The organism is Bradyrhizobium sp. Crot121, from assembly GCF_059512385.1.
On sequence record NZ_JCAMOR010000025.1, the window covers coordinates 1 to 57,671 of the forward strand.

43 protein-coding genes are annotated in these 57,671 nt (G+C 63.7%); 29 read left to right on the plus strand and 14 right to left on the minus strand.

Annotation, left to right across the window (positions count from 1 at the left end; genetic code table 11):
• The first annotated feature begins 453 nt into the window (after positions 1-453).
• A complete protein-coding gene (locus AC5ZGW_RS21870; RefSeq protein ID WP_130225831.1) occupies positions 454-1,710 on the plus strand; it encodes an aminopeptidase in 1,257 nt (418 codons plus the stop codon).
• A gap of 154 nt (positions 1,711-1,864) precedes the next feature.
• Here AC5ZGW_RS21870 and AC5ZGW_RS21875 read toward each other — a convergent pair whose 3' ends face one another.
• The 3 genes from AC5ZGW_RS21875 to AC5ZGW_RS21885 form a co-directional block, all read right to left on the minus strand.
• Positions 1,865-2,677, minus strand: a complete 813-nt coding sequence (locus AC5ZGW_RS21875) for an MBL fold metallo-hydrolase (RefSeq protein WP_130225832.1) — start codon at positions 2,675-2,677, stop codon at positions 1,865-1,867.
• 123 nt (positions 2,678-2,800) lie between these two features.
• The gene (locus AC5ZGW_RS21880) at positions 2,801-4,324 is read right to left on the minus strand and encodes a permease (RefSeq protein ID WP_130225833.1); all 1,524 of its coding nucleotides are present in this window, start codon (positions 4,322-4,324) and stop codon (positions 2,801-2,803) included.
• Positions 4,321-5,073, minus strand: coding sequence for an ABC transporter ATP-binding protein (locus AC5ZGW_RS21885; protein WP_130225834.1), 753 nt, complete (start codon positions 5,071-5,073; stop codon positions 4,321-4,323). The genes AC5ZGW_RS21880 and AC5ZGW_RS21885 overlap by 4 nt, the downstream gene beginning before the upstream one ends.
• Before the next feature lie 292 nt (positions 5,074-5,365).
• On the opposite strand from AC5ZGW_RS21885, the gene AC5ZGW_RS21890 reads away from it, so the two are divergent.
• From AC5ZGW_RS21890 to AC5ZGW_RS21915, 6 genes are all read left to right on the plus strand, one after another.
• Complete coding sequence (locus AC5ZGW_RS21890; RefSeq protein ID WP_130225835.1) at positions 5,366-6,241, plus strand: branched-chain amino acid ABC transporter permease; 876 nt, start codon at positions 5,366-5,368, stop codon at positions 6,239-6,241.
• Between the two features lie 5 nt (positions 6,242-6,246).
• The gene (locus tag AC5ZGW_RS21895; RefSeq protein ID WP_130225836.1) at positions 6,247-7,398 is read left to right on the plus strand and encodes a branched-chain amino acid ABC transporter permease; all 1,152 of its coding nucleotides are present in this window, start codon (positions 6,247-6,249) and stop codon (positions 7,396-7,398) included.
• Positions 7,395-8,153 carry an ABC transporter ATP-binding protein gene (locus AC5ZGW_RS21900; RefSeq protein WP_028167787.1) on the plus strand — a complete coding sequence of 253 codons (759 nt, stop codon included), beginning with the start codon at positions 7,395-7,397 and terminating at the stop codon, positions 8,151-8,153. The genes AC5ZGW_RS21895 and AC5ZGW_RS21900 overlap by 4 nt, the downstream gene beginning before the upstream one ends.
• A 4-nt stretch (positions 8,154-8,157) precedes the next feature.
• Positions 8,158-8,946: an ABC transporter ATP-binding protein gene (locus AC5ZGW_RS21905; RefSeq protein WP_130225837.1), complete on the plus strand. Its 789-nt coding sequence runs from the start codon at positions 8,158-8,160 to the stop codon at positions 8,944-8,946.
• Between the two features lie 90 nt (positions 8,947-9,036).
• A complete protein-coding gene (locus AC5ZGW_RS21910) occupies positions 9,037-10,875 on the plus strand; it encodes an AMP-dependent synthetase/ligase (protein ID WP_130225838.1) in 1,839 nt (612 codons plus the stop codon).
• 231 nt (positions 10,876-11,106) lie between these two features.
• A complete protein-coding gene (locus AC5ZGW_RS21915; RefSeq protein ID WP_028167790.1) occupies positions 11,107-12,306 on the plus strand; it encodes an ABC transporter substrate-binding protein in 1,200 nt (399 codons plus the stop codon).
• Between the two features lie 96 nt (positions 12,307-12,402).
• On the opposite strand, the gene AC5ZGW_RS21920 is transcribed toward AC5ZGW_RS21915, so the two are convergent.
• Positions 12,403-13,149, minus strand: coding sequence for a transglutaminase-like cysteine peptidase (locus tag AC5ZGW_RS21920; RefSeq protein WP_165435206.1), 747 nt, complete (start codon positions 13,147-13,149; stop codon positions 12,403-12,405).
• A gap of 678 nt (positions 13,150-13,827) precedes the next feature.
• Between AC5ZGW_RS21920 and AC5ZGW_RS21925 the strand changes: the two genes are divergently transcribed.
• The gene (locus AC5ZGW_RS21925; RefSeq protein ID WP_130225840.1) at positions 13,828-19,764 is read left to right on the plus strand and encodes a cadherin-like domain-containing protein; all 5,937 of its coding nucleotides are present in this window, start codon (positions 13,828-13,830) and stop codon (positions 19,762-19,764) included.
• A gap of 86 nt (positions 19,765-19,850) precedes the next feature.
• Positions 19,851-22,079: a CHASE2 domain-containing protein gene (locus AC5ZGW_RS21930; RefSeq protein ID WP_130225841.1), complete on the plus strand. Its 2,229-nt coding sequence runs from the start codon at positions 19,851-19,853 to the stop codon at positions 22,077-22,079.
• A gap of 215 nt (positions 22,080-22,294) precedes the next feature.
• On the opposite strand, the gene AC5ZGW_RS21935 is transcribed toward AC5ZGW_RS21930, so the two are convergent.
• Complete coding sequence (locus AC5ZGW_RS21935; protein WP_130225842.1) at positions 22,295-23,902, minus strand: ABC transporter substrate-binding protein; 1,608 nt, start codon at positions 23,900-23,902, stop codon at positions 22,295-22,297.
• Between the two features lie 235 nt (positions 23,903-24,137).
• Here AC5ZGW_RS21935 and AC5ZGW_RS21940 point away from each other — a divergent pair, with 235 nt between their 5' ends.
• The 9 genes from AC5ZGW_RS21940 to AC5ZGW_RS21980 all read left to right on the plus strand — a co-directional run bounded on the left by AC5ZGW_RS21940 (position 24,138) and on the right by AC5ZGW_RS21980 (position 34,917).
• Positions 24,138-25,769, plus strand: a complete 1,632-nt coding sequence (locus tag AC5ZGW_RS21940; RefSeq protein WP_463327367.1) for an ABC transporter substrate-binding protein — start codon at positions 24,138-24,140, stop codon at positions 25,767-25,769.
• Between the two features lie 188 nt (positions 25,770-25,957).
• Positions 25,958-26,911 (plus strand): ABC transporter permease, encoded by a 954-nt coding sequence (locus AC5ZGW_RS21945; RefSeq protein WP_130225844.1) that lies wholly within the window; start codon positions 25,958-25,960, stop codon positions 26,909-26,911.
• A gap of 4 nt (positions 26,912-26,915) precedes the next feature.
• Entirely contained in the window at positions 26,916-27,803 is an 888-nt protein-coding gene (locus AC5ZGW_RS21950) for an ABC transporter permease (RefSeq protein ID WP_130225845.1), read from the plus strand.
• 185 nt (positions 27,804-27,988) lie between these two features.
• Positions 27,989-29,047 (plus strand): ABC transporter ATP-binding protein, encoded by a 1,059-nt coding sequence (locus AC5ZGW_RS21955; protein ID WP_165435207.1) that lies wholly within the window; start codon positions 27,989-27,991, stop codon positions 29,045-29,047.
• Positions 29,044-29,241, plus strand: a complete 198-nt coding sequence (locus tag AC5ZGW_RS21960; protein WP_130225846.1) for a hypothetical protein — start codon at positions 29,044-29,046, stop codon at positions 29,239-29,241. The genes AC5ZGW_RS21955 and AC5ZGW_RS21960 overlap by 4 nt, the downstream gene beginning before the upstream one ends.
• A complete protein-coding gene (locus tag AC5ZGW_RS21965; protein ID WP_130225847.1) occupies positions 29,238-30,650 on the plus strand; it encodes an amidase in 1,413 nt (470 codons plus the stop codon). Before AC5ZGW_RS21960 ends, AC5ZGW_RS21965 begins: the two co-directional genes overlap by 4 nt.
• Positions 30,647-31,639 carry an ABC transporter ATP-binding protein gene (locus AC5ZGW_RS21970; protein WP_130225848.1) on the plus strand — a complete coding sequence of 331 codons (993 nt, stop codon included), beginning with the start codon at positions 30,647-30,649 and terminating at the stop codon, positions 31,637-31,639. The genes AC5ZGW_RS21965 and AC5ZGW_RS21970 overlap by 4 nt, the downstream gene beginning before the upstream one ends.
• A gap of 228 nt (positions 31,640-31,867) precedes the next feature.
• A complete protein-coding gene (locus tag AC5ZGW_RS21975; protein WP_130225849.1) occupies positions 31,868-33,613 on the plus strand; it encodes a type I secretion system permease/ATPase in 1,746 nt (581 codons plus the stop codon).
• On the plus strand, positions 33,610-34,917 hold the full coding sequence (locus tag AC5ZGW_RS21980; protein WP_130225850.1) for an HlyD family type I secretion periplasmic adaptor subunit: 1,308 nt from the start codon (positions 33,610-33,612) through the stop codon (positions 34,915-34,917). Before AC5ZGW_RS21975 ends, AC5ZGW_RS21980 begins: the two co-directional genes overlap by 4 nt.
• Before the next feature lie 161 nt (positions 34,918-35,078).
• Here AC5ZGW_RS21980 and AC5ZGW_RS21985 read toward each other — a convergent pair whose 3' ends face one another.
• Positions 35,079-35,561 (minus strand): CinA family protein, encoded by a 483-nt coding sequence (locus tag AC5ZGW_RS21985; RefSeq protein WP_130225851.1) that lies wholly within the window; start codon positions 35,559-35,561, stop codon positions 35,079-35,081.
• 158 nt (positions 35,562-35,719) lie between these two features.
• Between AC5ZGW_RS21985 and AC5ZGW_RS21990 the strand changes: the two genes are divergently transcribed.
• From AC5ZGW_RS21990 to AC5ZGW_RS22000, 3 genes are read left to right on the plus strand one after another with little or no spacing between them, the layout of a single operon-like run.
• A complete protein-coding gene (locus AC5ZGW_RS21990; RefSeq protein ID WP_130225852.1) occupies positions 35,720-36,802 on the plus strand; it encodes an amidohydrolase family protein in 1,083 nt (360 codons plus the stop codon).
• Positions 36,799-37,905, plus strand: a complete 1,107-nt coding sequence (locus AC5ZGW_RS21995; RefSeq protein WP_130225853.1) for an amidohydrolase family protein — start codon at positions 36,799-36,801, stop codon at positions 37,903-37,905. Before AC5ZGW_RS21990 ends, AC5ZGW_RS21995 begins: the two co-directional genes overlap by 4 nt.
• On the plus strand, positions 37,905-38,318 hold the full coding sequence (locus AC5ZGW_RS22000) for a Rieske (2Fe-2S) protein (protein ID WP_130225854.1): 414 nt from the start codon (positions 37,905-37,907) through the stop codon (positions 38,316-38,318). The genes AC5ZGW_RS21995 and AC5ZGW_RS22000 overlap by 1 nt, the downstream gene beginning before the upstream one ends.
• A gap of 270 nt (positions 38,319-38,588) precedes the next feature.
• On the opposite strand, the gene AC5ZGW_RS22005 is transcribed toward AC5ZGW_RS22000, so the two are convergent.
• Together AC5ZGW_RS22005 and AC5ZGW_RS22010 are read right to left on the minus strand one after the other, a co-directional pair.
• Complete coding sequence (locus AC5ZGW_RS22005; protein WP_130225855.1) at positions 38,589-39,899, minus strand: MFS transporter; 1,311 nt, start codon at positions 39,897-39,899, stop codon at positions 38,589-38,591.
• A 122-nt stretch (positions 39,900-40,021) separates the two neighbouring features.
• Entirely contained in the window at positions 40,022-40,921 is a 900-nt protein-coding gene (locus AC5ZGW_RS22010; RefSeq protein WP_130225856.1) for a transcriptional regulator GcvA, read from the minus strand.
• 120 nt (positions 40,922-41,041) lie between these two features.
• Between AC5ZGW_RS22010 and AC5ZGW_RS22015 the strand changes: the two genes are divergently transcribed.
• Positions 41,042-41,257, plus strand: a complete 216-nt coding sequence (locus AC5ZGW_RS22015) for a DUF1127 domain-containing protein (protein WP_130225857.1) — start codon at positions 41,042-41,044, stop codon at positions 41,255-41,257.
• Between the two features lie 66 nt (positions 41,258-41,323).
• Complete coding sequence (locus tag AC5ZGW_RS22020) at positions 41,324-41,944, plus strand: GNAT family N-acetyltransferase (protein ID WP_130225858.1); 621 nt, start codon at positions 41,324-41,326, stop codon at positions 41,942-41,944.
• A gap of 154 nt (positions 41,945-42,098) precedes the next feature.
• Here the strand turns inward: AC5ZGW_RS22020 and AC5ZGW_RS22025 are convergent, their stop codons facing one another.
• Positions 42,099-42,800 carry an SDR family NAD(P)-dependent oxidoreductase gene (locus AC5ZGW_RS22025; RefSeq protein WP_130225859.1) on the minus strand — a complete coding sequence of 234 codons (702 nt, stop codon included), beginning with the start codon at positions 42,798-42,800 and terminating at the stop codon, positions 42,099-42,101.
• A gap of 108 nt (positions 42,801-42,908) precedes the next feature.
• Here AC5ZGW_RS22025 and AC5ZGW_RS22030 point away from each other — a divergent pair, with 108 nt between their 5' ends.
• Both AC5ZGW_RS22030 and AC5ZGW_RS22035 read left to right on the plus strand, forming a co-directional pair.
• Complete coding sequence (locus tag AC5ZGW_RS22030; protein WP_130225860.1) at positions 42,909-44,690, plus strand: acyl-CoA dehydrogenase family protein; 1,782 nt, start codon at positions 42,909-42,911, stop codon at positions 44,688-44,690.
• 74 nt (positions 44,691-44,764) lie between these two features.
• Positions 44,765-45,853 carry a Zn-dependent alcohol dehydrogenase gene (locus AC5ZGW_RS22035; RefSeq protein ID WP_130225861.1) on the plus strand — a complete coding sequence of 363 codons (1,089 nt, stop codon included), beginning with the start codon at positions 44,765-44,767 and terminating at the stop codon, positions 45,851-45,853.
• A gap of 260 nt (positions 45,854-46,113) precedes the next feature.
• On the opposite strand, the gene AC5ZGW_RS22040 is transcribed toward AC5ZGW_RS22035, so the two are convergent.
• The 5 genes from AC5ZGW_RS22040 to AC5ZGW_RS22060 form a co-directional block, all read right to left on the minus strand.
• A complete protein-coding gene (locus AC5ZGW_RS22040) occupies positions 46,114-47,583 on the minus strand; it encodes an amidase (RefSeq protein ID WP_130225862.1) in 1,470 nt (489 codons plus the stop codon).
• A gap of 239 nt (positions 47,584-47,822) precedes the next feature.
• The gene (mbfA, locus tag AC5ZGW_RS22045; protein WP_130225863.1) at positions 47,823-48,794 is read right to left on the minus strand and encodes an iron exporter MbfA; all 972 of its coding nucleotides are present in this window, start codon (positions 48,792-48,794) and stop codon (positions 47,823-47,825) included.
• A gap of 68 nt (positions 48,795-48,862) precedes the next feature.
• Positions 48,863-50,017 (minus strand): alpha/beta hydrolase, encoded by a 1,155-nt coding sequence (locus tag AC5ZGW_RS22050; protein WP_130225864.1) that lies wholly within the window; start codon positions 50,015-50,017, stop codon positions 48,863-48,865.
• 174 nt (positions 50,018-50,191) lie between these two features.
• Positions 50,192-51,733 (minus strand): acyl-CoA synthetase, encoded by a 1,542-nt coding sequence (locus AC5ZGW_RS22055; protein WP_130225865.1) that lies wholly within the window; start codon positions 51,731-51,733, stop codon positions 50,192-50,194.
• Between the two features lie 188 nt (positions 51,734-51,921).
• Positions 51,922-53,094, minus strand: coding sequence for an acetyl-CoA C-acetyltransferase (locus AC5ZGW_RS22060; RefSeq protein ID WP_130225866.1), 1,173 nt, complete (start codon positions 53,092-53,094; stop codon positions 51,922-51,924).
• Between the two features lie 147 nt (positions 53,095-53,241).
• Between AC5ZGW_RS22060 and AC5ZGW_RS22065 the strand changes: the two genes are divergently transcribed.
• The 4 genes from AC5ZGW_RS22065 to AC5ZGW_RS22080 all read left to right on the plus strand — a co-directional run bounded on the left by AC5ZGW_RS22065 (position 53,242) and on the right by AC5ZGW_RS22080 (position 57,639).
• Positions 53,242-53,913, plus strand: coding sequence for a TetR family transcriptional regulator (locus AC5ZGW_RS22065; protein ID WP_130225867.1), 672 nt, complete (start codon positions 53,242-53,244; stop codon positions 53,911-53,913).
• A gap of 60 nt (positions 53,914-53,973) precedes the next feature.
• Positions 53,974-54,732, plus strand: a complete 759-nt coding sequence (locus AC5ZGW_RS22070; RefSeq protein WP_130225868.1) for an SDR family NAD(P)-dependent oxidoreductase — start codon at positions 53,974-53,976, stop codon at positions 54,730-54,732.
• A 181-nt stretch (positions 54,733-54,913) separates the two neighbouring features.
• Positions 54,914-55,720 carry an enoyl-CoA hydratase/isomerase family protein gene (locus tag AC5ZGW_RS22075; RefSeq protein WP_130226642.1) on the plus strand — a complete coding sequence of 269 codons (807 nt, stop codon included), beginning with the start codon at positions 54,914-54,916 and terminating at the stop codon, positions 55,718-55,720.
• Between the two features lie 44 nt (positions 55,721-55,764).
• Positions 55,765-57,639, plus strand: coding sequence for an AMP-binding protein (locus AC5ZGW_RS22080; protein WP_130226641.1), 1,875 nt, complete (start codon positions 55,765-55,767; stop codon positions 57,637-57,639).
• Positions 57,640-57,671: the final 32 nt, after the last annotated feature.

Here is a 57,671-nt window from a genome sequence, read left to right on the forward strand (position 1 = left end):
GGTGCGACCGGCACCCGGCTTTCCCTGCGCCCTCTGTCTTCGAGGAGGGCGGAAAGTGATGCAAAGCTCGGGCGTGACTCGCCGCGAGAACGCGAACTCACATCCCCACTGCTGTTTGAAATTTGAATCATGACTTGCGGCGACGCCGTAGGGTGGGCAAAGCGAAGCGTGCCCACCATCGCGAGTACAGCACTGGATGGTGGGCTACCCTACGGCTTTCGCGGGGACGACAATCGTAGGATGGGTAGAGCGAAGCGAAACCCATCATTCGTGCCCCTTGCCGCCGAAGTTGATGGGTTTCGCTTCGCTCTACCCATCCTACGGGTCCGCTCTCCCCACGTCGTCCCGGGCTTCCATCCGAAATGGTCGACCGGGTGCTGTCCTCGGTGAAACGTTGAAGGGCCCGCGCCGATCGCCTATCTCTGCTAAAGCCACCGATTTCAAGGATCCCGAATGACCGCATCGCAACGCAACCCTTCCGCCGCAATCGATCCCGAAAAGCTCGACCGCCTCGCCGAAGTCGCCATCAAGGTCGGGCTCGGATTGCAGCCGGGACAGGACCTGCTCCTGACTGCGCCGTCGTCGGCGCTGCCGCTGGTGCGGCGGCTCGCGGTGCATGCCTACAAGGCCGGCGCCGGCCTGGTCACGCCGATCCTCTCCGACGAAGAGGTCACGCTGGCGCGCTATCGCCATGGCCATAATGAAGGTTTCGATCGCGCGGCGAACTGGCTCTATGAGGGCATGGCAAAGGCGTTCTCCGCCAACACCGCGCGGCTGGCGGTGGTCGGCGACAACCCGATGCTGCTGTCGGGCGAGGACCCGACCAAGGTTGCGCGCGCCAGCAAGGCCAATTCGGTCGCCTATCAGCCAGCGCTGGAAAAGATCGTCAATTTCGAGGTCAATTGGAACATCATCGCCTATCCCAGCGCGTCCTGGGCCAAGCAGGTTTTTCCTGACGATCCCTTGGAGACCGCGGTGGGGAAGCTGGCGGACGCGATCTTTGCGGCGTCCCGCGTCGACCAGGACGGTGCGGTCGCCGCCTGGGAGAAGCACAATGCAGTCTTGCGCGAGCGAACCCAATGGCTGAACGGCCAGCGCTTCCACGCGCTGCACTATACGGGACCGGGGACCGATCTCACGATCGGGCTCGCCGACGGCCATGAATGGGAAGGCGGCGCATCGGTTGCCAAGAACGGCGTCACCTGCAACGCCAACATCCCGACGGAAGAGGTTTTCACCACCCCGCATTGCCGCCGCGTCAGCGGTCACGTCGTGAGCTCGAAGCCGCTGTCCTATCAGGGCACCCTGATCGACAATATCCAGGTCAGGTTCGAGGAAGGGCGGATCGTCGAAGCCAGGGCCTTGTGCGGCGAAGAAGTCTTGAAAAAGGTGCTCGACACCGACGAGGGCGCGCGCCGCCTCGGCGAGGTCGCGCTGGTGCCGCACTCCTCGCCGATCTCCAAGAGCGGACTGCTGTTCTTCAACACGCTGTTCGATGAGAACGCCGCCTCGCATATCGCGCTCGGCCAGTGCTATTCGAAATGCTTCATCGACGGCGACAAGCTGACCCCGCAGCAGATCGCAGCGCAAGGCGGCAACCAGAGCCTGATCCATATCGACTGGATGATCGGCTCCAGCCAGACCGACATCGATGGAGTCAGAACCGACGGCAGCCGCGTCCCCGTGTTCCGCAAAGGCGAGTGGGCGTAAGCGAGGATCTCCCTCTCCCCCCAAGCGGGGCGAGGGTCGGGGTGAGGGGCCTCTCCGCAAATACGATGGTAGCGATGTGCGCGGAGGCTCCCCCTCACCCGAAATTCAAGCGAAGCTTGAATTTCGACCTCTCCCGCAAGCGGGGCGAGGTGAACTACACGCCGTCGAGGATGATCACCGTCGGAGTCGATGGCAGCGTGTCGCGCGAAATCTTAAGCGTCCGCTCGCTGCGCTGGTCGATCTCGAACTGCTGGCCGATCAGGCGCATGAATTCGTCGAGCGGGGTGGCGAAGCGGTGCATCGGCAGCACCACGGCGGCGCGCAGCCGCTTGGTGATTTCGGAGACGCCGGAAAGCGACATGGTGAAGGTGCCGTCGATCGGCACCATCACGATGTCGAGCCGGCCGATGGCCGCGAAATGGCTCTCGTCGAGCTTGTGGTGCAAATGGCCGAGATGGCCGATGCAGAGGCCGGCGACCTCGAAGATGAAGATCGAGTTGCCGTCCTTGATCATCTCGCCGCCGGAGTCCTCGCCATAGGTGCGGCGGATGTCGGTGGTGACATTGCGGACGAAGACATCGCCGATCCGCATCGCATAATGGGCGGGCTGACCGTTCTCGCCCCAGCCTTGCAGCACATGCGGGATCTTCGGATCGGGAAACAGCGTGTAATGCGTGCTATGCGCCCGGTTCATGGTGATGACATCAGGCAGGCGGCCGGTGCGGTAGGCACCATTGTAGTCGGTCGCGATCCGGATGCCGCCGGGGGTATCGATGTAGTAGGTGGAGTGCCCGGCATAGGTGATCCCGACCTCGTCGGCCTTGGCGACGCGGCGCAGGCTGACCGGCGTGGCGCGCGGCGGTGCATTGGCCATCGCCAGGCATTCGCTGCGCTGGGCGTCCTGCCCATGGGCCGCGATGCTGAGGAAGCCGAGCAGGGCAAGGGCGGCGAGGATCGATCGCAACATGGGCAAGGTCCGTCGGCGGTGACGTCCTCGCTACTCTACCGTCGAAACCGGCTGCCGTCATGCCGGCTTGGTCGCATCGCCCCGCGTCACATTTGCAACGCGCGCATGAACAGAGGCCGACGCTCATTCCCGCCGCGGGCTGATCTTCCAGGTCGTGGCGAGCACTACCAGCGTCATGGCGCCGGTGATGACGGCCGCGATCGGCATGGCCAGCGCGAGCGCCGATGTCGCCGCCCAGCCGATCGAGCAGAAGGCTTCCGCGAAGGTGGCGACACGCGAGGAGGTCTGGCGGCGGCGAAACTGGCTGCGCTTGGCCTGCACGCGGAACCAGAGCTGGATCGTGGCGGCCGAGATCGTGGCGATGGTCACGCCGAGCGCGGTGACAGCCGCCTGCAGCACCGAGGCGAACGCCAGTGCGATGACGAACGGCGCAACCACCAGCGCGATCGAAAGCAGCACGACCTCGATCTTGGCGCGGATCACCTGCGAGGGCGACAGCGGCGCGGTCGCGACCAGTTCGGCCGCGTCTTCGCCCGATATCGTCAGCCAGGCGAGGCCGCCGGCAAGCTGGCCCGCTGCCATCACGATAACGGGCGTGATCAGCGTCAGGCCGGCGGAGCCATCGGCAAAGCTCCGCCACAGCATCAGCGCCGGCGGTGCCAGGTAGAGCAGTTGCATCAGGCTCTGCGACAGCAGCCAGGGGTCGCGCCGCAGCAGCATGAACTCTTTCCAGCGCAGCGCCTGCTGGCGCGAGCCGCGCTGGAATGTTCGCAGCTTGGCCTTTCGGCTGGCCATCGCCGGGTTCGCCGAGATGCTGATGATGGCGTCGGCAAAGCGCGGCGAGAATGCCACGATCACGACGCCGAGCAGCATCAGGCTGAAGACGAGCAGGAGCGAGAGCGCCTCGCCGTCGCCGAGCATGGCGCGGGCCGGCCACCACAGCATGCTGCCGGCATCAGGCGCGAAGCCAGCCACGGTATCGGAGGTCAGGACGGCGAAACGCGAGAGCGTGCCGTAAGAGAGGATCGCGGCGATCTGCAGCGCGATGACGAAACCGGCGCCGATGATCGCGGCCAGCACCTGCGCTACCAGGCGGGTGCGGCGCGGGCCGATCAGGTGGAACAGCGCCACCGTGAGGGCGGTGGCGACCGCCGCGGCCGAAAGACCGATCGCGATGACGACGCCGAACGCGGCGAGCCAGCGCGGTCCGCCGCTGACCACCAGCACATCGAGGAAGGGCGTCGAGAACAACAGCGCCATGCCGGTGACCTGCAGTGCGATGGCGGCAATGCGGACCGAGAAGATATTGGTGAGCCGGACCGGCGAGGACATGATCAAATCGAGGTCGGCGCGGGCGTAAAATACCCGCGTCACCGATTCGACCGCCTGCGAGAGGATGAGCGCCCAGGCGAGGAAGATCGTCGACGACATCACGATCAGCGCGGACTTGTCGAGCGGCAGCGTCAGGTTGGCAAAACGGCCGACCACCGCATAGGCCGGCAAATGCAGGATGGCGGCGAAAATGACGAGGCCGATCACCGCGCGTTTGCGGCGGCCCTGTCGGCCGGTCATCATCGCCAGCCATTCGCGCCAGGCGAGGCGGATTTCGTGCCGGGCGAACCAGGTGAGGTCGGTCGCCGAACTCATGCGGCGGCCGCCTCGGTCTCGACCAGGGCGATAAAGGCGTCTTCGAGGCTGGTGTCGTTGCGGCCGTTGCGCTGGCGCAGTTCCGCGAGCGTGCCTTCGGCCACGAGCCTGCCCTTGGCGATGACGCCGATGCGGTCGGCCATGCGCTCGGCGACTTCAAGGATGTGCGTGGTCATGATCACGGTGGAGCCGGCGCGCACGCGCTCCTGCAACAGGCCCTTGACGTGGCGGGCGGAGAGCGCGTCGAGGCCGGTCAACGGCTCGTCGAGGATGATCAGGCGCGGGTCGTGGACCAGCGCGCCGGCGAGCGCCACCTTCTGGCGCATGCCTTTGGAGAATCCCTCGCAGCGCTCGTGCAGATGCGGCTCGAGCCCGAGCGAGACGAGGAGGTCCTGGGCTGAGCGTTCGGAAAGGCGGGGATCGATGCCCCAGAGGCCGGCGACGAATTCGAGATATTCGAGGGGGGTGAGCTTGTCGTAGATCATCGGCTCATCCGACACCCAGGCCAGGATCTGCTTGGCGGCGATCGGATCGGACAGGGCATCGATGCCGAAGATCGATACCGAGCCGGCGTCGGGCTTGAGCAGGCCGGCGACCATTCGCAGCGTCGTGGTCTTGCCGGCGCCGTTCGGCCCGAGCAGCGCGTAGAACTCGCCGGGGCGCACGGTGAGATCGAGCGCGTCGACCGCCGGCCGGTCGAAACGCTTGGTTAACCCTCGCACTCCGAGTGCTGGCGCATCTGATGGCATGATGTGGGGACGGTCCAGGTTGATGTCTGGTTGCGGACCATGGGCCGAAAAGCGTTTCGGCGCGGTGAATCGCAGGCCGCAAATCGCGGGCAATGCGCGGGAACGTTCGGCTGCGGCATTTCTGCGCAATTATGCCAGAGGGCAGGCGCAGCGCTTTGTTGACTCTGGTTCCTGCTTTGCGCTCAAATCGCCGCCGGACATAGACAGCTTCCAGCGCTCCCGAAAAGAGGGGGCGGAAGCGGGATGCAACGAGCGGTCGCCAAGAATTGCCGTGCATCGGGGAGGGAAGGCGATGCTGGACTTTGTTCAGCAGCTCGTGAGCGGCGTTGCGCTTGGCTGCGTCTACGGCCTGATCGCGCTCGGCTTCGTGCTCGTTTACAAGGCAACCGAGGTCGTCAATTTCGCCCAGGGCGACCTGATGATGCTGGGCGGCTTCTTCGCCTTCACCTTCATCGGCATGCTCGGCCTCAATTACTGGATCGGCTTTGCCGGCGCGGTGGCGGCGATGGCGCTGTTCGGCATGCTGGCGGAGCGGGTGGTGGTGCGGCCGATCCTCGGCTATCCGCAGTTCTCCGTCATCATGGCGACCATCGGGCTCGGCTATTTCCTGCGCTCGGTCGCCGGCATCATCTGGGGGACAGACGACTTCAAGATCGAGACGCCGTTCAGCCAGGGCGTCCTGCGCATCGGCAGCCTCGTGCTGGCCTACGACAAGCTGTCGGTGATCGCGGCGACGATCATCCTGTGTGCGCTGCTCTATCTGTTCTTCAACCGCACCACGCTTGGCACCGCGATGCGGGCGAGCTCGGAGAACATGCTGGCCGCCTATTACATGGGCATCCCGGTCAAGCGCGTGGTTTCGATCGTATGGGCGATCTCGGCGGCGGTCGCCACCTGCGCCGGCGTGCTGCTGGCGCCGATTACGTTCATTCACTCCAATGTCGGCCTAGTGCTGGGATTGAAGGCGTTTCCGGCCGCCGTCCTCGGCGGCTTCGGATCGATCCCTGGCGCTGTGGTCGGCGGCGTGCTGATCGGTGTGATCGAGAGCATGGCCGGCTTCTATCTGCCCCAAGGCTGGAAGGACGTCGCACCCTATATCGTGCTGCTCGCGGTGCTGCTGCTGAAGCCCGAAGGCCTGTTCGGCCTTCACGTGCGCAAGAAGGTTTGAGCAGCATGCGGTTCCTGTTCAAGACCGACTACGAAGACGACATCAAACTGTTCCCGCATTCGGGTTACATCTTCTCCTATGGCCTGTTGCTGGCGTTGCTCTTGATCGCGCCGCACGTGCTCTCGAGCTATCTGATGAGCCAGCTCGTCTTCGTCTGCATTTATGCGACCGTCGGCGTGGGGCTGTTGATCCTGACCGGCTTCACCGGGCAAGCCTCGCTTGGGCACGCGGCGTTTCTCGCGATCGGCGCCTACACCGCTGCCTATCTGCAGCAGTACAACGTGCCCTTTCCGGTCTATTTCCTGGCCGCCGGGCTGCTCACCGGCGTGGTCGGCGCGCTCGTCGGATTTCCGGCGCTGCGGCTGCAGGGCATCTATCTCGTCATTGCCACCATCTCCTTTGCCTTCATCGTCGAGGAGATCCTGGCGCGCTGGGAGAGCGTGACCCATGGCAATGAGGGCATGCGGGTCAAGACACTCTATTTTTTGGGCACCGCAGTGCCGCGCGACGGGCCGACCTTCTATTATCTCTGCCTTGCGGTGCTGGTGCTAACTATCGTCGGCTCGCTGAACCTTTTGCGCTCGCCGACCGGCCGCGCCTTCGTCGCGATCCGCGACAGCGAGACGGCGGCGCGCAGCATGGGCATCAACGTCTCGCTCTACAAGGTGAAGTCTTTTGCCATCAGCGCCGCCATCACCGGCTTTGCCGGCGTGCTGTTCGCGCACAAGCTCTCGTTCATCAGCCCGGAGATGTTCACGCTGCAGCTCTCGATCGAGTTCATCATCGTGATTCTGATCGGCGGCACCTTCAGCCTGCACGGCGCGGTGCTGGGCGCGATCTTCCTTGTCATGATCGATCCGTTCCTGACCTATCTGAAAGACGACATGCCCGGCGTGATCGCAGGCCTTGCTGCGACGCTTGGCGCCGGCCAGGAGCGCGCCGCGCATATCCAGAACTCAGTCGCCGCGTTTGCCTCCGCCAATGGCCTGAAGGGCGCGATCTACGGCATCATCATCGTGCTGTTCGTGCTGTTCGAACCGCTCGGTCTTTACGGCCGCTGGCTGAAGATCAAGCTCTTCTTCCAGCTCTTCCCGCTCTACAAGCGCGCCACCTTCAAGCGGCAGAAGATCTATGTGAAGTCGGAGCGGAACCGATGAGCTATTTCCGCGCCGAGAATCTCTCGCTTCACTTCGGCGGCCTCAAGGCGGTCGATGCCGTAAGCTTCGCGGTCGAGAAGGGCGAGATCCTCTCGATCATCGGGCCAAACGGCGCGGGAAAGAGCTCGATCTTCAACCTGATCTCGCGGATCTATCCGCCCACCTCCGGAAAGATCTTCTTCGAGGATCAGGACATCACCGAGCAGCCGGCCTACGACATCGCCAAGCTCGGCATCGCCCGCACCTTCCAGAACATCGAACTGTTCGAGAATGCGACGGTGCTTTCCAATCTGCTGGTCGGCCGTCATCGTCATTCCACCACGCAGCTCTGGCAGGAGCTATTGTTCCTGCCGAGCGTGCGCGCGAGTGAGAAGGTGCATCGCCGCCGCGTCGAACAGGTGATCGAATTCCTCGATCTCGAGCCCTATCGCGACAAGCTGATCTCCGGATTGCCGTACGGCGTGCGCAAGGTAATCGAACTCGCTCGTGCGCTGTGCTCGGAGCCCAAGCTGATCCTGCTGGACGAGCCATCGTCAGGACTGAACGTGGAAGAGACCGACGACATGTCGTTCTGGATCCGCGACATGAGATCCGAACTCGGCATCACCGTGCTGATGGTCGAGCACGACATGACATTGGTGAACCGTGTCTCCGATCGCGTCATCGCGCTGAACTACGGCCGCGTGCTGGCGATGGGTTCGCCTGCGGACGTGCAGCAGCATCCCGACGTCGTCGCGGCCTATCTCGGAGCATGACGCCATGATCGCCTCCGTCACGCCCGAGACCATCCTGAAGCTCAGCAACGTCGAGAGCTATTACGGGCCGATCATGGCGATCCGCGGCATCAGCCTGGAAGTGCCCCGCGGCAGGATCGTCACGCTGCTAGGGGCGAATGGTGCCGGCAAGACCACGGTGCTGAAGACGATTTCCGGCATCCTCGATCCGCAGAAGGGCTCGATCGAATTCTTGGGGAGGCCGATCCAGCGCATGGAGGCCGACAAGATCGTGCGGCTGGGTTTGAGCCACGTGCCGGAAGGGCGGGAGGTGTTTCCGTTCCTGTCGGTGCGCGAGAACCTGATGATGGGCGCCTATCCGCGCACGGACCGCGACGGCGTGGCCGACGATCTGGAGCGCGTCTACAGCTATTTCCCGCGGCTGAAAGAGCGCATTGATCAGCCGGCCGGCCAGCTCTCCGGCGGCGAGCAGCAGATGCTTGCGATCGGGCGGGCATTGATGAACCGGCCGACGCTGCTGCTGCTCGATGAGCCATCGCTCGGTTTGTCGCCGATCCTGGTGAAGGAGATCTTCACCATCATCCGCCGGGTCAATGAAGAGCAGGGCATGTCGATCCTCCTGGTCGAACAGAACGCCACGGTCGCGCTGGAGACGGCGCATTATGGCTATGTGCTGGAGATCGGCCGTATCGTGATGAACGACACCTGCGAGCGGTTGATGCATTCAAAGGATATCCAGGAGTTCTATCTCGGCGCCAAGGAGACGGGTGCGCGGGGGGAGCGACGTTGGAAAAAGAAGAAAACATGGCGTTGAGAGGGACTTGGCGGTAAATTGAAGGCCTGTCGCGGAAAGATCGGCGCAAAAGCCGGCGGTCGCGACAGGCGACGAGAGGAGGGAACGGGCATGGCCGGACCGGCGGTGCTGACGGTCGCCGACACGATCGCGAAAAGTTTTCTGCTGGCGGTGGAGACGCGCGGCGACAGGCCCGCGATCCGCGAGAAGAAATTCGGCATCTGGCAGCCGACAAGCTGGCGCGAGTGGCTGCAGATCTCCAAGGACATCGCCTACGGCTTGCATGCCATCGGCTTTCGCCCCGGCGATGTCGCCTCCATCATCGCAAACGCGGTGCCGGAATGGGTCTATGCCGATATGGGCATCCTCTGCGCCGGGGGCGTTTCGTCCGGCATCTACCCGACGGACTCGCCGGCCCAGGTCGAATATCTCATCAATGATTCCCGTACCCGCGTGGTCTTCGCCGAAGACGAGGAGCAGCTCGACAAGCTGCTCGCCTGCCGCGCGCGCTGCCCGACATTGGAGCGGATCGTCGTCTTCGACATGGAGGGCCTGAGCGGCTTCTCCGATCCGATGGTGATGTCGCTTGCCGAATTCACCGCGCTGGGCCGCAATCATGCGCAGGACAATGAGGCGCTGTGGGACGAGATGATCGCAAGCCGGACCAGCAGCGATCTTGCGATCCTCGTCTACACCTCCGGCACCACAGGCCCGCCGAAGGGCGCGATGCACGCCAACCGCAGCGTGACGCATCAGATGCGCCACGCCAATGACCTCTACCCGTCGACCGATCACGAGGAGCGGCTGGTGTTCCTGCCGCTGTGTCACGTCGCCGAGCGCGTCGGCGGCTACTACGTCTCGGTCGCGCTCGGATCGGTGATGAATTTCGCCGAAAGCCCCGAAACCGTGCCGGACAATCTGCGCGAAGTGCAACCGACCGCCTTCCTCGCCGTGCCCAGGGTGTGGGAGAAAATGTATTCGGGCATCACCATCGCGCTGAAGGATGCGACCCCGTTCCAGAACTGGGTCTATCGCCGCGCGATGGCGGCCGGCTATCGCATGACCGACTATCGGCTCGAAGGCGAGACGCCGCCGCTGCCGCTGCGCTTTGCCAACCAACTGGCCTATTGGCTGGTGTTCCGCAACATCCGCCGCATGCTCGGGCTCGACCGCTGCCGGATAGCGCTCACCGGCGCCGCGCCGATCGCGCCCGACCTGATCCGCTGGTATCTCGCGCTCGGCATCGACATGCGCGAGGTCTATGGCCAGACCGAGAATTGCGGCGTTGCCACCATCATGCCGACCGAGCGCATCAAGCTCGGCTCAGTCGGCAAGGCCGCGCCCTGGGGCGAGGTGATGACCTGCCCGAAGGGCGAGATCCTGATCCGAGGCGAATTCCTGTTCATGGGTTATCTTAACCAGCCCGAGAAGACCGCCGAGACTATCGACGCCAGAGGCTGGCTGCATACCGGCGATGTCGGCACCATCGACAATGAAGGCTACGTCAAGATTACGGACCGGATGAAGGACATCATCATCACCTCCGGCGGCAAGAACGTCACGCCCTCGGAAATCGAGAACCAGCTCAAATTCTCGCCCTATGTTTCGGATGCGGTGGTGATCGGCGACAAACGGCCGTACCTCACCTGCCTCGTGATGATCGACCAGGAGAATGTCGAGAAATACGCCCAGGATCACGACATCCCCTTCACCAATTACGCGAGCCTATGCCGCGCGCGGGAGATTCAGGACCTGATCCACCGCGAGATCGAGGCCGTGAATGCCAATTTCGCCCGCGTGGAGACCATCAAGAAATTCTATCTGATCGAGCGCCAGCTCACGCCCGAGGATGAGGAATTGACGCCGACAATGAAGCTGAAGCGCAGCTTCGTGAACAAACGCTATGCCGCCGAGATCGAGGCGATGTACGGCGAGCGCGCGGTCGCCTAGGCACGGCTTATTACTCCCTCTCCCCGTTCTTACGGGGAGAGGGTCGGGGTGAGGGGCTCTATCCGCGAAGACGGTGACAGACGGATTCGCAGAAGCTCCCCCTCACCCGAAATTCAAGCTGCGCTTGAATTTCGACCTCTCCCCGCAAGCGGGGCGAGGTGAAGAAAAGGCGAGGGAGCCCAAACAGGCCCGGTCCTTCGCTCGATATGGGCCATGGAGAGGAGGATCATTATGTCGAAAGCGTTCAAGGCATTGGGCCTTGCGGTGGGTGCGCTGGCGCTGACCCACCTGCCGGCGTCAGCGCAAACCAAGGTCACCAATGAAGGCATCTCGGCGAACGAGATCGTCATCGGCACCCATCAGGATTTGTCCGGGCCGATCAAGGTCTGGGGTGTGCCGGTCTCCAACGGCATGAAGATGGCGGTGGAGGAGATCAACGCGAGCGGCGGTATCAACGGCCGCAAGATCAGGATGATCCTCGAGGACAATGGCTACGACCCGAAGAAAGCCGTGCTGGCCTCGCAGAAGATGGTCGAACGCGATAAGATCTTCGCGATGATCGGCCCGATGGGGTCGCCGACCGTGTTGGCCGCGCAGGATGTACTGTTCGACGCCGGGGTGCTCCAGCTCTTCCCGCTGACGGCGGCCGAATTCACCTTCAAGTTCGATCCGAGCAAGCCGCAGGAGCGGCTGAAGTTCAACAACCTGCTGCCTTATGTCGAGAGCACGCGCGCCGCGCTCAAATACATGGTGGAGGAGAAGAACCCGAAGAAGCCCTGCATCATGCATCAGGATGACGAGTACGGCAAAAACGTGCTCGACGGCTTCACCCAGCAGCTCGCAGCGATGAAGCTGCAGCCGGCCTCGATCACAAGCTACAAGCGCGGCGCCTCCGACTTCAGCGCCCAGGTCGCCAAGATGAAGGCTGATGGCTGCGACCTTGTCGTGCTCGGCACCGTAATCCGCGAGACCATCGGCGCGATGAACGAAGCCAGGAAGCTCGGCTGGGAGGTGACCTTCCTCGGCGCGACGCCGACCAACGTGCTCGAAGTGCCGGCGCTCGGCAAGGAAGCGGTGGAGGGCCTCTATGCGGCGTCCGGGTTCGAGATCCCCTATGAGGACACCGCCAAGGGCAAGGTGAAGGACTGGCTTATCAACTATAAGAAGATGTTCGGCACCGACGCCAACACGCAGGCGATCATCGGCTACAACGCGGTGATGACGTTTGCCTTCTATGCGCAGAAGGCGGGCAAGGATCTGACCGGCCAGAAAATGCTGGATTCGCTGGAGTCGGGCGAAAAGTTTCTCGACATCTTCAATTCGCCGCCGACCAAGTTCTCCAGGAACGACCACCTCGCCAACACCATCACGCAGGTGCAGCAGATCAAGAACGGCCGCTGGGTGCTGACGAAGGACAGCCTGTCGTTTTGAGTATCGCTGTCATTGCGAGCGGAGCGAAGCAATCCATGCTGCCACGAGCGGAGAGATGGATTGCTTCGTCGCTCCGCTCCTCGCAATGACGGTTGGTTAGTCCGCGGGATAACGCAACGCCGCCTCGGCCACCAGCGGCATGTCGGCATAGCGCCGGACGCCCGCTTCATCGACCACGAAAGTCGGCCGGTAGTTCCTGACGTCGGTATCGGCCACCATCATCATGCGGCGGTTGTCCAGCGTCAGCCACTGGCCATCGAGCCGGGCCGCGGCCACGGCATGATCCTCGCCGCGGAGCGTGTCATGCATGATGACGATTCGCAGGTCCTCCGGCGCCATGCCGGCCAGACGCAGCGCGACGAATTTGGCGATGGCATAGTCCTCGCAATCGCCGGTGCCGTTCGCAAAGGTCATCAGCGGCGAAGCCCAGACGTCGATCGCGCCATATTGCACGAGATCGTCCGCGGGCCTGATCGCGAGATTGACGGCGCGGTTGACTTCACCGAGCCGGGCGCGGCCCTCTGTGGCCTTCGCGCCGTCGATAACGGCCAGGAATTTCAGCGCGGCCGGCGAGACGCAGCTCTCGCGGTCGCCCTCGCACAGCGCAAGCTGCACCAGATCATCGGCGAGCCGGCGCTGCAGGCTGAGCCATTTGTCGCGCAATCCGCCTTCCGAGAGGATGGCTGTCGCGCGCCCGAACGGCTCGATCGATTTCTTGATCAGGACCGCGCCCCCCGGCGACAGCAGCGTCCCCGCGCTGACCTCTGCCACCGGTGCAAGCCAAAGCAGAGCAAAGGCGAACATGAGCGCGCGCAGCGCGCCCGCGTAACCGAACATTCCCATCTGACACCCCTGTCCGGGCCTCGGCGGCGTTTCGCCAGCGCGTGACCAGATCGTTTCGTGGGAAGAGGATCGTGCGAGAGCGCTTGCGATCTGTTTAAGGAGATGCGGACGAGCGGGAGAAATGCGGAAGACGCTGAAGCCGGCCTCGCCAAAGCGTCGAAAATTTTATCGATCTTGCCAACCTCGGCGGTCGAACCTTTTCGGGGGTAATGATGTCTTATCCTTGATGTTGGCTTAATAGGCGCGCGTCCGCAGGCGGGGCTGGCGCAACAGCATCTAAAGTCGTCGGACGCATCAGGCGGCCGGTCTTTCTGAACATATGACTAACGGGGCAGCTTTTCCCTTGATCCGTAATCTACATCACATTGGGCGCCCGAACGTCGGTGTACGTTGCTCAGGTTGGGCGGATGGCCAGCAGTCGGAAATATCCTTCCTTCGAAATAAGTAATTGAATTCACTAAAATTTTCTGCAAATTGAAATGGGGCTCCATGCGTTCTTCTTGCACCAGCACGCGCCGGATCAAATCCGCTTCGCGCCAGGCTGGACGAAGGCTTCCCGACGACGCTGCCGATGGGTCTCGCACTCGGTGTGCGTGCTTTCGCGTGGTTTCTCCTAATGATATGTGTAGGTTTGGCTAAGGAAATTTACATTTTTATTAACTATTTCTGGTGGGGGCATTGAAGTACGACGACACAGTTGCGTCGAGTGGGCTGGGGTTTCTTTCCAACGCGCATATCGATCTTGATTCATTTTCGTTCCGCGCTGGCCACGCGGACAGCTTTACTGTTCCTGACGCGCATCTTCTGTTCTCCGGCAACTTCCACAAATCCGGCAACGATCTCGTCATCACCGACGAGCTGCATCGCGTCGTGGTGCCGAACTACTTCCACGGCGACAAGCACCCGATGCTGGTTTCCCCCGAGGGCGCGTCGCTGGATCCGAAGGTCGTCGACGCGCTGACCGGGCACACGGTTTACGCGCAGGCGGGAGCGCCGCCGGCGGCAGAGCTGGTCGGCCATATCGCCAAGATGACCGGCAGTGCCAGCGTGGTGCGCAGCGGCGTCACCGTCGAACTGCATAATGGCGAAGCGGTCTATCAGAGCGACGTGGTGCAGACCGGCAGCGACTCTACGCTCGGCCTCGTCCTGAAGGACGGCACCACGTTCAACCTCAACGCCAATGCGCGGTTGATGCTGAACGAGCTCACCTATGACGCCAGCAGCAATTCGAACTCGTCGCTGATCACGCTGGTGCAGGGCGCCGCCAGCTTCGTCGCCGGCCAGGTCGCCAGGAGCGGCGACATGAAAGTCGCGACCCCGATCGCGACCATGGGGATCCGCGGCACCGCTGTCATCCTCGACATCTCCTCGGTCGACGGCACGGTGAAGATCTCCGTCGTCGATCAGCAGGACAACCAGGTCCATGCTGTCCAGGTCTTCAACACGCGCGGCGTTCTGATCGGCACGGTGACCAGCAATGGCAGCATCCTGACGCTGACGCCGACTGCGGCTTTCGAGCTGATCGCGCGGGAAAGCGCCAAGACGCTAGCGGAGATCGCGCAGGAATTCGCGACCTTCCAGGCGGTGCTCAATACCTACGAGATCCAGAAGGCGATCGACCCGAACCTGCCGCAGCACACCGAGAACAACGCCAATCCGCAGACGAAATTTGCGCACCTTGGCAGCTCGACCTCGCCCAATTCGCCGGCAACCGAATTCCGCTCGGCGCTCAACACCACCATCAACAGCAGCAACATCGGCTCCACCAAGACCTTTTCCGTCCTGATGGATACGGGCAACGGAACCGGCGCGGGCGGTCCATCAAATCAGGCATTGTTTGATCAGGGCCTTCCGGGGCAGCAGAACAACCAGCCCACCCAGCCCATCGGGTCGCAGCCGTCGATCCCGTTCGTCGTCAATCCGCCAACGGTCACCAGGATCTCCACCACCAGCACTGGCGATCATTTCGGGCCGGTGATGAGCGCCGACGGGCAGTTCGTCACTTATGATCCTGACGGCGTCATCTATCTGTTCGACCGCGCGACCGGCGTCACCATCGTGATCTCGCCCCCCGGGAGCATCTATGGTTCGCCGACCATCAGCTCGGATGGCCACTCCGTCGTCTATCAAAGCTCCAGCGGCGTCATCTTCCTCTACAACAACGATCCGTCTTCGGCGCAGTACCACACGACGATACAGATCGGCGTGGGCACCTCGCCTGCGGTCAGCGGCGACGGCAGCAGGATCGCGGTCGAGAACGGCGGCAATATCATCGTCTACGATCGGCAGGGACACGTCCTCACCACGATCACGCCCGCCGATGCCGGCGCCGGCGGATCATTGCTGAAGCCGGCGATCAGCGCCGACGGCCATGTGGTTGCGTTCTGGGGTGCCGATCCCGAAGGCAGCTCGGGCCATCTCTACGTCTATGATAGGTCGACCGGGGTCATCAGCACGATCGCGGACACCGCGCAGGGGGTCGGCGCGAGCGCAGCCTCGCTCAGCGCCGACGGCCGCTATGTCGTCTATCAAAGCGCCGATGCGAACGGGCACTCGGAAATCTACCTCTACGACCTGCAGACCCACCAGATCGTCTTCCAGACTTCGAACCCGGGCGGCAGCAGCTACAACCCCGTCATCAGCCCCGACGGCCATTTCATCATCTTCGCGAGCGATGCCGCGCTGACGTCGAACGACCACAATTCGGTTGCCGATACCTATGTGGTCAATCTCACCGATCCCGCCCATCCGAAGATCATGCTGGTGTCGACCGCGGCCGATGGGGCGTCCGGTAACGCTGCCTCCAACCTCGGCGCAACCATCAGCGCCGGCGGCCTGTTCATCGCCTTCGGCAGTAACGCGTCGAACCTTTCCACCGCGGACGGGCCTGGCGGCGATATTTTCGTGGTCGATCCGAGTTCGGGCCGCAACGCGATCGTCGAGCAGACCGCCAACTCGGGGTCGGTCCTGACGACAAGCGGAAAATTCGGCATCACCGGGGGAATCAACGACGTCTCGATCTCCGTCACCGACGCGGCGGGCAATCCGACCGGTCTGCTGCACGCGAGCTTCAGCGCCGACGGCAACTTCGTGAACTGGACGTTCGCCGAGAACAAATCGGATTTTGGCGCGCTGGTCTATGGCGACACGGCGACCCAGCAATTCCTGATCAAGCTTACCTATAATGGGGGCACGACGACCATCCCGATCACGATCGGCGTCCACAATGCCGTTCCGCCGACCATCCCGGTGGCGGACACACCTCCGGTCGTTCACGACGCCACGCTCGCGGTGTCCGAGGGCGGCGTCGTGGTGCTGACGCCGGCGAACATCAACGTCACCGACCTCGACGATTCCAGCTTCACCTTCACGGTCACCAATGTCACGCATGGCAAGTTCCAGGTGTGGGGTGGCGAAGGCTGGATCAATACCGCCAGCTTCACATCGGCCGATCTCGCCGCAGGCCACGTCCGCTTCGTTCACGACGGCTGCGAGGCCGCGCCGACGTTCTCGATCCAGGCTAGCGACGGAGAACTGCTCTCCAATGTGAAGGCGGGCAGCATTGCCTTCACCAATGTCAACGATGCGCCGATGTTGGCGGCCGGAACGGTGACGAGCGGCGTGATCAACGTGGCCGTCGCAAACGGCGGGTATGACCATGTCAGCCCGGAGGTTGCCGCGAAACTTCTGGGGTCGGGCCTGATCAAGGACCTTCCCGGAGCGCAGGGTGGAGCGCATGGTTATGGCGAGGTCGCGCTCGACCCCGGCGATGACAATTCCTCCGGCGCGATCGACATCACCACGGTGTTCGGCGAGCAAGGCATCAATTTCTTCGGCCATCACTACACCTCGCTCTACATCAACAATAACGGCAACATCACCTTCCGCTCGCCGACCGACGCCTATACGCCCAGCATGATCGACGCGGGCCTGAACAATCCGATCATTGCGGTGTTCTGGGCCGACGTCGATACCCGCGGCCATGGCAGCGTCTATTACGATCTCGACGCGGCCGACGGCGTCATGACCATCACCTGGGATGATGTCGGCTATTTCGATCAGAGAACGGACAAGCTGAATTCGTTCCAGCTCGTTCTGATCAGCCAAGGCAACGGCAATTTCGACATCCAGTATCGCTACGGCGATATCGATTGGACCACGGGTGACGCCAGCGGCGGTTCCGACGGCCTTGGCGGCACCCCGGCGCGCGCCGGTTATTCGGCCGGCGACGGCAAGCATTATTACGAGTTGCCGCAATCCGGAAACCAGGACGCGCTGCTCACCCTTCCGACCACCGACGGCAATACCGGCATCGACGGCGTCGATCAGTTCGAGGTGCACAACGGCGAGGTGGGTCTCACCGCGACCGGCACGATCAATTTCGCCGATCCCGACCTCAACGATGTCCATACCGCCACCAGCAGCTATACCGGCAGCGGCACTGCGCTGGGAACGCTGACGCTGGTCAAGCTATCCGATATCGGCGGTGTCGGCGGGCAATTCGTCTGGACCTACACCGCCGATCCCGCCGCCGTGCGGCAGGCGCTCGACGGCTTACCGGGTCATAGCAAGGTCGAGACCTTCAACGTCGTGATCAGCGACGGTCACGGCGGCACGCTCACCCAAACCGTATCCGTCACGCTGAACGAGATCGGCAACCACGCGCCGGTGGTCTCGGGCGTTGTCACGGGATCAGTGACGGAAGATGGCAGCCAAAGCACGCTCAACGCGCTCGCCAACGCGTCCGATTCCGACCAGGATACGCTCACGGTTGTGAACGTTCCGACGCAGTTGCCGGCGGGCGTGTGCTACAATGCGGCCACGCATTCCTTCACGCTCGATCCGAGCGTTGCCGCCTACCAGCATCTGGCTCAAGGTGAGCACGCAACGGTGACGGTCAACTATGGCGTATCCGACGGCCACGCCACCACGCCGGCCTCGGTGTCGTGGACGATCACCGGCACCGACGATGCGCCGGTCGCAACGCCGGTGACATTGGCGAGCGGCACCGAAGACGCATCCTACGTGATCCATGCCTCCGATCTTCTGGCTGGCATGAGCGATGTCGACAGCCAGTCGCTCTCGATCACCGGCCTCAGTATTGCGAGCGGCGGCGGCAGTCTCGTCGACAATCACAACGGCACGTGGACCTACACGCCGGCCCCGGGTTATGCCGGCCCGGTCAGCTTCACCTACACCGCTTCCGATGGCTCTCTGAGCGCGAGCTCGACGGCGAACTTGACGCTGGACTACGAGACCGCGGTCGCCCCGATGCTGACGGTCGGCCCGAACGGCACGTTCGATCAGGTCGAGGGACCGGAGCACACCCCGATCATCGTCCCGATCGCCGTTTCCATTGCCGGCGACACCCATCCCGACGAGACCTATGTCACGATATCGGGCGCGCCGGTCGGATCGATCTTCAATCACGGCGTCTACAACGCCGTCGACGATACGTGGCGGATCGACGCCGCCGACCTCGGCGGCAACCTGACCCTCGCCACGCCGCCGGACTATTGCGGAAGATTCTCGCTGACCGTGACGGCCACCAGCGTCGTTCATGGCAGCCACACCTCCGCAACCACGCCGGCGCAGACCCAGGCCGTGGTCGTCGATCACGTCGATTCCGACCAGGTGGTGACGCCGGTTGCGGTCAGCGTGCACACGCCCAGCGGTTACGACTTCAGCTCGTTCTACGACGATCTGGCGGCGAGCCAGTTCGCTAGCACTGACGGCATTCATGCCTTCGTCGTCAACTTCGACAAAGGCATCACATTCGAGATGGTCGGAAGCGGTTACAGCTACGATCCGCAGACGAGCTCCTTCTCCAACATCATCAACGAAATCGATATTTTCCGCACAACAGACCCGGGCCAGGCCACGCCGGAGCACCTGTTGGTCAGCACCCATGGCTGGAACATCAACGTCCAGGCCGTCTTCAATCCCACCGGAGAAGGCGCTCCGTCCGGCGCCGGCCCGTCTGCCGGAACAGGCACGGTCGGCAACGTCTTCGGCGCTGTCGCTTTCAATTATGTCGGCAGCGTTGGCCCCGACGTGTTCCTGGCCAGCAATCATCCCGATGTCTTCAACGGCCTCGGCGGTCCGGCCGGCCCGAACGATCCGGGCAGCGACACTGTGGACTACTCGCACGCAAGCGGTCCCGTCAGCGTCAACCTGCTCACCGGTGCGACCTCCGGCACCGCGGCCGAAGGCGACATCTTCTCCTCGATCGAGAACCTGCGCGGCACCGCTTTCGACGACACGCTGATCGGCGACGGCCACAACAACATCCTCTCCGGTGGTGGCGGCAACGACACGCTGTTCGGTGGTAGCGGCAACGACACTTTCGTCTTCAAGCAGAATGCCATGGGCCACGCGACGATCGGCGATTTCACGCCGGGCCAGGACAAGATCGAGCTAGACTATGTCGCCTTCGATCCGAACTCTCAGGAGAGCTCTAACGCCTGGTTCCAGGATCACGTCGCGGCCGCGCCGAACGGCCATGACGTGCAGATCGACCTCGACGGCAACGATCACAACACCATCCTGCTGAAGAACGTCGCGCTGGCCCAACTGCACGCCAACGACTTCATCCTTCCGCCGGGCAGCGTCTGACCGAACCGGCCCGCACGCCTGGGTGCACCGCACCCGTGGAGAACTCCCGGCGTGATCAATCGACGCGGGCGTGATATCGAGACGGTATGAGGCGGCTGAAGGCATTGCGAAGGTGGTTCAAGCGGCGCTTCGGCTACGCGCGGCTCGCCTGCGTTGCGCTGTTGATCGGCTTTGCCGCGCTCAGGGTGCTCGATCCCCCGCCGATCGAGGAACTTCGGGTCAGGACGTTTGACGGTTTCCAGGTCGTCGAGCCCCGGGTCAAGACGATCAGGCCGGTCACCGTCGTCGATATCGACGAACAGAGCCTGTCCGAGCTCGGCCAGTTTCCCTGGCCGCGCACGCTGATCGCCGATCTCGTCACCAACCTGACCAAGCTTGGCGCGGTCGTGGTCGCCTTCGACATCGTGTTCTCCGAGCCTGATCGGCTCAATCCGGATGCCGCCGCCGACACGATCCGCAATCTCGACGAGGAGACCAGAGCGAAGCTGCGGGCGCTGCCAAGCAACGACCAGATCCTGGCGGAGGCGATGGGCAAGTCGCGCGTGGTGCTGGGCGCCTCCGGCCTGCCGTTCGTGGTCGCCGAATTCGACAAGTCGCTGCCGCTGACGCCGCTCGCCATGAAGGGCGAGGAGCCGCAGCCGTTCATGTTCGATTTCCCCGGCCTGCTGCGCAACGTCCCCGTGCTGGAAGGGGCCGCCGCCGGCCGCGGCCTGTTCACGATCAGGCCCGAGCGCGACGGCATCGTCCGCCGCGTGCCGATGATCATGCTGGCGCAAGGCGCGACCATGCCGTCACTGAGTTTCGAGGTGCTGCGGGTCGCGACCGGCTCCGGCACCGTGCTGGTCGATACCGACGAGGCCGGAATCAAGAGCCTCTCGCTCCGCGGCTTGCGGATTCCGACCGACCATAACGGCCAGCTCTGGGTGCATTTCGCCCAGGCTGACCCCTCGATCTACGTCTCGGCGGTCGACGTGCTGCACGGGCGGGTGCCGGCGGAGAGGATCCAGGGCAAGCTGGTCCTGATCGGCACCTCGTCGGTCGGGCTGAACGATATCAAGACCACGCCGGTCACGCCCGCGATGCCTGGCGTCGAGATTCATGCTCAGGTGCTGGAGAGCGCGCTAAGCGGAGCCAGCGTGTCGCAGCCGAACTACGGCATCGCGTTCGAGTTCGCGACCGCGCTGGTGTTCGGCCTGCTCGTGATTGCATTCGCCCCGCTGTTCGGGCCGATCACGCTGGTCGGCTTAGGTGCGGTGTTCGCGACCGCGCTGATAGGCACCTCCTGGTATTTCTACACGCAGCACCGCCTGCTGATCGATTTCACCTATCCCTTGATGTCGACCACGGCGATCTATCTCACGCTGATCTTCTCCAGCTTCGTCCGCGAGCAGCAGCAGCGGAAGCAGATCCGCGGCGCATTCGCCCAGTACATGTCGCCTGCGCTGGTCGAACAGCTCGCGCAATCGCCGGAGAAACTCGTGCTCGGCGGCGAGGAGCGCGAAATGACCATCATGTTCTCCGACGTCCGCGGTTTCACCACGATCTCGGAATCCTACAAGCACGATCCGCAGGGACTGACCGCCCTGATGAACCGCTTCCTGACGCCGCTCACCAATGCGATCCTCGCCCGCAAGGGAACGATCGACAAATATATGGGCGATGCGATCATGGCGTTCTGGAACGCGCCGCTTGACGACAAGGAGCACGAGATCAACGCCTGTGAGGCCGCGATCGACATGCTCGAGCGCATCAATGAGCTCAACAGGCTGCGCAAGGAGGAGGCCGACGCCGGCGGCCACGTCTACATCCCGCTCAATGTCGGCATCGGCCTCAACACCGGCGTCTGCGTGGTCGGCAATATGGGCTCCGACCTGCGCTTCGACTATTCGGTGCTCGGCGACAGCGTCAATCTCGCTTCGCGCTTGGAGGGACAGTCCAAGGAATACGGTTTTCCCATCATCGTGGGGTCGCAGACTGCACTCGCCGCGAAGGAGAAGTTCGCGATCCTCGAACTCGACTTCATCATGGTCAAGGGCAAGAAGGAGCCGGAGGTGATCTATGCGATTGCCGGCCGCGATGACATCGCGCAGTCCGGACGCTTCCAGCGCCTGCGCAATCTCACGATCGAGATGCTGGCCTGCTACCGCGGCCGCGACTGGCAAGGCGCGCTCGCCGCGATCGAGCGCGGCCGCAAGACCGACGAGGGCCATGCGCTGGAGCGTCTGTACAATCTCTACGAAGCCCGCATCCGCCATTTTCTCGAGAACCCGCCCCCGGAAGATTGGAACGGCGCGTTTGCGCTCTTGACGAAGTAGCGCGGGTGGGCAAAGCGAAGCGTGCCCACCATCACGGACACCGCATGAAATGGTGGGCACGCTGCGCTTTGCCCGCCCTACGACTCCGCGTCGTCATTCCGGGGCGATGCGAAGCATCGAACCCGGAATCCATTTTTCCGCCATCGCCTGCGGTCCGGTGGATTCCGGGCTCGCGCTGCGCGCGCCCCGGAATGACAACGCTATCTACGGCAGAGTCACTCCAGCCCGATCTGCGTCAGGTCCTGAAACCAGTGCTGCGCCTGCACGAAGGTCTTCACCTTGGGCGAGAGCGCATGCGGGTTGGTGTCGTGCACCACCCACACCAGCACGGCGTCGTCGACGATCAGCGCATGCGCCTGCGCCAATAGCTCGTCCTGCTTGGTGGTGTCGAAGGTCTGCTTGGCCTCGTCGATCAGCGCATCGACCTTCGGGTTCTTGTAGCCGCCCCAGTTGACGCCGACAGGCGCGATCTGGCCGGAATGGAAGAAGCGGACGATCGCGTAGAGCGGGTCCGAGGTCACATAGGCGATGTTGTTGGCGGTGATGCCGGCGTTCATCTCGTCGGCTGCGCCCTTGCGCCAATGTGTATAGAGAGTCTCGAGCTCGACCACCTTGAAGTCGACGTCGATGCCGATCTCCTTGAAGCTCTGCTGCAGGAATTCGTTCATCGGCAGCGACAGCATCTGTCCGGTGCCGCCCTGGGCGATGATGAAGGTCGTCTTCAGCGGTTTCTCCTTGGAGTAACCGGCTTCCTGCACCAGCTTCTTGGCAGCGGCGAGATCATATTTGATGTCGAAGCTCGGCTTGCCGAACCATGGGCTCGACGGGTCCACCTGGCCCTTGGCAGGTTTTGCCAGTCCGTTCATCAGCCCGACCACGGCATCGCGATCGATCGCGAGGTTGAGCGCCTTGCGCAGGCGGATGTCGGTCCAGGGCGAGCCGGGCAATACGCTCAGATGATAGTTCCAGACATGCGGGGTGACGTTGTCGACGATCTTCATGCCGGCGGCCTTGAGCTGCGGCACGGCGTCCGGCGCCGGCGTCTCGATCAGGTCGACCTGGCCCGCGAGCAGCGCGTTGGTGCGGGTCAATGCTTCCGGCATCGGGATCAGCACCATCTTGTCGACCTTCGGAATGCGCTTCTTGTTCCAGTAATCGTCGTTCTTGGTGAGCTCGGCGAGTTCGCGCGGCACCAGCTTGGTCAATTTGAACGGGCCGGTGCCGGAGGGCTGGCTGGCGAACTTGTCCCAGTCTTTGCCGAGCTTTTCATATTGCGCGGGGCTCGAGACCAGGAACCAGAGCATCTGATAGGGGAAGAAAGAGTCGACCGTCTTGGTCGTGATCTCCACGGTGAAATCGTCGATCTTGGCATAGCTCGCAACCGAGGGCAGGCGGGTCTTGACCTGCGCGCTCTGCCGCTTGTCGAATTGCGGTGCCTTGTCGTTCAGCACCTTGTCGAGATTCCAGATCACGGCGTCGGCGTTGAACTCGCTGCCGTCATGGAACTTGACGCCCTTGCGCAGCGTGAAGCGCCACTTGGTCTTGTCTTTGTCGTCGACTTTCCATTCCGTGGCGAGGCCCGGCACCAGCTTTCCCGGCCGGTCGGCCACGTCCATCTCCCAGGCGACGAGTGGATCGTAGATCGTATAGGCGGTGAATTGATAGGCACCGGCGCCGCGATCGGGCTGGCCGGTCGTGAGCGGGATATCCGCCATCGAGATTCCGTAGCGCACCACGGATTCGGCTTGCGCCGGCTTGGCGCTCCAGCCTGCGCCGATGGCAAGCGCCAAAGCGGCTAGCAGAATCGAATATCGGGTGCGCATGTTACTGAAGCTCCGTTGACGTATTCCGAATACCGGATGCCAACCAAGCAAGCTTGATGCCAGAATAGGCACATATTTCCGTCCCGCAGCATGGACTGAGAAGAATCGACGCATCCAAGGGCGATTTCCTGCAGAACTATTCCCCTTGGCACAGGCATTGCATACGATTGCCCAACAATTAATCACCCGAAGTTGAAGAAGGGACCTTGAGATGCGTACTGAGAAAACCAGAACGATGGCGCTGGCCGCAGCGCTGGCGATTGCGCTGGCGGGCCTGCCGCGCGCGGCCGGCGCCGAAACGGTGCTGCGCATCGGCATGACCGCTGCCGATATTCCGCGCACGCTCGGGCAGCCCGATCAGGGCTTCGAAGGCAACCGCTTCACCGGGCTCACGATGTACGATGCGCTGACGATGTGGGACTTGTCGTCATCAGACAAGGCGAGCGTCGTCATTCCCGGCCTTGCGACCGAGTGGAAGGTCGACGATGCCGACAAGAAGAAATGGATCTTCAAGCTGCGCCCCGCCGTCACCTTCCATGACGGCTCGCCGTTCAATGCCGATGCCGTTGTCTGGAATGTCGACAAGGTGCTCAAGCAGGATGCACCGCAGTTCGATCCGAGCCAGGTCGGCGTCACCGCCTCGCGCATGCCGACGCTGGCCTCGGCCCGCAAGATCGACGACATGACGGTCGAACTCACCACCAAGGAGCCGGACAGCTTCCTGCCGATCAACCTGACCAATCTGTTCATGGCGAGCCCGGCAAAGTGGCAGAAGTTCTATGACACCTCCGAAGGCGCCGACGCCAAGGCGAAATCGCAGGCCGCCTGGGCCGCGTTCGCCAAGGACGCCTCCGGCACCGGGCCGTGGAAGATGACGAAATTCACGCCGCGCGAGCGGCTCGAACTCGCCAAGAACGCTGCCTATTGGGACAAGGCGCGCGTTCCGAAGGTCGACAAGATGGTGCTGCTGCCGATGCCGGAAGCCAATGCGCGCACTGCGGCGCTGCTCTCCGGTCAGGTCGACTGGGTCGAGGCGCCGGCGCCGGATGCGCTGCCCGAGATCAAGCAGCGCGGCTTCGTGCTCTACAGCAATGAAGAGCCGCATGTCTGGCCCTGGCAGTTCTCCCGCATCGAGGGCTCGCCGTGGAACGACATTCGCGTCCGCAAGGCCGCCAATCTCTGTGTCGATCGTGAAGGTCTGCGCGACGGCCTGCTTGCCGGGTTGATGGTGCCCGCGACTGGCACCTTCGAGCCGGGCCATCCCTGGCGCGGCAATCCGACCTTCCAGATCAAGTATGACAAGCCTGCCGCGCAGAAGCTGATGCAGGAAGCAGGCTACGGTCCGAACAAGAAGCTGACGGTGAAGATCCAGACCTCTGCTTCAGGTTCTGGCCAGATGCTGCCATTGCCGATGAACGAATATCTGCAGCAGGCGCTCGCCGAATGCTATTTCGACGTGCAGCTCGACGTGATCGAATGGAACACGCTGTTCACCAATTGGCGACGCGGTGCCAAGGACCCGACCGCCAATGGCTCCAACGCCACCAACGTCACCTATGCGGCGATGGACCCGTTCTTCGCGCTGGTGCGCTTCCTGCAATCGTCGATGGCGCCGCCGGTGTCGAACAATTGGGGCTATATCAATAACCCCAAGTTCGATGAACTCGTGACCAAGGCCCGCCAGAGCTTCGATCCCGCCGCGCGCGATGCGGCGCTCGCCGAGCTGCATGCGGCCTCCGTCGATGATGCGGCGTTCCTTTACGTCGCCCACGACGTTGCGCCGCGCGCGATGAGCCCGAAGGTCAAGGGTTTCGTGCAGCCGAAGAGCTGGTTCGTCGATTTTTCGCCGGTCTCGATGACGCAGTAAGGCCTGCACTGCTCTATCCTTCGTCATGCCCGGGCTTGACCCGGGCATCCACGCCCTTCTTGCTTTGTCATTCCGGGTTCGCCCTGCGGGCGCCCCGGAGTAACTGGGGCAAGTGGATAGGCGTGGATGGCCGGGACAAGCCCGGCCATGACGGATGAGAGACGCATGCACAAATCAGAGTAACGCTCGTGTTTACCTATATCGCCAGACGCATCGTCTATGTGATCCCGATCGTCATCAGCGTCGCGCTGGTGTGTTTCCTGCTCGTGCACATCACGCCCGGCGATCCCCTGGTCGCGGTGCTGCCGGCCGACGCCTCGCAGGAGCTGGCGCAGCAATTGCGCACCGCGTATGGCTTCGACCGTCCGCTGCCGGTGCAGTTCGGGCTATGGCTGTGGCGCGCTGTGCACGGTGATCTCGGCAGTTCCATCGCGACCGGCCGGCCCGTGCTGTCGGAAGTGATGCGCGCCGTCGGCAATACCGTGACGCTCGCGATTTTTGCGGCGATGATCGGCTTCACGCTCGGGCTATTGTTCGGGCTGATCGCCGGCTATTTCCGCGATAGCTGGATCGACAAGCTCGCGACTTCGTTTGCGATCGCCGGCGTCTCGGTGCCGCATTACTGGCTCGGCATGGTGCTGGTGATCATCTTCTCGGTGCAGCTCAACTGGCTGCCCGCGGTCGGCGCTGGTCCTGGCGGCTCCGGTGCGTGGGCGTGGGACTGGGATCATTTGCGCTACCTGATCCTGCCTGCGGTCACGAGCTCGGTGATCCCGATGGGCATCGTCACCCGCACGGTGCGCGCGCTGACCGGTGATATCCTGTCGCAGGATTTCGTCGAGGCCTTGCGCGCCAAGGGCCTGCGCGAGACCAACGTGTTCCGCCACGTCATCAAGAACGCGGCCCCCACCGCGCTCGCGGTGATGGGATTGCAACTCGGCTACATGCTCGGGGGCTCGATCCTGATCGAGACCGTGTTCTCCTGGCCGGGCTCGGGACTGCTGCTCAACTCCGCGATCTTCCAGCGCGACCTGCCGCTGTTGCAGGGCACGATCCTGGTGCTGGCGCTGTTCTTCGTGCTGCTCAACCTCCTGGTCGATATCACGCAGGCCGCGATCGACCCGCGGATCAAGCGAGGCTAGCGCGATGAGCACGATCACCGATCTCGCACTGCAAGCAGCCCCCGCGACGAAGGCGCGCGGCTATTGGGCCACCGTCGGCCGCCGCATCATGCGCGACAAGGTCAGCATGGCCTGCGCGCTCATTCTGATCCTGATCTTTGCAGCGGCACTGTTGGCGCCATGGCTCGGGCTCGCCGATCCCTACCAGGGCTCGATGATCCGCCGCCTGCGCCACATCGGTACGCCAGGCTATCTGCTCGGCACCGACGAGCTCGGCCGCGATATGCTGTCGCGTCTGGTCTATGGCGGGCGGCTGTCGCTGATCATCGGCATCCTGCCCGTGATCTTGGCCTTCGTGATCGGCACCGGCCTCGGGCTGGTCGCGGGTTATGTCGGCGGCAAGCTCAATACCGCGATCATGCGCACCATCGACGTGTTCTACGCCTTCCCCTCGGTGCTGCTGGCGATCGCGATCTCCGGAGCGCTGGGCGCGGGCATCGTCAACTCCATCGTATCGCTCACCGTCGTGTTCGTGCCGCAGATCACCCGCGTTGCCGAAAGCGTCACCACCGGCGTACGCAACATGGATTTCGTCGAAGCCGCGCGCGCCTCCGGTGCCGGTCCGCTCACCATCATGCGCGTGCACATGCTCGGCAATGTGCTGGGTCCGATCTTCGTCTACGCCACCGGCCTGATCTCGGTATCGATGATCCTCGCCGCAGGCTTGTCGTTCCTTGGCCTCGGCACCAAGCCGCCGGAGCCGGAATGGGGCCTGATGCTGAACACGCTGCGCACGGCGATCTACGTCAATCCCTGGGTCGCGGCGCTGCCGGGCGTGATGATCTTCGCCGTCTCGATCTGCTTCAACCTGCTGAGCGACGGCATGCGCAGCGCCATGGACATCAGGAACTAAAGCGATGAGATCGACTAGAGCTATCTCCGCAGCGGTCCCCACCTCTCCCAAAGGGAGAGGTGGGATCGCATCGCGAGATGCGATCCGGGTGAGGGGTTACGCTCCATCGAGGGACCGGCACCCCCTCACCCGGCGCTGCGCGCCGACCTCTCCCCAGTGGGGAGAGGTGAACCTGGAGGCCCCGCATGAGTAACCCAGTCGACATGCTCACTCCGATCGAGGACGTCGGTGGCGCCGCGCAGCCATTGCTTCAGGTGAAAGGCCTGACCAAGCACTTCCCTGTGCGCGGCGAATTGTTCAGTGCGCGCAAGACCGTGCGGGCCGTCGATAACGTTTCCTTCGCAATCGCCAAGGGCGAGACCGTCGGCATCGTCGGCGAGTCCGGTTGCGGCAAGTCGACCACCGCACGCCTCCTGATGCACCTGATGAAGCGCGATTCCGGCGAGATCATCTATGACGGCATGCAGGTCGGCCGCGCGCTGTCGCTGCGCGAATTGCGCCGGGGCATGCAGATGGTGTTCCAGGACAGCTACGCCTCGCTCAATCCGCGCCTCACCATCGAGGAATCCATCGCCTTCGGTCCGAAGGTGCATGGCATGGCAGATAGCGTCGCCCGCGCGCTGGCGCGCGAGCTGCTCGGCAAGGTGGGTCTGCGGCCGGAAAACTTCGCCAATCGCTATCCGCACGAAATCTCCGGCGGCCAACGCCAGCGCGTCAACATCGCGCGTGCATTGGCGCTGTCGCCGCGGCTCGTGATTCTGGATGAAGCCGTTTCCGCACTCGACAAATCGGTTGAGGCGCAGGTGCTCAACCTGCTCGCGGATTTGAAGCGCGAGTTCGGCCTGACCTATCTCTTCATCAGCCACGACCTCAATGTCGTCCGCTACATCTCCGATCGTGTGCTGGTGATGTATCTCGGCGAAGTCGTCGAGCTCGGCCCGGTCGACAAGGTCTGGGACCAGCCCGCGCATCCTTATACGCGCGCACTGCTGGCTGCGATGCCATCCTCCGATCCGGACAAGCGGACCGAGGTGCCGCCGATCTCGGGCGATCCGCCGAACCCGATCGATCCGCCGCCGGGCTGCCGGTTTCACACCCGCTGCCCGTTTGCGGAGCCGCTCTGCGCAAAAGCCACTCCACAATTGACCACGCTCGATAGTACGGGTCATCAGGCGGCGTGCTACATGGCTATTCCGGGCTCGGGGCACAGCCGCGCACCGGCAAGGGAGGAAGAGGCGGCATGACGAAACCCAGTCCGAAGGAAGCTACGGCGATGGCCGACGTCGCGGGCGTTCCCATCGACGGCGAAGCTGCCGCGCGCATTTCCAATTCGATCAGCCCGGCCTTCGCCGGCTTCGCGCCGGTCGCCGGCACGCTGCCGTTCGATCTCGAGCCCGCGAGCTTCCTGCTCGCGCAGACCGCGAAGGTGTCGAAATGAGCAGCGAACTCGCCTTGATGTCGCTGACTGCGGTCGCGAAAGCGATCGCCGAGAAGAAAGTCTCCTCGCGCGAGGTGACGCGAGCCTTGCTGCACCGCATCGCGGAATGGCAGCCCAAGCTCAATGCCTTCCTGGCGATCGAATCCGAACAGGCGCTCGCCGCCGCCGACCAAGCGGATGCGGAACTCGCGAAGGGCAAGAGCCGCGGTGTGCTGCACGGCGTGCCGCTCGCTCACAAGGACATGTATTACGAGGCCGGCAAGGTCGTGACCTGCGGTTCGCTGATCCGCCGTGACTTTGTCGCCAAGACCACGGCGACCGCGCTGCAGCGATTGAAGGATGCCGGCAGCATCCGGCTCGGCTCGCTGCAGATGGTCGAGTTCGCCTACGGCCCGACCGGCCACAATGTGCATTACGGCCCCGTCCGTAATCCCTGGAACGTAGCTCATATCACCGGCGGCTCCTCCTCCGGCTCCGGCTCGGCGGTCGCAGCAAGGTTGACCTCCGCGGCGCTGGGATCGGACACCGGCGGCTCGGTCCGGATGCCCGCGCATTTCTGCGGCGTCACCGGACTGAAGACGACCGTCGGGCGCGTCAGCCGCGCCGGTGCAATGCCGCTGTCGCAATCGCTCGACACCGTCGGCCCCTTGGCGCAAACGGCTGAGGATTGCGCGCTGCTGCTCGGCCTGATGGCGGGTAGCGACCCCGAGGATCCGACCGCCTCGACGCTGCCGGTGCCGGACTATCTGGAAGCGACCAAGGGCTCGCTGAAAGGCCTCAAGATCGGCCTGCCCACCGCATTCTACGTCGACGATCTCGATTCCGAGGTGGCGCGCATCCTCGACGAGACCATCGCCGTTCTCAAGCGGGAGGGCGCGGAAGTCATGAAGGTCGAGTTGCCCGACCAGCGCCAGCTCAGTTCGGCATCCCAGCTCGTGCTTGCCGCCGAGGCGGCCGCCTTCCACAAGCGCTGGATGATCGAGCGTCCGCAGGATTACGGCGCGCAGGTGTTGATGCGGCTGCAGAACGGGCTCGCCGTTCCCGCCGTCAGCTATCTCGAGGCGATGCGCTGGCGCGGTCCGGCGCTCGCCGCCTATAATGCCGCGGTCGCCGGCGTGGATGCGGTGATCGCGCCGGCAGCGCCGGTGCCTGCGCCCACCATCGCCGAGAGCGATGTCGGCAACGGCCCTGGCGCCGAAGCGGTGATCCAGCGGCTGACGCGCTTCACCCGCCCGGTCAACTATCTCGGCCTGCCGTCGCTGGCGATCCCCTCGGGCTTCACCCGCACGGGGCTCCCGGTCGGCATGCAACTGATCGGCCGCTCCTTCGAGGAAGCCGTGCTGCTTCGCATCGGCGCGGCGTTCCAGCGGGCCACCGATTTCCACGCCAAGGTGCCGAAGCTCGCATGACCAATCTTGTCGAAGTCCGGAATCTCAACATCCGCTTCACCGGCGAACGCACGGTGCACGCCGTCAATGACCTCAGCCTGTCGCTTCGTGAGGGCGAGGTGCTCGGCCTGCTCGGCGAGTCCGGCTCCGGCAAGAGCGTCACGCTGCGCGCGCTGATGCGGCTGTTGCCGAAGAAGCGGACGCAGATTTCGGGCAGCGTCAAGGTGCTGGGACAGGACGTGCTCGGGATGGACGACGAGGCGCTGTCGAATTTTCGCGGCCAGACCGTCTCGATGATCTTCCAGGAGCCGGCGCTTGCGCTTGATCCGGTCTACACCATCGGCCGCCAGATCGCGGAAACCGTGATGCGGCATGAGGGCAAGAGCGAGCGCGAGGCGACGGCGCGTGCGCTCGAGATGCTGGAGGTGGTGCGCATTCCCTCCGCCAAGCGCCGGCTCGACTCCTATCCGCACGAGATGTCGGGCGGCATGCGCCAGCGCGCGATGATCGCGCTCGCGCTCGCCTGCAAGCCGAAGATCCTGCTCGCGGACGAGCCGACCACCGCGCTCGATGCCACCGTGCAAATCCAGATCCTGCTGCTGCTGCGCGAATTGCAGCGCGAATTCGGCATGTCCGTGATCTTCGTGACCCACGACATCGGGGTCGCGATCGAGATCTGCGACCGCGTCGCGGTCATGTATGCCGGGCAGATCGTCGAGCAGGGCAGTCTCCGCGGCATCGTGCGTTCCCCGGTCCACCCCTACGCCAAGGGCCTGCTCGCCTCGACCATCCATGGTGCCAAGCGCGGGGAGCTGCTGGAGACGATTCCGGGCACGCCGCCCTCGCTTGACCGCGCGCCGACCAGTTGCTCCTTCGCGCCGCGCTGCAGCCTGGCGCAGCCGCGCTGCTCCGAGCAGTTGCCGGCCGCCGTTCAGGTGGCGCCGGACCGTATCGCGCGCTGCGTGCTCGCCGAAGTCTCTCTCCGTAGCCCGGGTGAAGCGCTAGCGTAACCCGGGGACCACTCGCCAACGCCGACGCAGTTGTCCCGGGTTGCGCGTTCCGCTCCACCCGGGCTACGAAGCCGGGCCGTCATTAACCTTCCTGGACGGTTGCGCGGTGCGGAACTGTGCCGAAATTAACGCAACGAGAATGCGCCTGCCGCGACATAAATAGACGCTGGCCACAAACATCGGTAAAACGTGGTCAATACTTGACCCTTTTTGCAGAGATAAGCATTCATGGCAGCCGCTCCCGGCGTCCGGCGTTCCGAACTCGGCGATGCGTTGCGCGCGTGCCGCGCCGCCTTCATCGGCGTCGGCCTGATGAGCTGCGTGATCAACGTCCTCTATCTGACCGGCTCGATCTTCATGCTGGAGGTCTACGACCGCGTGCTGCCGAGCCGGAGCGTGCCGACCCTGGTCGGCCTGGTCGTGCTCGCTGCCGGGCTTTACATCGCGCAGGGGATGCTTGATCTCCTGCGCGGACGGATCCTGGGGCGGATCGGCACCTCGCTGGACGAGGCGATCAACGCGCGTGTGTTCGACACCATCGTGCGCCTGCCGCTCGTCATGGGCAATCGCACCGAAGGCCTGCAGCCATTGCGCGATCTCGACAATGTCAGATCGTTTCTCGGCAGCCAGGGGCCGGGCGCGTTCTTCGACCTGCCGTGGCTGCCGCTCTATATGGCGATCTGCTTCGCCTTCCACTGGCTGCTCGGCGTCACCGCGCTGGTCGGCGCGATCATCCTGATCACGCTGACGCTGGTCACCGAATTCATGTCGCGCAGACCTGCCAAGGAGGCGATGACGCTCGCCGCCCGTCGCAATGATCTCGCCGCGTCGAGCCGCCGCAATGCCGAAGTGCTGGTTGCGATGGGCATGTCCGGCCGGCTGCAGCGGCGCTGGAGCGAGGCCAATGAGAATTATCTCGCGGGCAACCAGCGCGCGAGCGACGTCGCCGGCGGCCTCGGCGCGGTCGCCAAGGTGTTGCGCATGATGCTGCAGTCCGCGGTGCTCGCGGTCGGCGCTTATCTCGTCATCTTCCAGGAGGCGACTGGCGGCATCATCATCGCGGGTTCCATCCTCAGCGCCCGCGCGCTGGCGCCGATCGATCTCGCGATCGCGCATTGGAAGGCGTTTGTCGCCGCGCGGCAGAGCTGGGAGCGTCTCAGCCGCCTGCTGCAGCAGATGCCGCCGGCCGGCACTCAGACCTTGCTGCAGGCGCCGACCAAACGGCTGTCGGTCGAGGCCGTCTCGCTTGCGGCACCGGGCGACCAGCGGGTGATCGTGGCCGAAGTGGCGTTCGCGCTCGAAGCCGGCAGTGGCGTCGGCATCATCGGTCCCAGCGGCTCAGGCAAGTCATCGCTGGTGCGCGCGCTGGTCGGCGTCTGGATGCCGTTTCGCGGCAAGGTGCGGCTCGATGGCGCCGCGCTCGACCAATGGTCGCCGGACGTGCTGGGCCGCTACGTCGGCTATCTGCCGCAGGACGTCGAACTGTTCGCGGGCACGGTGGCGCAGAACATCTGTCGCTTCGATTCCGAGGCGAAGTCGGACGACATCATCGCCGCCGCCAAGGAGGCCGGCGTGCACGAGATGATCATCAAGATGCGCGAGGGCTACGACACGCAAGTCGGCGAGCACGGCACGGCGCTGTCGGCCGGCCAGGCGCAGCGGATCGCGCTGGCGCGCGCGCTCTATGGCGATCCGTTCCTGATCGTGCTGGACGAGCCGAACTCCAATCTCGATAGCGAAGGCGACGAGGCGCTGACGCGGGCGGTGCGCTCGGCGCGCGAGCGCGGCGCCATTGTGGTGGTGGTGGCGCACCGGCCGATCGGGATCGAGGGTGTCGACCAGATCCTGGTGCTGAAGGAAGGCCGCATGCAGGCCTTTGGCCCGAAGGAAACCGTGCTGGCGCAGGTGCTGCAGCCGCGCGTCGCGCCGGCGCCGCCGATCAAGATCGTCTCCGACGCGGGAGCCAAATCATGAGCGAAGAATTGCGCGGGGCGCGACGCTCGATCCGGCTGCATCTGATCGTGGGCCTCGTCGTCGTGCTGGTGGTGGCGGGCGGCTTCGGCGGCTGGGCCTCTACTGTGCCGATCTCGGGCGCCTTGATTGCGCCGGGTTCGGTGGTGGTCGATTCCAACGTCAAGAAGGTGCAGCACCCGACCGGCGGCGTGGTCGGCGAAGTCCGCGTGCGCGACGGCGATCTCGTCAAGACCGGCGATATCGTGGTGCGGCTGGACGAGACGGTGGTGAAAGCGAGCCTTGCGATCGTGGTCAAGACGCTCAACGGGCTCTATGCGCGCGCGGCGCGTCTGGAGGCCGAGCAACAGGGCCGCGACAAGATCGCCTTTCCGAAAGCCCTGGCCGGCCGCGCCGAGGATCCCGACGTCCGCGACGTCCTGGCGAGCGAAACCAAGCTGTTCGAGGTCCGCGTCAACGGCCGCATCGGCCAGAAGGCGCAACTGCGCGAGCGCGTCACCCAGCTCAACGAGGAGATCGAGGGTCTGAAGGCGCAGGAGGCTGCCAAGGACAAGGAGATCGAGCTGGTGCAGAAGGAGCTGGTCGGCGTCCGGCAGCTGTTTGACCAGCATCTCGTGCAGCTCACGCGGCTGACCACGCTCGAGCGCGACGCCGCGCGGCTTGCCGGCGAGCGTGCGCAATACATCGCCGCCCGCGCGCAGGCCAAGGGCAAGATCACCGAGACCGAGCTGCAGATCATCCAGGTCGACAAGGACATGCTGGCCGAGGTCTCCAAGGATCTGCGCGAGACCAACGACAAGATCGGCGAATTCGTGGAGCGCAAGGTGACCGCCGAAGACCAGCTCCGCCGCATCGATATCCGCGCACCGCAGGACGGCATGGTGCTGCAGTCGACGGTGCACACCGTCGGCGGCGTGATCACCGCGGGCGATGCCATCATGATGATCGTGCCGCAGGCTGATGCTCTCTCGGTGGAGGCCAAGGTCAATCCGCAGGATATCGACAAGCTGCAGATCGGCCAGAAGACGCTTCTGCGCCTGTCGGCCTTCAATCAGCGCACTACGCCGGAGATCAGCGGCGTCGTCACCCGCGTCTCGGCCGACGTCACCACCGACCAGCGCACGGGGCAAAGCTTCTACACCATCCGCGTCTCGATGCCGTCGGACGAGATCAAGCGCCTCGGAGACGTCAAGATCATCCCTGGCATGCCGGTCGAAGCTTTTGTTCAGACCGGAGACCGCACCATGCTGTCCTATTTGATGAAGCCCTTGAGCGACCAGTTCATGCGCTCGTTCCGGGAGAAGTGATAGTTGCGCAGCGGGGCCTCATGCTCCGAGACGCCGCTTGCGCGGCTCCTCAGGATGAGGGGATGGTCCTGAAGGATGGGACAGGCCTGACCCTCATGGTGAGGAGCCGCGAAGCGGGCGTCTCGAACCATGAGGCCACCGGCGCGGCCACACACGCCCCGTTACCGCGACAAATTCTCCAACAGCAAACTCAGCGCCGCCTTCGCAAACGCCTGCATGTTGGCTTGCCGGTCGCAGCTCGCGGTCTCGAGCGTGATCACCGTCTCCACAGGTCCCGCCACCGCCATGCAGCTATGGCCCGCCGCGTCGCCGTAGCGATTGCCGGTGGGGCCCGCCGCGCCGGTTTCGGAGAGGCCCCAGTCGGTCGCAAGGCGCGTGCGGATCTGGCTCGCGAGCAGCTTTGCGTAAGGTTCCGATGCCGAGCGGATGCCCTTCATCGTCTCGTTGGGAATGTCCATCAGCGCGCGCCGCGCATCGCGGGTGTAGATCACGCCGCCGCCGATGAAATAGGCCGAAGCGCCGGGCACGGCGAGCAGCGCGGCCGAGATCAGGCCGCCGGTCGAGGATTCCGCCACTGCAATCGTCTGCTTTCGCTCGATCAGTTTCGCGGCGATCTTTTCCGCAATGGACACCAGTTCGTTCATCGGCCGCCTCTCTTGTTGTTTGCCATGAAAATTCTCCGGGGCGTCCTGCCTTCCTAGCACACCACTTCGGCTCCTGCCGAGTTGCGGGCCAAAGGCAGGCCTGCTTGAATGCAGAGCAATCAACGGGCGCGGCGCACGCGCTTAAACGAGGAAACGTCATGACGTCGCCGATCGCGGGTGGCGTGGATTGCGATCTGCATCCCGCCGTGCCTCATCTGACCAGCCTGCTGCCGTACATGAACGACTACTGGCGCGACCAGGTGACGACGCGCGGCATGACGGATCTGCTGTCGCAATCCTATCCGGTCAATTCGCCGATCTCGGCGCGGCCGGATTGGCGGCCGGCGCAGGGCAAGCCGGGCTCCGATCTTGCCGACATGCAGCGCCAGGCGCTCGACAAATTCGCTGTCGCCTATGGCATCTGCAATCCGCTCTATGGCGTGCAGATGGTGTTCAGCGAGGACATGGCTGATGCCTTCTGCCGCGCGCTGAACGGTTGGCTCGCCAAGGAATGGCTCGACAAGGACGATCGGCTGCGCGGCTCGATCGTGATCCCCGTGCAAAGCATCGAGAAATCCGTGAAGGAGATCGAGCGCTGCGCGCAAGATCCGCGCTTCGTCCAGGTGCTGATGCTGGTCATGGGCGACATGCCGCTCGGCAAGCGGCACTACTGGCCGATCTATGCCGCGGCGGAACGGCTGGGCCTGCCGATCGGCGTGCATGCCGGCAGCGCCTATCACAACCCGCCGACCTCGGTCGGCTGGGGTTCCTACCACATCGAGGACTATGTCGCGCAGGCGCAGGCGTTCCAGACGCAACTCACCAGCCTGATCATCGAGGGCGTGTTCGCCCGCCACCCGAATTTGAAAATGGTGATGCTGGAAAGCGGCTTCACCTGGTTGCCGCCCTATCTCTGGCGCTTGCACAAGTTCTGGCGCGGCGTCCGCATGGAAACGCCGTGGGTCGACCGCGCGCCATTGGAGATTGTGCGCAGCAACATCCGCTTCTCGCTGCAGCCGGTCGACGCACCGCCGGACGGCGAGACGCTGAACCGCCTGTTCGATCATATGCAGTCGGACGAATTGCTCCTATTCTCGACTGACTATCCGCACTGGCAATTCGACGGCGACGAGGCGCTGCCGAAAGGGATTTCGCCCGACCTGGTCCGCAAGATCATGATCGACAATCCGCTCGCAACCTACACGCGCTTGAAGCAATCGGTGAAAGAGGTGGCGCCATGAATATCCAGATTCGTGAACGTCCGGAGGCTGGGTCTGCCAGCATCAAGACCGCGATCGCCGATTGCGACATCCATCCGGCGCGCGCCACCCAGACTGAGCTCTATCCATTCCTCGCCAAGCGCTGGCACGCACATCTCGAAACCTTCGGCGTCCACGCCTATCAGGGCATGATGGGTGGTCCGCCCTATCCCAAGGCGCAGCCGAATGCGTCGCGTCGCGACGCCTATCCGCCGGAGGGCGGTCCACAGGGCTCTTCGCTTTCCTTCATGCAGCAACAGCATCTTGATCCGAACAATGTTGTGCTCGGCGTGCTCAATCCGCTCAACACCGGGCAGGGCATCCGAAATCAGGATCTGGCGGCGGCGATCTGTTCCGCGATCAACGACTGGCAAATCGAGAAATGGACCAGCAAGGACCAGCGCCTCAAGGGCTCGGTCGTCGTTGCCAATGAGGACGGGCAGGCTGCGGCCGCGGAGATCCGCAGGCGCGCAGGGGACAAGAACTTCGTGCAGGTGCTGCTGCTGAGCCGCAATGTCGAGCCGCTCGGCCAGCGCCGCTATTGGCCGATCTATGAGGCGGCGGAGGAAGCCGGGCTTCCGGTCGGTGTGCATGCCTTCGGCTTCGGCGGCAATCCCATCACCGCCTCGGGCTGGCCGAGCTTCTACATCGAGGAGATGGTCGGCCATTCGCAGTGCCAGCAGACCGCGCTGGCGAGCCTCGTGCTCGAAGGCGTGTTCGAGCGCTTCCCGAAATTGAAGATGGTGATGGTCGAGGCCGGCTTCGGCTGGGCGCCGTCGCTGGCCTGGCGGCTCGACAAGGTGTTCGAGCGCCTGCATGCCGAGGTGCCGCATCTGAGGCGCAAGCCGTCGGACTATATCCGCGACCACATCTGGTGGACCACGCAGCCGATGGAGGATCCGGAGCGGCGCGAGCATCTGTTCCAGACCATCGAATGGATCGGCTGGGACAGGCTGTTGTTCGCGACCGATTATCCGCATTGGGACTATGACGAGCCCTCGCGCGTGCTGCCGGCCGGCGTCAGCGACGCCAACAAGCAGGCGTTCTATCTCGACAATGCGCGCAAGCTGTACGGACTTTCTTGATGGCGAGGCATGTGGTTGCCCCGGTGAATGAACTGCCGCCGGGCACGAGGAAGTTCCTGGAGATCGACGGCCGGCCCATCGCGGTCTTCAACGTCAAGGGCGAGTTCTTCGGCCTTCTGAACCGCTGCCCGCATCAGGGTGCCTCGCTGTGCGAGGGACCGCTGATCGGGCTCGCGCAATCGTCCGATCCCGGCGAGATCGGATACACGAAGCTCGGCGAGATCATCCGCTGTCCCTGGCACGGCTGGGAATTCGACATCCGCACCGGCCAGTCCTACTGCGAGCCCAAGCGCTTCCGTGCGCGGGCCTATCCGGTCAAGGTCGAGCCGGGCACGAATCTGGTGAAGGGGCCGTACGTTGCGGAGACGATCGCGGTCTCCGTGGAAAGCGATTACGTGGTGGTGGATTTATAGCTCGCTGTCATTCCGGGGCGCGCCACCGGGTCCGCGCAAAGCGCGGCCCGATGACAGGCTCCGCGGGAGCCCGGAATCCATTTCACCGCTTGTACTGGCGGCCGGATGGATTCCGGGCTCGCCGCTTCGCGGCGCCCCGGAATGACAACGGAGGCGAGAGTGTCGTAGAGTGGCCAAAGCGCAGCGTGCCCACCATTTCATGCTGCTCGCGATGGTGGGCACGCTGCGCTTTGCCCACCCTACGGCTTCGCGCCCCCCGGCAATCTTCCATCAGGCGGCGACCGCTTCGCGCGTCTCGACTTTCTCGCCGCGGCGATAGACGGTCAAGGTCGCGATGATGCCGAGCGTTGCCGCCAACATCAGCCAGAAGCCCGGTGAAGCCTTGTCGCCGGTGTGGTCGATCAGCCAGGTCGAGGCAAACGGCGTAAAGGTGCCGAACAGCGCTGCCGCCAGTGCAAAAGCCAGCGAGAAGCAGGTGGTACGCACATGTGACGGCACGATCTCGACCAGGCAGCCGAGCATGGTGCCGCTGTAGACGCCGAAATAGAACGAGAACATCATCTCGACCGCCAGCATCTTGCCGAAGCTCGGCGCGGCCACCAGCCAGTGCAGCGCCGGATAGGCGGTTACCAAGGAAAGCCCGGCGATCGTCAGCAGCACCGGCTTGCGGCCGAGCCGATCGGAGACCGCGCCGCCGACCGGGTTCCAGATGAAGTTGGTCACCGCCACCAGCAGCGTGACCACCAGCGCGTCCTGCGTCGACAGTTTCAGCACGTTCTTGCCGAAGGTCGGCGTGTAGACGGTGACGAAATAGAAGGTCGTGGTGGTCAGGATCGCGATCATCATGCCGAGGATCACGATGCGCCAGTTCGCGAGCGCCGACGCGAACACCTCGGATGCGGTCGGATGCCGCTTCATGGCGAGGAACGCCGGCGTTTCCTCCAGCGTCCGCCGCAGCACGAAGATGAAGGGGATGATCAGGCAGCCGATGAAGAACGGAATGCGCCAGCCCCAGGCTGCCACCGTCGCCGGCGGGATTATCTCGCTCAGGACATAGCCGACGATCGCGGCGACGAAGATCGCGACCTGCTGGCTCGCCGACTGGAATGAGGTGTAGAAGCCGCGGTTGCCGGGAGTAGCGATCTCCGACAGATAGACCGAGACGCCGCCGAGCTCGACGCCCGCGGAAAAGCCCTGCAGCAAGCGGCCGATCAGCACGATGACCGGCGCGGCAATGCCGATCGTCGCATAGGTCGGGCAGATCGCGATCACCACTGTGCCCACAGCCATGATCGCGAGCGTGACGATCAAGCCCTTGCGGCGTCCGATGCGGTCGATATAGGCCCCCAGCACGATCGCGCCGACCGGGCGCATCAGCGCGCCGAGCCAGAACACGCCGAACGTGTTGAGCAGCGAGGCGGTCTCGTTGTCGGACGGGAAGAACGCCTTGCCGATCGCGCTCGCATAGAAGCCGAACAGGAAGAAATCGAACTGCTCGAGGAAATTGCCGCTGGTCGCGCGCAGGATGGCGCCGATGCGCGATTTGATCTGCGGTATCTCTGCCGTACTCGTTGGCGCCATGCGCGTTTTCTCCCCGGGCTGCGACGAAAAGCCTCGTCTGCGCGGCAATTTGGCACAGCTATGCGGCGCGACCAACCCGCAAACGCGTCGGTCACCCGGAAATCTGCAGGTTTTTCAGGACTTCAGGCCTTGCCTTGGGCCGAGGCCACCATCCACTGCCGGAATGCCGCGAGCTTCGGCGAATCAGCGCGCGCCTGCGGCGAGACCAGGTAGAAGCCGGCATCGGCGGGGAGCGTGATCTTGAAGGGGACCACCAGCCGCCCCTTGGCGATGTCGTCCTGCACATAAGATGTCCGGCCCATGGCGACGCCGATGCCGTCGATCGCGGCCTGGATGGTCATGAAGATCAGGTCGAAGGTGATGCCCGGCTGCTTTGAGAGGTCGGCCGGCAGCCCGGCCGCCGTCAGCCACAGCCGCCAGTCGTCGCTGTTGGCGTTGCTGGTGTGCAAGAGCACGTGGCCGCGGAGGTCTTCAGGGCATTTCAGCGGCTTCTCACCTTTAAGCAGGGACGGGCTGCAGACCGGAAACAGCTCGTCCGCCATCAGCCAGTCGGCGCGCAATCCCTGCCACTGGCCGCGGCCGTAGCGGATCGCGGCGTCGACATTGTCGCGCTGGAAGTCGACCAGGCTGGTCGAGGTGGTGATGCGGACGTCAATGCCGGGATGCGCCTCCTGGAACGTGGAAAGCCGCGGCAGCAGCCATTTTGCGGCGAGCGAGGCCAGCGTCGAGACCGTCAGCACGTGGTCGTCCTCGCGCCGCAGCAGCCGGTCGGTGGCAAGCTTCAGGTCGTTGAAGGCGGCGCGGACGCCGGGGAGATATTCGGCCGCTTTTGGCGTCAACGTCAGCGCTCGGTTCTGCCGCACGAACAGCCGGACGCCGAGCTCCTGCTCGAGCCGCTTGATCTGATGGCTGATCGCGGTCTGTGTCACGTTCAGCTCGGCGGCGGCCTGGGTGAAGCTCAGGTGCCGCGCCGCGGCCTCGAAGGCCCGCAATCCGTTCAGCGAAGGCAGCCTGGCGGTCATCTCCCGCATCTCTCCTTATATATGAGTTTATCTCATGTGATGCGGCACAAAGTGTCGTTTGTGCAAGGCCACAACAGCGCAGATATTTCGGGTAACAGATTTTAGCTATAGGAGCCGAGCATGTCCACTTGCACCCATGAATCGATGATAAATCATCATGGACAGGGCCTGTTCGCACAGGCTTTGACCCAATTGAGCGAGACCCTTCACGTCTGGCGTCAGCGCTATGAGATGCGCCGCGAACTGGCCCAATGGTCGGAGCGCGATCTCCACGACATCGGCAAGTCCTGGAGCGATGTCGCTTATGAAGCCGAGAAACCCTTCTGGCGGGCATGAGGTGACGCCAATGCCGGCGTCGCCTCTGTGGAGGGACGCCGGCTCATTTTTTCCGGAGAGCGTGTCATGACCAGCCTGCGTCTCGACGATCTCAAGCAGTATTCGGACGTGCTGCATTCGCGCAGCGGCGACGAGATCACCGTGCGTTTCGTCGAGCCGCGCGATGCGGAGGAACTGCAGAATTACTTCCGCTCGCTCTCGACCCGCTCCCGCTACAATCGCTTCTTTGGCGCCATGCGCGAGCTGCCGAAGAACGTGCTGGAAAACTTTGTCCATGTCGGCGAGCGCGAGCAGTTCAGCGTCGTCGCCACCGTGACGGTCGACGGCTTCGAAATCATCGTCGGCGAAGCGCGCTATGCCTTCCATGCGGAGGATGCGAGCATCGAGTTCGGCGTCTCGATCGACGACCGCTGGCAGGGCCGGGGCATCGGCCGGGCGCTGTTGAAGAATCTCGAATGCCGTGCCGCCGCGCTCGGCGCTGCACGGCTGTTCGGCGACACCTTGCGTTCCAATGACGCCATGATCGGGCTGGCAAAAAAAGGCGGTTACACCTTCGCCAACAGCCCGGGCGACTGGAAGCTGGTGCGCTTCGCGAAACACATCGCTATCGAACCGCAGGATATCCCATGTGCCAGTTGGCGGCTCGCTGCTGCCGACAAGGCCGCTTTCTCCTCGCTTGCGGTTTGATCACTGGCCCGGTTCTGGCCGCCCCAGAACCGGGCTTTTTTCTTTTTGTTGTTTAGCGCGTAGCCCGGATGGAGCGAAGCGCAATCCGGGATTTGTAGCTGCCGCGCGCGAGATCCCCGGATTACGCTTCGCTCCATCCGGGCTACGCACCGCGCTAGAACTTCTCCACCCAGGGGCGCAGCTCCACTTCCCAGGTCCAGGCACTGCGCGGTTGCTGCAGCACGTTCCAGTAGCTGAGAGCAATCGCGTCGGGATCGAGCATCGAATCCGGATGACCTTCCGGATCAGGGCGCGTCTTGCTGCGGATGCCGCCGTCGATGACAAAATGCGCGACATGGATGCCCTGCGGCGAAAGTTCGCGCGCCATGCTCTGCGCCAGTCCGCGCAGCGCGAACTTCCCCATCGCGAACGACGATGATTGCGCATACCCTTTGACGCTGGCCGAAGCGCCCGTGAACAGGATCGCGCCATGCTTGTTCGGCAGCATGCGCTTTGCGGCCTGCTGCGCCACCAGAAAGCCGCCGAAGGCCGAGACTGCGATGGCGTTGGCGACATCGGCCGGCACGAGGTCGACCAGCGGGCCGCGCGCCCGCGCGCTTGCGTTATAGACCACGAGGTCGGGCGTTCCGATCTCGCGCTCGACCAGGCCGAACAGACGTTCGACTTCGTCGGCGTCCGTTGCGTTGCAGGTAAAGGCCCGCGCGCCGGTCTCGGTGCAGAGTGCGCCGAGCTTTTCGATCTGCCGTGCGGCCAGCGCCACGCGAATTCCTTCGCGCGAAAATAGCCGCGCCAGCGAAGCGCTCAGGCCTTCGCCGACACCGACGATCAGGGCGGTCTTGTATTTTGGGGTTTCCATGAGCTTTCCTTGAACTGCCGGAGAAGATTTTGCTTGGCAGGGCGACATCCCGGCATTCGATGTGCGATAGTCTCCTCCAACAGATGAGGAAACGAACCAGAGATTTCAATGCAGCCGCTGAAACAACATCTAAACGCCGATATGGCCAACCAGCCGGGCCGGCTCGCGCCCGACACCTCGGGCATGAATTTCTACCAGGCTGATCCGGCGCTTCAGGACCTGCTGCGACTGCACCTGCCGGATGCGCTGTTTCGTCATATCGAGCCGCATCTCGATCGGCTCGGCGCGCTCGCCGGCGGCCCGCTCGATGAATGCGCGCGGCTTGCCGACCGCCATGTGCCGGTGCTGCACCAGCGCGACAAGTTTGGTCGCGACGTGCAGTGGATCGAATATCACCCGGCCTATCGCGAATTGGAGAAGGCCGCGTTCGGCGAGTTCGGTATTCACGCGATGTCGATCCGCAAGGGCATTTTGGGTTGGCCGGATAAATATCCTGTGGTGGCAAAACACGCCTTCACGTTCCTGTTCAACCAGACCGAATTCGGCATGGGCTGTCCGATCAACGTCACCGACGGCTGCGCAAAGCTGCTCGCGAATTTCGGCAGTGAGGCGCTCAAGACAAAATACCTCGATGGCCTGACCCAGACCGATATGGAAAAGCTGACCCAAGGCGGTCAGTTCATGACCGAGAAGGAAGGCGGCTCCGACGTCGGCACGCTGACGACGACTGCCGTGCAGGAGGGCGATCACTGGCGCCTCTATGGCGAGAAATGGTTCTGCTCGAATGCGGACGCCAAGGTCGTGATGCTGTTGGCGCGGCCGGAAGGCGCCGGCCCCGGCACGCGTGGCGTCGGGTTGTTCCTGATGCCGCGCTTCCTCGATGACGGCTCGCAGAACCGCTACCGGATCGTGCGGCTCAAGGACAAGCTTGGCACGCGCTCGATGGCGTCAGGCGAGATCAAGCTCGAAGGCGCGATCGCCTATGCGGTCGGCAAGCTCGATCGCGGCTTCGTGCAGATGGCCGAGATGGTCAACTCGTCGCGGCTATCCAATGGCGTCAAGTCGACTGCGCTGATGCGACGCGCGTATCATGATGCGATGACGGTGGCGAAGGGCCGCGTCGTGTTCGGCAGCCGCATCATCGACCTGCCGCTGGCGCGGCGGCAACTGATGAAGATCATGCTCGCAACCGAGCAGGCGCTGTCGATGAGCTTCCTGACCGCCGATGCGCTCGACCGCGCCGAGGCCGGCAGCCAGGACGCCGCGGCGCTGCTCCGCATCCTGACGCCGACCTTGAAATTCCGCGCCACCCGCGATGCGCGAAAAGTCTGTGGCGATGCGATGGAGATGCGCGGCGGCATCGGCTACATCGAGGAATTCGCCACCGCGCGGCTGTTGCGCGACGCGCATCTCGGCTCGATCTGGGAAGGCACCGGCAACATCGTCGCGATCGATGCCTTGAAGCGCGCCGTCGGCCGCCATGGCGCCGACGCGGCACTTGCCGCGGATCTCCACGCGCGGCTCGATGACAGCGCCAATGCGCCGCAGGCCTGGCGCAGCCGTCTGCATGAACTCACCGACCGCGCCATCGGCTTTGCACGCGAGGTTGCCAGCCGCATCGACAACGAAGCGGAAGCACGTCGTGCGACCAGCCTGCTTTACCACGTGGCAAGCGCGGTGACTCTCGCCTGGGAAGGCGGGCGCATCCATGAGATGTGCGGCGATGCACGGCGGCTGTTGCTATCGCGCCTGGTGATTGATCATCGCGTAGCGACCCACGATCCGTTCCGGCTAGCGGAAAATACCGCATCGCGCGCCATCACCGATCACCTGCTCGGCGAGCGTGCCGTCGGCATGGCCGAGGTTGGCGAATTGCTTCTCGCGGCGTAGGCTGTCTCTGCACCTCTCCCAAAGGGAGAGGTGCAGAGAGCGCGTCATAATAAAACAACAGAGGGGAAATACCGATGAAGGCCGCCGTCCTGTACGAAGTCAACAAGCCGCTCGTGATCGAGGACGTCAGCCTGCCAAATCCCGGACCGCGCGAAGTCTTGATCCGCACTTCCGTCGCCGGTCTCTGTCATTCCGATCTGCACTTCATAGAGGGACTCTATCCGCATCCGCTGCCTGCCGTGCTCGGCCATGAATCCGCCGGCGTGGTGGAGAAGGTCGGCTCCGATGTGAACTATGTGAAGCCGGGCGATCATGTCGTGACCTGCCTCTCGGTGTTCTGCGGCACGTGCGACAACTGCACCACCGGCCGTACCGTGCTCTGCACTGATACCACCGTGAAGATGCTGCCGGGTGCTTCCAATCGCCTGCAATGGAACAGGCCGGAGAAATTGAACCAGTTCCTCAATCTCTCGTCCTTTGCCGAGCAGATGCTGGTGCATGAGAATGCGATCGTGAAGATCCGCAAGGACATGCCGCTCGAGTTCGCAGCCCTGATCGGCTGCGGCGTCATCACCGGCTATGGTGCGGTCGTGAACACCGCGAGGGTGCAAGCCGGCGAGACGGTGGCAGTGATCGGCTGCGGCGGCGTCGGCATGGCCGCGATCAACGGCGCCGAGATCGCAGGTGCCGGGCGCATCATCGCGATCGATACCAATCCCGCGAAACTGCAGCTCGCAACCAAGCTCGGCGCCACCGACATCATCGATCCCAGGAATGGCGATGTGGTGCAGCAGGTGCGTGAGCTCACCGGCGGCGGCGTGCATCATTCTTTCGAGGTGCTGGGCCGCAAGGAGACCGCCGAGCAGGCCTTCGGCATGCTCGCAGCCGGCGGCACCGCGACCATCGTCGGCATGATCCCGTACGGCCAGAAGATCGAACTGCACGGCTTCGATTTCCTGCGCGAGCGCCGCATCCAGGGCTCGTCGATGGGCTCCAACCATTTTCGCGTCGACATGCCGCGCCTGGTCGAGTTCTACATGCGCGGCAAATTGCACCTGGAAGATTGGATCTCGGCCAAGCTGAAACTGTCCGAGATCAACGATGGCTTCGCCAACATGAAAGCCGGCAAGACGCTCCGCAGCGTCATCATGTTCGATAGTTGAGGCACTCTCTGTACGTCATGCCCGGGCTTGACCTGGGCATCCATCAATCTCCCGCAAAGAAGTCCTTGTTGGCGATGGATTGCCGGGTCAAGCCCGGCAATGACGGCTGTACGTCACGGCGTTACATGCACCGAGTTTTCCGCCCGCCATTGCGAGGAGCGAAGCGACGAAGCAATCCATCCATCCGCGAGCGTGGATGGATTGCTTCGCGGAGCCTGTCATCGGGCGCGCGTACGCGCGACCCGTTGGCTCGCATGACGCTAGTCGTCAAACATCTTCGGCGGCACGAAGCCGCCGAATTCGCGCTCGATCAATTCCGCCAGCTTCAGCGGCGTGCGGTCTTCCAGCCAGGGCCCCACGATCTGCACGCCGACCGGCAATCCGTCCGGCGCGAAGCCGGTCGGAATCGCCGTTGATGGAAGCCCAGGCAGCGTCGCGATTCCGGGCCAGGCGAGCTGGTCGGGATAGGCATATCCTTTGCCGTCAATCATGATGCGGCGCTTCTCCTGCTCGGGCGAGTGGTCGTGCGGATAGGCCGGCGTCGGCATGATCGGGCAGATCACCGCATCGAAGGTCTTGAACAGTTCGCGCCATTGCGCGCGGAGCCGGGTGCGGCCGCCGTCGGCCATCACCCAGTCGCGATGATTGAGCGCGATGCCGCGCAGCCGTTCGGCGGCGAGGCTGGTATCGCTCTCCGGTAGAGCCGCGGCGGCCTGCTTGGCCCCCTCATAGAGGTCGGGCGCGAAAGAAGCGGCGAGGAACGACATCAGTATCCGCATATAGAGCCGGCTCGATGCGGCGAAGTCCGGCAACAGCTTGCTCTGGCGCTCGACCTTGACGTCTGCCTTGGCGAGGTTGGCCGCGAGCTTTTCGATCGAGCCGCGTACCACCGAATCCGTTGGCATCACCGGGTCAGTATCGATCAGCAGCACGCGGAAGTCTTTCAGCGCGGCATGTCGCGGCGCCGGCAGTTCGAGCCGGTAGGCGCTGGAGTCGAGCGGATCGGGGCCAGCGATCGCATCGAGCAGCAACGTCAGATCGACCGCGCTACGCGCCATCGGGCCGATCACCGAGAGATCGCGATTGAATGGCAGCGGCGGCAGGGGAGGGGGCGTGTGACCGCGCGACGGCGCCAGTGCGTAGGTCGGCTTGTGCGCATAGACGCCGCAATGAAATGCCGGTACGCGCAATGAGCCGCCGATGTCGGAGCCGAGCGAGAGCGGGCCGTAACCTGCGGCGAGCGCGGCCGACGATCCGCCGGACGAGCCGCCCGGCGTGCGGCCGAGGTCGTAAGGGTTGTTGGTGGTGCCGTAGATGTCGTTGTAGCTCTGCCAGTCGCCGAGGGCGAGCGGCACGTTGGTCTTGCCGAGGATCACCGCGCCGGCATCCTTGACCCGCGCGACCGAGAGTGCGTCCTCGGTCGGCGTGAAATTCTTCTGTTCGGGAATGCCCCAGGTCGTCGGCAGGCCGGCGATGTTATAGGACTCCTTCACCGTAATGGGGATGCCGAGCAGCGGCTTTTGTTCGCCGCGGGCAAGAGCTGCATCGGCGGCGCGCGCCGCTGATAGCGCGCGATCGAAATCGCGCACGCAGACCGCATTGATCTTCGCATCGTGACGCTCGATCCGGCCGATCGCATCCTGCGTCAGTTCGACGGCGGATACCTGCTTTGCGGCGAGCGCCGCCGATATCTCGACCGCAGTCTTGAAACTCCATTGCGATTTGGCCAAGGCAGACTCCCAATGTGATGACTGGTCCGGCAGGGATGATGATTGCTTTGCCTGAGGCCCGCAAGCGTGAGGCATCACACATCATCGCGACGCGTGATCATCGCCGATCTGACAGCACCGATGCTTGACAGGAATTGCTAGAGCATGATCCGGAAAAGTGGACACCGGTTCTCCGAAAAAGATCATGCTCAAACAAAGAGCTAGAGCGGGATGACGATTCGAAGAAAAGTCATCGCGCTCTAGGCTGCGCCGATCAAAATGCCGACACCGAGCACGATCGCGCCGCCGAGCACGATCTGGAATACTGCCTGCAGGAACGGCGTATCCATGTAGCGCGAGCGGATGAAGGCGATCGCCCATAATTCGAAGAACACGATGATGCTGGCGATTGCGGTCGCAATCCAGAACGCGTTGGGCCACGCATCGGGAACGAGATAGGGCAGGGTGTGGCCGAGGCCGCCGAGCGTCGTCATCAATCCGCAGGTGATGCCGCGCAGCCACGGCGAGCCGCGTCCGGTCAGCGAGCCATCGTCGGACAGCGCCTCGGCAAATCCCATGCTGATGCCGGCGCCGATCGAGGCGGCGAGGCCGACTAGGAACGTCTGCCAGTTCTGGTGGGTGGCGAAGGCGGCGGCGAAAAGCGGCGCCAGGGTCGAAACCGAGCCATCCATCAGTCCGGCAAGCCCGGGCTGCACATATTGCAAGACGAACATGCGCCGCCGCGTCCGGTCTTCCTCGGCGCGCACGTCGGGCTTCAGGATATCGTCAGTGAGCCGGACGGCGAGGTTCTCGTGGTGTCGCTCTTCTTCGGCGAGATCGCCAAGCAGGCGGCGTACGCCAACATCCTGGGCCTGTTCGGCGGCCTTGGCATAGAAGCGCTCGGCCTCCAGCTCCATGGTCTCGACTTCCTTCCGGATGGTGTCGAGCGGCAAGTTCTTGGTCAGCCAGATCGGGCGGCGGCGCAAAAAGCCCTTTACGTCCTCGCGGCGGATCGGCGGCAGATGCGGGCCGAAACGCTGCTCGTAGAGTTCGAGCAGCCGGTGCCGGTGGCCGCGTTCTTCCTCGGCCATCTGCTCGAAGACCTTGGCAGTATCCGGATAGCGTCCGGCGAGATCCTCCGCGAAAGTCATGTAGATGCGGCTGTCCTCCTCTTCGGAGGCGATCGCGACCGCCAGCACTTCGCGCTCGGTCAGATCGGCAAAGTTCTTCACGGAAGCCGCTCTCTCATCAAGTTTAGAATTATTCTAAACTAGATAGAGCGGCTTGGCTACCGGGTCAATCACCTTCCGCCCTGGGCGTTGCGCAGAAAGGCGAGCAGCAGCCGGCTGACCTCCGCCGGCTGCTCCTGCTGCACCCAATGGCCGGCGCCATCGACCAGATGGCAGCCGATCATCTTGCTGCAGGCCTTCGACTGCATCGCCTCGAACACGCCGGGCCGCTGGTAGGTGCCCCAGTCCTGCTTTCCGGAGATGAAGCAGGAGGGCACGTCGATGGTGCGGCCCGACCATGTCTGCAGCTCCGGAACGAAGGCGCCGGAGGTGCCGCAGCGATACCACTGCAGTCCGCCCTGGAAGCCGTTGCGCTCGTACTCGGCGCTGTAGAACGCAAGCTCGTGATCCGGCAGCCATTGATTGGCGGCGATCTCGGCGGCCGACGGCATCTCTTTCGCCACAGTGGCGGCCATCCCTTCGGCAAGATCCATGATGTAATAGGTTGGCAGTTTCGCCAGCTCGCCCGCGGACCAGGACGCTAGCGGATAGGGCTTGTTGCCTTTCCAGTCCGCGCTCTTGTGGTGGTAGTAGGCGCGCAGGAAGTCATGCACGCCCTGCGGCGCGCGGTGCATGTCGGGATTGGCCTCGCGGGTCGAGTAATACCATTGGTAATTCTTGCGCGGCCGCGGCAATGCCGCGAGCTCACGATGCACCGGGTCCTCCACAGCCGGCTTCGCCGGCGCATCCGCGGTGTTGAACGGCAGCGACGGCGGGCCGCCGAATGGCGCGCTCATCATCGTCACCGCCCGGAACACGTCCGGCCGGATCAGCGCGCACCACGCCGCGACCGATGAGCCGAAATCATGCCCGATCACGGCATCGACGCTTTTGTAGCCGAACGCCGACACCAGCCCCAACGAATCGCGCACCAGATTGGTCAGGCGGAACGAGGCGAGATCGCCGTCATAGTCGCCATCCCAGCCGGTGGTGCGGCCGTAGCCGCGCTGGTCCGGCGCGATCACGTGGTAGCCGGCCTCCGCCAGAACAGGCATCACCTTGCGCCAGGAAAAAGCCAGTTCAGGAAAGCCGTGCAGCAGCAGGAGACAGGGCCGGCCTTTGGTTTCGAAACCGGCCTCGAGCACATGCATGCGCAGGCCGTTGATATCATCGACATAGCGGGAGCGTATGCCTGATGGGAGCGGAATGTCGGGGAGAGTGCTCATGGCGTTTCCATCCACGTCTTGTCATGTGCGCGACTGTAAAGACGTGGATGCGCAGGACAAGCCTGGACTGCCGAAGGGTGGGCAAAGCAAAGCGCGCCCACCATCCACATTCGGTGCAAGAAAGGTGGGCACGCTGCGCTTTGCCCACCCTACGACAACACTACAACTACACTCTTATGCCTTCGCCGGCTTCGGCCAGTAGCGGTCGCGGAGGTGGCGCTTGACCAGCTTGCCGGTCGGCGTGCGCGGCAGCTCAGCTTCGAAATCGATCGAGCGCGGGCATTTGATTGCAGACAGCCGCGATTTGCAGAAGGCGATCAGTTCAGCCTCCAGCTCCTTGCCGGCCGCAGCCATGTCGTGCGGCTGCACCACGGCCTTGACCTCCTCGCCCATCTCATCGTTAGGCACGCCGAACACCGCAACGTCGGAAACCGCAGGATGCGTGATCAGCACATCCTCGGTCTCCTGCGGATAGATGTTCACGCCGCCGGAGATGATCATGTAGCTCTTGCGGTCGGTGAGATAGAGGAAATCTTCCTTGTCGAGATAGCCGACGTCGCCGAGCGTCGACCAGCCCTTGGCGTTATAGGCGCGCTTCGTCTTCTCGGGATCGTTGTGATAGGTGAATGCTGGCGCATCGGCGAAATAGACCGTGCCGATCTCGCCGGGCGGCAATTCCTCGTCGTTCTCGTCCAGGATCTTCACCTTGCCGACCACAGCGTGGCCAACTGTGCCGCGGTGCTCCAGCCATTGCTGCGAGGTTGACACCGTGACGCCATTGCCCTCGGAGCCTGCGTAATATTCGATCAGGATCGGCCCCCACCACTCGATCATCTTGGCCTTGACGTCGACCGGGCAGGGCGCGGCGGCATGGATCGCGCCCTTCAGCGAGGAGACGTCGTAGCGTGTGCGCACCTCGTCCGGCAGCTTGAGCATGCGCACGAACATGGTCGGCACGAGCTGCGACTGCGTCACCTTGTGCTTTTCGACCAGCTTCAGGAATTCCTCGGCGTCGAAGGATTCCATGATAACAGAGGTACCGCCGAGCACGATCGCCATCATGTTGAAGCGCAGCGGAGCGGCGTGATAGAGCGGCGCCGGCGACAGATAGACGGTGTCCGCGTTCATGCCGCACATGTCGGCGCACAGCACCCGCAGGAACGGGTTCGGGACGTCGATCGGGTTACCCTCGAACTGCTTCTTGATGCCCTTGGGCCGGCCGGTGGTGCCGGAGGAATAGAGCATGTCGTAGCCGGCGATTTCATCCTTGATCGGCGTGGTCGGCTGCACGATCGCTTCCTTGTCGAAGGAGCGGAAGCCCGGCAGCGGCTCGTCCAGCATGAACCACAATGGTTCGCCCGGCTCGCCCTTGATGAGGCCCTTCACCTGCTCGGCACATTTCGGCGAGGTGATGAAGACCTTGGCGCCGCAGTCCTTGATGATGTAGGCGATCTCGTCGTGCTTCAGGTAGCGGCTGATCGCGGTGTAGTAGAGGCCCGCGCGCTGCGCCGCCCAGCAGATCTCCATGAAGGCAAGCCGGTTCTCCATCAGAAAGGCGATGTGGTCGCCGGCCTTCAGTCCGAGCGAACGGAACAGATGCGCGCCCTGGTTCGAGAGCTCGTCGAGCTCGCGATAGGTGATCGCCTTGCTGGTAGCAGCCATCCGATAGGCGATCTTGTCCGGATGCGTGCGGGCGTGGATCGAGGGGTGGGTCACGAACGTTTCCTTGGGGATTGTTTCTGTCGTCCCCGCGAAAGCGGGGACCCATAACCACTGATCGTGGCTTTAAAGTTGGGCTGGAGCTCCAGCCGGGCATAACCACGAAACCCTGTGGTTATGGGTCCCGGGTCAAGCCCGGGACGACACCTTTTGCGTGGTTGCTATTGCGACCAAACGGAAGTGGCTTACAGCCGCTCCACGATCGTCACATTCGCCATGCCGCCGCCTTCGCACATGGTCTGCAGGCCGTAGCGCTTGTTGCGCTGCTTGAGCGCATTGATGAGCGTCGTCATCAACTTGGTGCCGGAGCCGCCGAGCGGATGGCCGAGCGCGATGGCGCCGCCATTGACGTTGAGCCTCGCGGGATCGGCGCCGGTGGTTTTCAGCCACGCTGTCGGCACCGAGGCAAAGGCTTCGTTGACCTCGAACAGATCGATGTCGTCGATTGTCATGCCGGCCTTCTTCAGCGCGCGTTCGGTGGCGGGCAGCGGCGCCTCCAGCATGATCACGGGATCATGGCCCAGCATGCTCATGTGGTGGATGCGCGCCAGCGGCTTGACGCCGAGCTGCTTCAGCCCCTTCTCGTTGACGACGAGCACGCCGGAGGCGCCGTCGCAGATCTGGCTCGAGCTCGCCGCCGTCAGCTTGCCGTTCTCGGCGATCAGCTTGACGCCCTTGATGCCCTCGCGGCTGGCATCGAAGCGGATGCCTTCGTCGATGTGATGGGTGTCGGTGGTGCCGTCGGCGCGGGTGATCTGCACCGGCACGATCTCGTCCTTGAAGTGGCCGGCCTGGGTTGCCGCAATCGCGCGCTGGTGGCTGTTATAGGAATACTCATCCAGCTCGTCTTTGGACAGGCCGTATTTCTCCGCCATCATCTCCGCGCCGGTGAACTGGCTGAACATGATGTTGGGATAGCGCTTCTCGATGTTCGGGCTCTTGTAGTAGCCGAAACCGTTCTTCTGCGGTAGCGACGAGGCAAGGCCCATCGGCACCCGTGTCATCGATTCCACACCGGCGGCGATCACGATGTCCATCGAGCCGGACATCACGGCCTGCGCCGCGAAATGCAGCGCCTGCTGAGAGGAACCGCATTGCCGGTCGATCGAGGTGCCGGGCACGCTTTCCGGCAGCTTCGAGGCCATCACCGCGTTGCGCGCGATATTGTTGGATTGCTCGCCGGCCTGCATCACACAGCCCATGATCACGTCCTCGATCGCGGCGGGGTCGGCACCGGAACGCTCGACCAGCGCGTCCAGAACGGTCGCGGCCAGATCGGCCGGATGCCAGCCGGCAAGACGTCCCCCCTTGCGGCCGCCGGCGGTGCGAGCAGCGGCGACAATATAGGCCTCGGCCATGCTTGGTCTCCCTTAAGTGTTCTGGATGGGCGTTTCAAAGATGGCGGGATTAAAAGGGCGGCTACGGATTTAGTCAATCAATCAATTAACTCTTGAGGTCAGGCGCGGCATCGGGTTATCTGCCAGGCGGACGTTCCGGCAGGGAAGATGGCAGCGCAGCTAAATACCAGTATACCAACGCGCCTTCCGGCGGGCAGAAACGCCACGGCGGAAAAGCTATTGGTCGCCGCGAGCGAATTGATGATCGAGCGCGCTTCGATCGACGTGTCGCTGTCCGACATTGCCCAGAAGTCCGGCGTCAACGCAGCGCTGGTGAAATATCATTTCGGGAACAAGGACGGGCTATTGCTGGCGCTGCTCGCGCGCGATGCCGCAACCGAGATGTCGCAGCTCGAATATCTGGTCGCGCAGCCGATCGCGCCGACCGCCAAGCTGCGGCTGCACATCGCTGGCATCATCCGCGCCTATCACCAGTTCCCCTATATGAACCGGCTGATCCATTATCTCCTGCACGAGAGCAGCCCGGAGGCCGCCGACGAAGTGTCAAAATTCTTCATCGCGCCGCTGCTGGATTTCCATCGCCGCCTGCTCGACGAAGGCGTGCGAGCCGGGGAATTTCGCGAGGTCGATCCGGTGCTGTTCTACACCAGCCTGATCGGCGCCTGCGATCACCTGTTCTTCGGCCGCCACGCGATGTCGCGCGCGACCGGCGTCGGCCCGGTCACCGACGACGTTTGCCGCGAATACATCAAGCATATGGAAGCGCTGATCTTCGGCGGCATGCTCAACCCTTCAAAGCAAGGTGCTGCAGCCGAGTGACCTTCGAGTTCTGGAAGTCCCAAGTCTAGAGAAAGAAACGCCCAAGGAAAGGTTGTACCCATGCAGTTGAAAGACGTTGCTGTTCTCATCACCGGCGGTGGCTCCGGCCTTGGTGCCGCCACCGCGCGCGCCATGGCCGCCAAAGGCGCCAAGATCGGCGTGCTCGACCAGAACAAGGAAAATGCCGAGAAGGTCGCCGCGGAAGTGAAGGGCGTCGCGCTTCACGCCGACGTCACCAGCGAGGAGCAGGTGAAGACCGCGATCGCCAAGGCGGAAGCCGCGCACGGCATCGCGCGCGTGCTGATGAACTGCGCCGGCATCGGCGGCTCGCAGCGCATCGTCGGCAAGGACGGCGTCTATCCGCTGGAGAAGTTCACGCGCATCATCAATGTCAACCTGATCGGCACCTTCAACATGCTGCGCCTGTTCGCGGAGCGGCTCGCCACCGCGCAGCCGATCGGCGAAGAGCGCGGCGTCGTCGTCAACACCGCTTCGGTTGCGGCCTATGAAGGCCAGATCGGCCAGATCGCCTATTCCGCCTCGAAGGGCGGCATCGTCGGCCTCACCTTGCCGGCGGCCCGCGACCTCGCCAGCCTGAAGATCCGCGTCAACACGATTGCACCCGGCATCTTCTTCACCCCGCTGCTGATGGGTCTGAACGAGGAGGCGCGCAAGAGCCTCGGCGCCCAGGTGCCGCATCCGGCCCGCCTCGGCGAGCCCGATGAATATGGTGCGCTCGCGGTGCACATCGTCGAGAACGCAATGCTCAACGGCGAAACCATCCGCCTCGACGGCGCCATCCGCATGGCCCCGCGGTAGGTTTCCCTTCTCCCCTTGTGGGAGAAGGTGGCGCGGATGAAATCCGCGACGGATGAGGGGTTCTCTCCGGCTGGCAACCCCTCACCGTATCGAATGCAGGGCTGGTGCCGGCGTAGCCCTCTCCCACAAGGGGAGAGGGCGCAGTAACTGGCATCGCGTTCGGGTGAAGCAGGAGTTAAGCGTGTCGCAACCGCTTCTGATCGAACATCACGACGGCGTCGATCGGGTGACGCTCAATCGCCCCGAGAGCCTGAACGCGCTCGATCCCTCGCTGATCGATGCGCTGAATGTCTACTTCCAGGGCCTGCAGCGCAACCGCGACACGCGTGTCGTGGTGCTGAAAGGCGCGGGTGAGAATTTCTGCGCTGGCCTTGACCTCAAGCACGCGATGCAGCGTCGCGCCGGGCAGCAGGAGCCGCCTGGGGTCACCGAGTCGCTGGACTCGCAGCGGCGCATCGCTGACATCGTGATGCTGATGCGGCGCTGTCCGCAGCCGATCATTGCGCTGATCCAGGGCGCGGCCGCCGGCGGCGGCTTCGCACTGGCGCTCGCTTCCGATATCCGCATCGCGACCAGATCGGCGCGAATGAATTGCGCTTTCATCAAGCTCGGCCTTGGTGGCTGCGATATCGGCACCAGCTATTTCCTGCCGCGTCTCGTCGGCGTCTCTGTTGCGTCCGAACTGATCCTCACCGGCCGCTTCATTGGTGCGGAGCGCGCGCTCGCGGTCGGCCTTGTCTCGGAGGTGGTGGAAGAGGGCGGGCTTGATGCGGCCGCCGAGCCTTATGTCGAGGCGATGCTGACGGCGTCGCCCGTGGGCCTGCGGCTCTCGAAGGAATGCCTCAACATGAGTGTCGATGCCGGATCGCTGGAAGCTGTCATCGCGATGGAGGACCGCAACCAGGTCCTGTGCAGCCGTTCGGAAGATTTTGCGGAAGGTATCAGGGCCTTTCTCGAAAAACGAAAGCCTGTGTATATCAGGCGATAGCAACAAAGATCCGCAAAGGACAAAGAAATTCCGGGAGACGCAAAATGAGTGGGAGTGCAGCCGCGGTGCTGGAAAAGCCGGGCTTTCGCAAGATCGAATGGCTGCCGCGCGACATCGCGATCGAGCGTCGAGACGACGGCGCGATCGTCCTGAAGTCGCGCATTCCGCTCAGCCCCTACGAGAAGCATATTCCAGCTTCGCTCGCGAAATGGGCGAAGCAGGCGCCAGAGCGGATCTGGCTTGCCCAGCGCTCCGGCCCGGAGCGGCAATGGCGCAACCTGTCCTATGCCGAAGCCAAGCGTACGGTGGATGCGCTCACGCAAGCGCTGCTCAATCTGAAGCTCGAGCCCGGACGTCCGGTCACGATCCTATCAGGCAATTCGGTCGAGCACGCGCTGATGACGCAGGCCGCGATGCAGGCGCGGCTGCCGGCGGCGCCAGTGTCGCCGGCCTATTCGCTGATGAGCCAGGATCATCTCAAGCTCAAATACCTGTTCGACCTGGTCAAGCCGGCCGTGATCATGGTGCAGGACGGCCCGACCTTCGAGAAGGCGCTGCGCGCGCTTGATCTCAATGGTGTCACTGTCGTCCACGTCGCGCGCCCCTGCGAGGGCATCAAGAGCCTCAGCTTCGCCGAACTGGCGGCAACGCCCGTCACTGATGATGTCGAGGCCTCGATCGCGCAGATCACGCCGCAGACCGTGGGCAAGCTGTTGTTCACCTCAGGCTCGACCGGCATGCCCAAGGCGGTCATCAACACCCAGGAGATGATGTGCGCCAATGCCGCGATGATGATGCAGGTGCGGCCGCGCGATCCCAATGGTCCGCTCGCGACTTTTCTGGACTGGATGCCCTGGAATCACACCATGGGCGGTAATGCGCTGTTCAACCCGGTGCTGATCGATGGCGGCACGCTCTATATCGACGACGGCCGGCCGATGCCGGGCCAGTTCGACGAGACCATCCGTAACCTGCGCGAGATCTCGCCGACCTATTACGCCAACGTCCCCGCCGGCTACGCCGCACTGGCGGCGGCGATGGAAAAGGACGATGTGCTCTGCCGCAGCTTCTTCAGGAATCTTTCCGTGATGGCTTATGGCGGCGCGCGGCTGCCGGATGATCTCTACGATCGGATGCAGGCGCTTGCGGTCCGCTCCACCGGCGAGCGCATCGTGTTCTATACCGGATGGGGCTCGACCGAGACCGCGCCGACCTCGACTGGCACCTATTGGGACACCGAGCGCGTCGGCCTGATCGGACTGCCGTTCCCCGGCGTCGAACTGAAGATGGTGCCGTGCGGCGCGAAATATGAGTTGCGTCTGCGCGGCGTCAACGTCACGCCCGGCTATTTCGGCCAACCCGAGCTCACCAGATCGGTGTTCGACGAGGAAGGCTTTTACTGCATCGGCGATGCCGGCGTGTTCGTCGACCCCGAGGATCCCGTGCAGGGCATCATCTTCGCCGGCCGCGTGGTCGAGGATTTCAAGCTCACGACCGGCACCTTCGTGCATGTCGGCTCGCTCCGCACCGACGCGATCGCTGCGGCAACGCCTGTCGTGCACGATGCGCTTGTGGCCGGGCAGGATCGCGCCTTCATCGGCCTGCTCGCCTGGCCCAATCTTCATGCCTGCCGGCAGCTCATCGGCGATCCCAACGCTACCTTCGAAGACGCTGTGAAGCATCCCGAGGTGATCGCCTGTTTCAGGCGCGGGCTGGAGGCGCACAACGCGTCCGTCGCCGGCGCCAGCAGCCGGCGTATCTCGCGCGCGATGCTGATGGTCGAGCCGCCCTCGATCGACGGCAACGAACTCACCGACAAGGGCTACATCAACCAGCGCGCCGGCCTCGAGCGCCGCGCGGCGCTGGTGGAAAAGCTCTATGCCGACACACCCGACGCAGATGTGATCGTGCTGCAATGAAAATCAACTCTCGCCACTCGTCATTCCGGGGC

Coding starts and splice junctions, on each gene's coding strand:
- AC5ZGW_RS22060 (WP_130225866.1), bottom strand. CDS start 53,094: ATGGCCGAGGCCTATATTGTCGCCGCTGCTCGCACCGCCGGCGGCCGC.
- AC5ZGW_RS22030 (WP_130225860.1), top strand. CDS start 42,909: ATGCAGCCGCTGAAACAACATCTAAACGCCGATATGGCCAACCAGCCG.
- AC5ZGW_RS22035 (WP_130225861.1), top strand. CDS start 44,765: ATGAAGGCCGCCGTCCTGTACGAAGTCAACAAGCCGCTCGTGATCGAG.
- AC5ZGW_RS21915 (WP_028167790.1), top strand. CDS start 11,107: ATGTCGAAAGCGTTCAAGGCATTGGGCCTTGCGGTGGGTGCGCTGGCG.
- AC5ZGW_RS21875 (WP_130225832.1), bottom strand. CDS start 2,677: ATGTTGCGATCGATCCTCGCCGCCCTTGCCCTGCTCGGCTTCCTCAGC.
- AC5ZGW_RS22010 (WP_130225856.1), bottom strand. CDS start 40,921: ATGACCGCCAGGCTGCCTTCGCTGAACGGATTGCGGGCCTTCGAGGCC.
- AC5ZGW_RS21885 (WP_130225834.1), bottom strand. CDS start 5,073: ATGCCATCAGATGCGCCAGCACTCGGAGTGCGAGGGTTAACCAAGCGT.
- AC5ZGW_RS21920 (WP_165435206.1), bottom strand. CDS start 13,149: ATGGGAATGTTCGGTTACGCGGGCGCGCTGCGCGCGCTCATGTTCGCC.
- AC5ZGW_RS21880 (WP_130225833.1), bottom strand. CDS start 4,324: ATGAGTTCGGCGACCGACCTCACCTGGTTCGCCCGGCACGAAATCCGC.
- AC5ZGW_RS21935 (WP_130225842.1), bottom strand. CDS start 23,902: ATGCGCACCCGATATTCGATTCTGCTAGCCGCTTTGGCGCTTGCCATC.
- AC5ZGW_RS22025 (WP_130225859.1), bottom strand. CDS start 42,800: ATGGAAACCCCAAAATACAAGACCGCCCTGATCGTCGGTGTCGGCGAA.
- AC5ZGW_RS21895 (WP_130225836.1), top strand. CDS start 6,247: ATGCGGTTCCTGTTCAAGACCGACTACGAAGACGACATCAAACTGTTC.
- AC5ZGW_RS22065 (WP_130225867.1), top strand. CDS start 53,242: ATGGCAGCGCAGCTAAATACCAGTATACCAACGCGCCTTCCGGCGGGC.
- AC5ZGW_RS21930 (WP_130225841.1), top strand. CDS start 19,851: ATGAGGCGGCTGAAGGCATTGCGAAGGTGGTTCAAGCGGCGCTTCGGC.
- AC5ZGW_RS21960 (WP_130225846.1), top strand. CDS start 29,044: ATGACGAAACCCAGTCCGAAGGAAGCTACGGCGATGGCCGACGTCGCG.
- AC5ZGW_RS21950 (WP_130225845.1), top strand. CDS start 26,916: ATGAGCACGATCACCGATCTCGCACTGCAAGCAGCCCCCGCGACGAAG.
- AC5ZGW_RS21955 (WP_165435207.1), top strand. CDS start 27,989: ATGAGTAACCCAGTCGACATGCTCACTCCGATCGAGGACGTCGGTGGC.
- AC5ZGW_RS22050 (WP_130225864.1), bottom strand. CDS start 50,017: ATGAGCACTCTCCCCGACATTCCGCTCCCATCAGGCATACGCTCCCGC.
- AC5ZGW_RS21995 (WP_130225853.1), top strand. CDS start 36,799: ATGAATATCCAGATTCGTGAACGTCCGGAGGCTGGGTCTGCCAGCATC.
- AC5ZGW_RS22015 (WP_130225857.1), top strand. CDS start 41,042: ATGTCCACTTGCACCCATGAATCGATGATAAATCATCATGGACAGGGC.
- AC5ZGW_RS21910 (WP_130225838.1), top strand. CDS start 9,037: ATGGCCGGACCGGCGGTGCTGACGGTCGCCGACACGATCGCGAAAAGT.
- AC5ZGW_RS22070 (WP_130225868.1), top strand. CDS start 53,974: ATGCAGTTGAAAGACGTTGCTGTTCTCATCACCGGCGGTGGCTCCGGC.
- AC5ZGW_RS21970 (WP_130225848.1), top strand. CDS start 30,647: ATGACCAATCTTGTCGAAGTCCGGAATCTCAACATCCGCTTCACCGGC.
- AC5ZGW_RS22020 (WP_130225858.1), top strand. CDS start 41,324: ATGACCAGCCTGCGTCTCGACGATCTCAAGCAGTATTCGGACGTGCTG.
- AC5ZGW_RS21905 (WP_130225837.1), top strand. CDS start 8,158: ATGATCGCCTCCGTCACGCCCGAGACCATCCTGAAGCTCAGCAACGTC.
- AC5ZGW_RS21975 (WP_130225849.1), top strand. CDS start 31,868: ATGGCAGCCGCTCCCGGCGTCCGGCGTTCCGAACTCGGCGATGCGTTG.
- AC5ZGW_RS22005 (WP_130225855.1), bottom strand. CDS start 39,899: ATGGCGCCAACGAGTACGGCAGAGATACCGCAGATCAAATCGCGCATC.
- AC5ZGW_RS21985 (WP_130225851.1), bottom strand. CDS start 35,561: ATGAACGAACTGGTGTCCATTGCGGAAAAGATCGCCGCGAAACTGATC.
- AC5ZGW_RS22080 (WP_130226641.1), top strand. CDS start 55,765: ATGAGTGGGAGTGCAGCCGCGGTGCTGGAAAAGCCGGGCTTTCGCAAG.
- AC5ZGW_RS21870 (WP_130225831.1), top strand. CDS start 454: ATGACCGCATCGCAACGCAACCCTTCCGCCGCAATCGATCCCGAAAAG.
- AC5ZGW_RS21990 (WP_130225852.1), top strand. CDS start 35,720: ATGACGTCGCCGATCGCGGGTGGCGTGGATTGCGATCTGCATCCCGCC.
- AC5ZGW_RS21940 (WP_463327367.1), top strand. CDS start 24,138: ATGGCGCTGGCCGCAGCGCTGGCGATTGCGCTGGCGGGCCTGCCGCGC.
- AC5ZGW_RS21980 (WP_130225850.1), top strand. CDS start 33,610: ATGAGCGAAGAATTGCGCGGGGCGCGACGCTCGATCCGGCTGCATCTG.
- AC5ZGW_RS21900 (WP_028167787.1), top strand. CDS start 7,395: ATGAGCTATTTCCGCGCCGAGAATCTCTCGCTTCACTTCGGCGGCCTC.
- AC5ZGW_RS21965 (WP_130225847.1), top strand. CDS start 29,238: ATGAGCAGCGAACTCGCCTTGATGTCGCTGACTGCGGTCGCGAAAGCG.
- AC5ZGW_RS21890 (WP_130225835.1), top strand. CDS start 5,366: ATGCTGGACTTTGTTCAGCAGCTCGTGAGCGGCGTTGCGCTTGGCTGC.
- AC5ZGW_RS22000 (WP_130225854.1), top strand. CDS start 37,905: ATGGCGAGGCATGTGGTTGCCCCGGTGAATGAACTGCCGCCGGGCACG.